Source organism: Variovorax sp. 22077 (assembly GCF_052044195.1).
In the GTDB taxonomy this organism is placed as follows: Bacteria; Pseudomonadota; Gammaproteobacteria; order Burkholderiales; family Burkholderiaceae_C; genus Variovorax; species Variovorax atrisoli.
In genome coordinates this window covers 56,754-108,267 of record NZ_JBQEQC010000027.1, presented here as the reverse complement: position 1 = coordinate 108,267, position 51,514 = coordinate 56,754, and the positions used below count along the sequence as shown (strand labels likewise).

Genomic DNA, 51,514 nt, shown 5'->3' with positions numbered 1-51,514 from the left:
AGCGCTTGTCGCATCGAAATTTCTCGGGAGGGTTGACACCGGATGTCTCATGCGGCCTCCCGCAGGCCGCGAGGTGCGTAGGGCGCGGCGTCGAAACCGGGTGTCGCCCCGGTCATCAGCGCGGCGAGCAGGTGCGCGCTGCCAGGTGCCGTGGTCACGCCGAGGCCCTCGTGCCCGACGGCGAGCCAGAGCCTCTCGCGCCACGGATGCCTGCCCAGAAGCGGAAGCCCATCGGGCGAGGCCGCGCGCATGCCGGTCCACGAGCGCAGGGCGTTGAGGTTCGCGAGCCCCGGCAGGTAGTCGAGCGCGCGCTGGAGCATGCGCGCGAGCATCGGCGCTTCCACGGCCGCGTCGGTGGTGTCGAACTGGCGCGAGGAGCCGATCAGCAGCTGCCCCGTGGGACGCGGCTGCACGTTGAAGGCGACCGAGTCGCCCTCGCTGTGGTGGGCGCTGGTCACGTAGCCGAGTTCGACGAGCTGGTGGTGCACCGTGCCCGGATAGCGGTCGGTGATGAGCAGGTGGCCCTTCTTCGGGCGTATCGGCAGCTCGGGGCACAGCGCGGTGGCCTGGATGCCGTTGGCGAGCACGACGCGCGGCGCGGCGCGGCGGCCGCCGTCGGCCAGGCGCAGCGTGCCGCTTTCCTCTATGGCATCGACCTTCGCCTGCTCGACGCGGATCGATGCCCCATGCTGGGCGAGCAGCCAGCGCGCCGCGTTGGGTGCGTAGAGGATGCCGTCGCCAGGCACTTCGAGCGCGCCCGCGAGGCCCTTGCGCAATGCAGGTTCGGCGGCCGAGAGCTGCCGTGCGTCGAGCAGGCGGCTGTCGATGCCGTCGGCGCGCAGCCGCTGCAGCTTGCGCTCGGCCTCGGCCATCTCCTCGTCGTTCGCGGCGATCCACAGCGTGCCGCAGGCGCTGTAGGCGCAGTCCTCGCCCATGCGCGGCGCGAGCTCGCGCCACTGCGCGATCGAATGGCGGCTCAGCGCCAGCTCGGCCGGGTTGTCGTCCATCACCACGAGGTGGCCCATGCCGGCGCCGGTGGCGCCGCCGATGCCGGCGTCGAGCACCAGCACCTTCGCGCCCGCATTCGCGAGCGCATGCGCGCACGCGGCGCCGACGATGCCGGCGCCGATGACGATGACGTCCGCGTCCATTGCGCCCGTCGTGCCCGTGGTCAGAGCCGGATGCCCCAGCCGAAAGGATCGGCGTCGTCGATCAGCAGTGTGGCCTCTGCACTGATGTGCGCGCGGCCGCGCAGCGTGGGAATGACGCGGCCTTCGCCGTCGAGCGCGTAGCTGGCCTCGAAGACGCTGCCGATCACGCTGGCCTGCTTCCACACCTCGCCCGGCGCGAGCTCGCCGTCGGCCGCGAGGCAGGCGATCTTGGCGCTGGTGCCGGTGCCGCAGGGCGAGCGGTCGTAGGCGTTGCCCGGGCACAGCACGAAGTTGCGGCTGTCGGCGCCCTCGCTGTCGTCGGCGAAGAGCTCGATGTGGTCGATCTCCGCGCCGTCGGCACCGGTGATGCCCTGCGCCGCCAGGGCCTTGCGCAACGCGGCGGTGTAGTCGGTGAGCGCGGCGAGGTTGTCGCTCGCCACGCGCTGGCCGTGCTCGCTCACGAGGAAGAACCAGTTGCCGCCCCAGGCCACGTCGCCGCGCACGGTGCCGTGGCCGGGCAGCTCGACCGCCGCCTGCCGCAGGTGCCGGTAGGCGGGCACGTTGCGCACGCTCACCGAGCCGTCTTCGTGCAGCGTGGTGGTCACGGTGCCCACGGGCGTCTCGATGCGGTGCTCGCCCACGCCGATGCGCCCCATGTGCGCGAGGCTCGCGACCAGCCCGATGGTGCCGTGGCCGCACATGCCGAGGTAGCCGGCGTTGTTGAAGAAGACGACGCCCGCGGCCGCATCGGCCGAGACCGGCTCGCACAGCAGCGCCCCCACCACCACGTCGCTGCCGCGCGGCTCCAGCACGGCGGCGGCGCGCCACTTGTCGTGCCGCTCGGCCAGCAGCGCGCGGCGCTCGGCCATGCTGCCCTTGCCCGGATCGGGGAAGCCCCCGATCACCAGGCGCGTGGGCTCGCCGCCCGTGTGTGAGTCGATGACCTGGATGCGATGCATGTTCTTCGCTTCGTCTCAGTAGCTCGCGATGGGCACCGGGGCCGCGTTCTTGAAGGTGAACACCGTGATCGGCGCCTGCTTCATGTTGCCCTTGTCGTCGTAGGCGTAGGTGGCGGCCACGCCCTTGTAGGTGGCCTTGTAGAGCTCGGCGCCGACCTTGTCGGGATCGATGGAGTTGGCCTTCTTCATCGACTCGCCGATGAAGAGCACCTGGTCGTAGTACGAGGCGGCGTACGCATCGGGATCGATGTTGAAGCGCTTCTTGAACTTCTCCTTGAAGGCCGGGCCGCTCTGCGCCTTTTCGAGGATGGAGCCGCCCTGCGCGCAGAACACCAGGTCGTTGACCGCGTCGCCGCCGAGCTTGCCGGTGGCGGGGCTGCAGACGGTGTCGCCGCCCAGCAGCTTGCCGGGCACCGCGAGCTGCTTCATCTGGCGCGCCATGGGCGCGGCCTGAGGCGCGTAGCCGCCGAAGAAGATGGCCTCGGGCGCCTTGGCCTTCATGTTGGTGAGGATGGCGGTGAAGTCCACGGCCTTGTCGGTGGTGAATTCCTGGCCGACCACGGTGAGGCCCTGCTTCTTCGCCTCCTTGGTGAATTCCTCGGCGAGGCCCTGGCCGAAGGCGGTGCGGTCGTCGATCACGCCGACCTTCTTGACCTTCATCTCCTTGGCCGCGTACACGGCCATGGCGCCGCCGATCTGGTTGTCGCTCGCGATGATGCGGTAGAGGTTCTTGTAGCCGCCCTGCGTGACCTTCGGATTGGTGCCCACGGTGGAGACCATGGTGCCGCCGTCGGCGTAGATGCGCGAGGCCGGGATGGCCACGCCCGAGCAGTACGGGCCCATGACGTACTTGACGCCGTCGTCCACGAACTTCTGCGCCACGCTCACACCGGTCTTGGCGTCGCACTGGTCGTCTTCGGAGACCAGCTCGAACTTCAGCGTCTTGCCGCCGACGACGAGCTTCTTCGCGTTGAGCTCCTCGATGGCGAGGCGCACGCCGTTTTCATTGTCCTTGCCCGCGAAGGCATTGGGGCCCGAGAGAGGACCGCTGTGGCCGATCTTGACCACCTGCTCCTGCGCGTGCGCCTGGCCGGCGAGGGCCAGGGCCGCGAGACCGAGAAACGAGACCATGCTTGCTTTTGTCTTCATGCTTCTTCCTGCTGGGTTGGGGACGATGAAAAACACGCGGCCGGCAGCCGACCGGTAAGCCGGTGCCGGCGCGCCGTCGGTTTATTGCATGACCGACTGGTATTGAACAGGCCTCGTCGCGAGCGCCTTCTTCACGATGCCTTCGACGAACTCGCGCTCGGCGCCGACCAGCGGCAGGCGCGGGCGGCGCATGTGCTCGGTACCCACGCCCACGATCGCGTCGATGAGCTTGAGGTTCTGTACGAGCTTGGTCGACACGTCGAGGTGCAGCATCGGCGTCATCCACTGGTAGAGCTTGAGCGCCTCGGCGAACTTGCCGGCCTTCATCAGGTCGTAGAGCGCCACCGTCTCGCGCGGGAAGGCGCAGCCCACTCCGGCGAGCAGGCCGTCGCAGCCCAGCGCCAGGCCTTCGTAGGCGAGGTCGTCGACGCCGAGGAACAGCTGGTAGCGGTCGCCCACGGTGTTGCGCAGGTCGGTGATGCGGCGGATGTCGTCGGTGCTTTCCTTGATGGCGGCGATCCATTCGCAGTCGGCCAGCTCGACCATGTGCGCGGGCTTCAGGTCGACGCGGTAGGCCACCGGGTTGTTGTAGACCATGATGGGCTTCTGCGCCGCATTGGCGATGGTGCGCACGTTGAGCATGGCCTCGCGCGCGTCGGCCACGTAGATCACCGAGGGCATCACCATGAAGCCGGCCACGCCGAGCCTGTTGGCGCCATCGACGTAGCGCAGCGCCTCGCGGGTGCTGGTCTCCGACACGTTGGCCAGCACCGGGATGCGGCCGTCGGCGGCTTCGAGCGCGATCTTGGCGACCTGCAGCTTCTCCTCCAGCGTCAGCGTGCTGGCCTCGCCGAGCGAGCCGCAGGTGACGAGGCCGTGGATGCCGTTGCGGATCTGGAAGTCGATGTGCCGGGCGGTGCCCTCGGCGTCGATGCTCTCGTCGGCGTGGAACTTGGTGGTGACGGCGGGAAAGACGCCTTGCCAGCGGGGATTGCTCACTTGATCGCTCCTTCGGATGTGCGGTGGAAGACACCGGACTCTAAATATATTAAGGATATACGGTCAAGATACTTTTGGGGCAAGCGCTCTTTTGCACCGAGTTCTTCTGTGATACGGAAGCGGCGGCGCAGGGCGAGCCGCCCTGCCGTGCAGGCGGCTCGTCCGCCTACTTGTGGCCGTCGGCCGGTCGCAGCACGCCGCGCTGGAGCGTGACCTGCTTGCCGATCGGCGGCGCGGTCTTCGTCTCGACGGTGCGCAGCCTGCCGTCGTCCATGCGCACGCCCACTTCGTAGACGGTGACGGTGCGCACGTGCTTCTCGATGGCATTGCCCGCGAAGCCGCCGCCGACCGCGCCCAGCACCGTGGTGGCGACGCGACCGTTGCCGTGGCCGAACTGGTTGCCGACGAGGCCGCCGACCACGCCGCCCGCTACGGCGCCCACGCCGGTGGTCTTCTGCTGGCGCTGCACCGGCCGGACCGATTCGACGCGGCCGCAGACCGCGCACGGCGGCGCGGCACGCATGGCGGGCGCGGGTTCGGCTGCAGCAACGGCCGTCGAATTTGCAGGAGCGGGCGCTGACTGCGGTGCGGGAGCCATTGCCTGAGGGGCGGGGGAGGCTGGAGCGACCGCAGGCGGCGGCATGGCAGGCGCGGGCGGCATGGCCTCGGGCTTGAAGTCGTCGGGTGCCGGGGCGGTCGAAGCGGCGGCCAGGGGCGCGGAGGCGGGCGCCGCGGTTTCCTGCCCCTGCCTGTGCAGCAGCACCCCGCCCAGCGCCGCGACCGCGATGGCCAGCACGCCGATCACGGCCCAGAGCACCTTGGGCGATCTGCCTGCGTGCACGGTGGCAGGCTGTTCGAGGGGCGATGTCGAGTTCATGAGATTTCCTTTCCGCCCCGGCGCACGGCGCGCGGGGTACCGCCAAAGCATGGCTTCGAGGGGCGGGAAGTTCAATCCGCCGGCGTCCTACAAGGCGATTTCGCGCCGGAGGCGCCGCCGCAGGGGATCAGCCCGCCCGGGCCATGCCTGCGATCGGCTCCAGCGCGAGCAGGGTCAGCTGCCCGTAGCCGACGTGCAGCCAGCCTTCGGCCTGCATGTGCTGCAGCGCGAGGTTGCAGCGCTGGCGCGAGACGCCGGCGATGGCGGCCAGTTCGTCCTGCGCGATGGGCAGGTGGATCAGCCCGAGCGGGTTGTTCAGCGGATGGGCCAGCCCGCACAGCGCGTTCGCCACGCGCGCGGGGCCGCGCATCAGCCGCACGTCGCCCACGTGGTCCATGAAGTAATGCAGGCGCTCGTTGATCTGCGCGTAGATGAAGTCCTTGAACGCCGGGTGCTCCTGCAGCAGGCGAGCGAAATCGTCCAGCGGCAGCAGCGCCACGCGGCTGTCGCGCAGCGCCACGTAGTCGGCGTGGCGGGGCTTGCCGCGCAGCAGTGCGCCTTCGCCGAACCAGCAGCCCGGCAGGATGCCGCCGAGCGTGGAGCTGCGGCCGTCGGCGGCGAGCACCGAGGTCTTGAGCAGCCCCTCCATCAGACCGAACCAGGTCGACGGAATCTCGCCGCGCCGCGCCAGCAGCTGGCCCTTCGACACCCGGTGCTCGCGCATGCGCTCCATCACCCGCTTGCGCAGCGGCGCGGGCAGGGCCGCGCTCCACGGCGACAGACGCAGCAGCTCGTCGATGCCCAGGCCCGCGGGTTCGTCGGCCTTCGCACGCCGCGAAGGAAGGGGCTCCGCTGCCCGCCGATGAGGCACGGCCGGCGGATCGTGCGACGGCCCCTGCGACGGCTCGTGTGGCTTCTTTTCCAACGGGCAAACCCTTAATTCAAATGTCTCATTTCCAACAGTATCGCCGCCGCATCGCCCGAACAATCCGGCCCGAACCGCCCGCCGGGCGGCTTCTGGATGCCCGCTACACGATGCACGATTCGCCCCCTTCCGACGCCCACGGCCAGCTGCTGTGGACACCCTCGGCCGAACAGGTCCGCGCCAGCGGGCTCCATGCCTACCAGCAGTGGCTGGCCGAACGCCACGGCGTGCCGGCGGGCGGCTACGAGCAGCTCTGGCAGTGGTCCGTGGACTCGCTGGAGCCCTTCTGGCAGTCGATCTGGGAGTACTTCGGCGTCGTGGGCGAGGGCGACACGCATCCGGTGCTCGCGCAGCGCGAGATGCCCGGGGCGCAGTGGTTTCCCGGCACGCGGCTGAACTACGCCGAGAACGTGTTCCGCAGGGTGGGCAACGACCCGGCGAGCCCCGCGATCGTCGCGCGCAGGGAAGACGCGCCGCTGCGCACCATGTCGTGGGCCGAGCTCGAGCGCGACACCGCCGCGCTGGCCGGCCGGCTGCGCGCATGGGGCATCGGCCCCGGCGACCGGGTGGCCGGCTACCTGCCCAACTGGCCGGAGACCGTCGTCGCCTTCCTGGCCTGCGCCAGCATCGGCGCCATCTGGTCGAGCTGCGCGCCGGACATGGGCCCGGGCGTGGTCCTCGACCGGCTGCGCCAGATCGAGCCCTGCCTGCTGCTGGCGACCGACGGCTACCGCTACAACGGCAAGCGCCACGACCGCAGCGCCCAGGTGAAGGAGCTGCTGGCCGAACTGCCCAGCGTGAAACGCGTGGTCCACGTGCCGGGCCCGGGCGACGAGGCCCCGGCACCCGACTGGCGCGACCGCGTCGACTGGGCCGATGCGCTGCGGGAGGACGCCCCGCCGCGCTACGAGCGCCTGCCTTTCGACCACCCGCTGTGGATCGTCTATTCGTCCGGCACCACCGGCCTGCCCAAGGCGATGGTGCACGGCCACGGCGGCATCGTGCTCACGCACCTGAAGACCATGGCGCTGCAGCACGACCTGCGCGCGGGCGACCGGCTGCTGTTCCTCGGCAGCACCGGCTGGATCGTGTGGAACCTGCAGGTGGGCGCGCTCCTGACCGGCGCGAGCATCGTGCTTTTCGACGGCAACCCCGCCTGGCCCGACGCCGGCGCGCTGTGGCGCTTCATCGGCGAGCAGGGCGTCACACTGTTCGGCTGCGGCGCGGCCTACCTGGCCAACTGCATGAAGGACGGGCTGCGCCCGCGCGACATCGCGGACCTCGACCGGTTGCGCGCCATCAACGCGACCGGCTCGCCGCTGCCGGTGGAGGCCTATCTCTGGGTCTACGACGCCGTCAAGCCCGACCTCTGGCTGGCCTCGATCAGCGGCGGCACCGACATCGCCTCGGGCTTCGTGGCCTGCGCGCCCAGCCTGCCGGTGCACGCCGGAGAGATCCAGTGCCCCGAACTCGGCGTGGCGGCCTACGCATTCGACGATGCCGGCCGGCCGGTGGTCGACGAGGTGGGCGAGCTGGTCATCACGAAGCCGATGCCCTCGATGCCGCTGTACTTCTGGAACGATCCCGGGAACCGGCGCTACCGCGAAAGCTACTTCGAGACCTTCCCCCATGTCTGGCGGCACGGCGACTGGATCCGCTTCACGCCGCGGCGCAGCGCAGTGATCTACGGGCGCTCCGACAGCACCATCAATCGCTTCGGCATCCGCATGGGCACCGCCGAGATCTACCGCGTGGTCGAGCAGCTGCCCGAGGTGCGCGACAGCCTCGTGGTCGATCTCGAATACCTGGGCCGTCCCTCGTTCATGCCCCTGTTCGTCGTGCTGCAGCCGGGCATGGCGCTCGATGCGGCCCTCGTCGAGCGCATCCGCGCCGCCATCCGCACCAAGGCGTCGGCGCGCCACGTGCCCGACGACGTCGTGCAGGTGGAGGAGATTCCGCGCACGCTCAGCGGCAAGAAGATGGAAGTGCCCCTGCGCAAGCTGCTGCTGGGCACGCCGGCCGAGAAGGTGGCGAGCCCCGACAGCATGCAGAACCCGCGCAGCCTCGCCTTCTTCGTCGACTACGCAGGCAAGCGCGCGGCGGCCTGATGCCGCGCGGCCTCCCGTTTTCGCTTTCCACCCGCATCCCACGCATACACACACCCAAGGAGACACAGAAGATGCAACGACGCCATTTCCTCAACGCCATGGCAGGCGCCGCCGCCACCGGCGCACTGACGCCCTTCGCCGCCCTCGCCCAGGCGCTGGAGCAGGTGAAGGTCATCTACGGCTTTCCCGCCGGCAGCGCCGGCGACAGCGTGGCGCGCCGCGTCGCCGAGAAACTCGGCGGCACGCCCTACAGCAGGAACCCGGGCTACGTGGAGAACAAGCCCGGTGCGGGCGGGCGGATCGCGCTGGAGACGCTCAAGGCCGCACCAGCCGACGGCTCGGTGCTGGCGCTGGCGCCCGTGTCGGCGCTGTCGGTGTATCCGTACATCTATCCGAAGCTCTCGTACAAGCCCGAGGACGTGACCGCCGTGTCCATCGGCGCGGTGATGTTCCACGGCCTGGCCGTTGGGCCTTCGGTCCCGGCGGAAGTGAAGACCCTCAAGGACTTCCTGGCCTGGGCCAAGGCCCATCCCGAGAAGGCCAGCTACGGCTCGCCAGGCGCCGGCTCCATGCCGCACCTGCTGGGCGCGCTGCTGGGCATGCGCGCGGGCGTCGACCTCAAGCACGTTCCCTACCGCGGCACCGTGCCCAGCATCACCGACCTGGTGGGCGGCCAGATCGCGGCAGCCATGAACCCCAGCGGCGACTACCTTCAGTACGTGAAGGCCGGCCGCATCCGCGTGCTGGCCACCTCCGGCAAGAAGCGCTCGCCCTTCCTGCCCGACGTGCCGACCTTCACTGAGCTGGGCTACCCCGACGTGACCTCCGAGGAATGGTTCGGCTTCTACGCGCCGGCCAGGACACCCGCCGCCACCATCGCCGCCGCCAACGCCGCCATCACCCAAGCGCTGAAGGACAAGGCCGTGGTCGACGCGCTGGCCCTGGTCGGACTGGTCGCGAACGGCACCACGGCGCAGGACATGGCGGCCGACCAGAAGGCCGAGTACGAGCGCTGGGGGCCGCTGGTGAAGCAGATCGGGTTCACTTCGGAGTCCTGAACTCCTGCCCGGCAGGGGCCTGCAGAAAAGCCCCTGCGGCCGAGGCATGCTTCCAATCGGCAAATCGGCCGACACAGCCGGCCGTCTGTGTTGTCGGTCCCGAACACCTTCACTGGCAGGTTGCCGAAGCTGGGACAGCCGGATGCTGCATCTTCACCAAAAGCGCGCTCGCAGCTATGCGTGGCTGCAACTCTCTGGTTGAGCGAACAAGTCGACCATGACTTGTCTCAGCCAGACCTGGGGCGAGCTGCTGTCGTGCCGCTGGTGCCAGATCAGTCCCAGCGGCCGTTCGGGCATCGCGATGGGCGGATCGCGCTGGCAGAGCCGGTCGGCGTAGGCGCTCAGGTCGAGCAGCGAAACCGGGAGCACCGCGATGTAGTCTGTCGCGGCCAGCACCGCCAGCGTCTGGGTGTAGTGGTTCAGCGTGAGGATCAGGTTGCGGCGGATGCCATGGGCTGCCAGCAGGTTGTCGTAGAGCGGCATCGTCATGCCCGGCAGGCACACGTCGAGGTGGCGCGCCGACAGGAAGCGCTCCATCGTCAACTCGCCTTGCGCAAGCGGATGGTCGCGGCGCATCAGGCAGCGGGAATGAACGGGCCACAACGTGCTGGCTCGCAGACCGCGGGCGTGCTGCGCATCGTCCCGGTTGGCGCCGATGGCCAGGTCGATGCCCTCTCGCTCGAACATGGGGAACATGTTGGCGACGCTGTAGGGCAACAGATTGATCTGCACGCGTGGCGCGTGCGTCTCCAGGTAGGCCCCCAGTCTCGGCATGATCCGCTCGGCCGTGTAGTCGGACATTGCGATCGTGAATGCGCCCTCGTAGGTCAGCGGATCGAATGCTTCCGGGGTCAGCACCTTCTCGATCTGCAAATAGTGCGGCTGCAACTGGTGCCACAGCTCCAGGCCGTGGCTTGTCGGCCGGATGCCCGAGGCCGTGCGCTCGAAGAGCATGTCGCCCAACGCGGTGCGCAGGCGCTGCAGCGAATTGCTCACCGCTGATTGCGACAGGCACAACGCGGCGCCGGCACGCGTCACGTTGCGCTCCCGCATGAGGGCCGCGAACACACGCAGCAGGTTCAGGTCGAGCCCGTCGAAGGTGCCACGGCGCGCGCCGGCGGTGCGCCCCGCATTCCTGGGGCCCGGCGTCGGCGTCGCGTCGTCCTGTGCGTGAAGGCAGGCGGCGGATGCGGTCGTCAGAAGTGTCATGTCGCCAGGAGCTCAGCAGATAGCGTGCCAGCCGCGTCAATGATGGGCCGGCGGGTTATTGATGCGGCTGTTATCCCCCATTTCCACAATGCGTTGGACGTCGTCCAGCGCGGAATCTGTAATCGCCTCCTCCCCTTTTCCACTTCCATTTTTTCCTTATCCCCCAATTCGAGAGGCCCGCTGTGAATCGCTTGGACCGCCGTCAACTCCTCATTTCCGGTGTCACCGCCGCGCTGCTCGGCAGCCGTGGGGCCTGGGCCCAGTCCCAGGCCACCTTTCGCATCGGTGCGCTCAACCCGGTCACGGGCAGTGGTGCCAACTTCGGCTCGGGCATGCAAAAGAGCATCGTTTTCGCGGCAGAGGAAGTGAATGCCGCCGGGGGCGCGGCAGGGCGCAAGCTCGAAGTCTTTTCCGAGGACGACCAGACGAGCCCCAACGCGGCCGTTCTGGCAGCGAAGAAGTTGCTCGAAGTCCATCGCGTCCAGGCCATCCTGGGTACCTGGGCCTCGGGCGTCTCGCTGGCTGTGCTGCCCATGACCAACACGGCCAATGTCATCCTCATGCACACCTCCGGCGCGGTCGCTCTGGCCGATCCCAAGGTCAACGCCAAGAAACTCGCATTTCGCTACCAGGGCAGTTCCAAGCACCTGAGCCGTGCCTTCGCCGAGGCTGCGCGCAAGGAAGGCCTGCGGCGTCCTGCCGTCATGGCGCAGAACAATCCCGCCCTCGCACCGCACGCCGAAGGTTTTCGCAAGGTCTGGGAAGGCGCCGGCGGCAAGCTGACGGATTTCGTGCTCTACGAGCCGGGCCGCCCGAGCTATCGCTCGGAGCTGCAACAGGTCCTGCGCTCGAAGCCCGACGGCATCATCCTGTCGGCATATGTCGCCGACGCCACGGCCATCGTGCGTGATTGGGGGCAGCTGGGCACGCCCATGAAATGGATCATCCCGGGCTTCGGTGCCAACGTGGACTTCATCAAGGGCGTCACGCCCGAGGTCGCCGAAGGCATCGTCGTGGTGGAATCGGTCGTCAACGAACGCAGCAGTGCCTACGCACGCTTTGCTCGCCAGTACGCCCTGACAATGAAGCAGGCACCGGAAAGCAACGTCTACGCCGCCATGTGCTACGACATGGTCCAGGTGCTGGCCCTGGCCATCGAGGCAGCCGGCCCGGGTGCCGATGCGGTGGCCGTGGCGGCGAAGGTCCGCGATGTCACGACCGGCAAGGGCCAGCCGGTGGGCAGCTTCGAGGAAGGCAAGAAGCTGCTGGCGCAGAAGAAAGCGATCAACTACGAGGGCGCCTCGTCCTCGGTCGATTTCGACGACGAGAACGATGTCGATCCCACCTTCGCCGCATTCGTGATCCGCGCAGGCAAATGGCAGCGCGCCTACGCCATCAACGGCTGAAGGCGACCACGTCATGGATCTGGCTCTGTCCGACTTCCTGAACCTGGCCCTCAACGGGCTGGCCGAAGGCCTGCTGGTGGCGCTTCCGGCGCTGGCTGTGACCTTGGTCTTCGGTGTCGCCCGCTTTCCCAATGCGGCGGTCGGCGACTTCGTGTCATTGGGCAGTTTCGGCGCCCTGACGGCGCACCGGCTCTCCGGCGGCTCGATGCTGGCTGCCGGCATCGGGGCTGCGGCCGCTGGCGCGGCGGGTACCTGGCTGGGGTGGCGGCTGGCATTTGCGCCGCTGCTGAGGCGCAAGGGCCTGGCGCTGCTGCTGACATCCATCGGGGTCGGGTTCGTGCTGCGCGCGGCGATGGGGCTGGGCTTCGGTCACGAGATCAAGCTGTTCGACCTGCCGCCGATGCGCGCCTGGCGCTGGGGTGACCTGGTCATCAATCCGCTCGATGTCTTCGTGGGCGGGATGTCGCTGGCCTGCGTCGTCCTGGTGTTCGCGCTGCTGCGATTCACGAGCACGGGCCGCACCATGCGTGCCATCGCCGACGACATGGACCTGGCCCGGGTGGTCGGCATCGACAGCCGCGCCGCCATGACACGCATGTGGCTGCTCTCGGGCATCGTCTGCGGCGTGGCCGGGCTGGCCTACGGCCTGAAAACGCAGGTCAGCCCGGAATCGGGCGCCGACATGCTGCTGGCGGCCTTCGCCGCCGCCGTGGTCGGCGGGCTGGGCAATCCGCTGGGAGCAGTGCTCGGCGCCATCGGACTCGGTGTGCTGCAGGAACTCTCCACGCCCTTCGTCGGCTTCACCTACAAGATCGCGCTGTCCTACGTCGCCATGCTGCTGGTGTTGCTGTGGCGTCCCCAGGGCCTGTTCGGCCGCGTGCAGGGAGTCCGCTGATGGAAGCCTACCTGCTGGCCGTCCTCATCACGGCACTGGCCTATGTGTTGCTGACGCTGGGCCTCAATTTCCAGTACGGCTTCACCGGCCTCATCAACTTCGGCTACGTCGGATTCTTCGCCCTGGGTGCCTATGCCAGCGCGATCTGCACGGTGCGCATGGGCTGGCCGGCCTGGAGCGGGTTTGCACTCGGCATGGTGGTGCCGTTTCTCCTTGCCTGGCCACTGGGCCGCGTCGCCCTGAGGCTGCGCGACGACTACCTGGCGATCGTGACGCTCGGCTTCTCCGAGATCGTGCGCTTGGCCATCATCAACGAGAAGGCCCTGACCAATGGGGGCCAGGGTATCGCCGGCGTACCGAAGCTCTTCGGCGGCGACGGCGCAGGCCTTCTCGGCGACCTGTGGCTGGCGGCGGCTCTGCTCGCGGCATGCGTGCTGGTCGCCGGCGTCATTCGAGCGATAGTGAAGAGTCCGTACGGACGCCTGATCCAGGCCATCCGCGATGACGAGACGGCGCTGCTGGCGCTGGGCAAGAACCCGGCGCGATTCAAGACGCAGGTGCTGATGCTCGGAGGCGGCATCGCCGGCCTGGCGGGTTCGTTCTATGCGCACTATGTCGGCTACGTCACGCCCGATCAGTTCCTGCCGATCGTCACGTTCCAGGTCTGGATGGCGATGATCATGGGCGGCGTGGGCCGGCTGCGCGGCGCCGTGGCCGGCGCATTCCTGCTGCTGCTGGTGCTCGAGGGCTCGCGGGCGGCGCGAGACCTGTTCCCGGGCATTCCGGAGGTGGCGATGTCGAGCGTGCGCCTGGCCGTCATCGGTGCCGCGCTGATCCTGTTCATCCGTTTCCGACCGCAGGGCCTGTGGGGAGCACCGCGTGACTGAGCCGTCCACCTCCCACGAACTCGAAGCGCGCGGCATCGTCCTGAGCTACGGCGACAACGTCGTGCTCGACAAGCTGTCGCTGAGTCTCGACACCACGCGTCTGACCGGCCTGATCGGTCCGAATGGCGCCGGCAAGAGCACCCTGTTTTCGGTGCTCAGCGGTTTCATGAAGTCGCAGGCAGGCGACGTCGTCTACCTCGGCCAGACCCTGGGACGCATGCCACCCGAGCAGCGGGCGCGTCTGGGATTGATGCGCACATTCCAGGTGCCGCGTGAATTTCGCCATCTGACGGTGCTCGAGAACATGCTGGCCGCGCCATGGGATCAGCCCGGCGAATCGCTCACTGCACTGCTGCTGCGGCGCTCCGCCGTGCGGCGCAGCGAGCAGGCGCACGTCGAGCAGGCCAACGAATGGCTGCGCTTCCTGCGGCTCGACCACGTCGCTTCGACGCCGGCAGGCCAGCTCTCGGGCGGCCAGAAGAAGCTGCTCGAACTCGGACGCATCCTGATGCTGAAGCCCCACTGCGTGCTGCTCGACGAGCCCTACGCCGGTGTCAATCCGGTGCTGATCGAGCAGATCTCGGAACGCATCCGCGAGCTGCACGCGCGAGGCATCGGCTTCGTCATCGTGGAGCACAACCTGCATGCGCTCTCACGCCTGGTCGATCGCATGCTGGTACTCGACGGAGGCCGGCTGCTGGCCGAGGGCACGCCCGGCGAAGTCCTGGCCGACCCGCGGGTCCAGGCCGCCTACATGGGAGCCTGAAGATGAACCGACTGCAACTGGAATCCCTCTGCGGCGGCTATGCCGAAACCGACATCCTCAAGGGCGTCGATCTGCACGTCGATGCCGGGGAGATCGTCACGGTGGCAGGCACCAACGGCGCGGGCAAGTCGACGATGCTCAAGGCGCTCATGGGCCTGCTGCCGCGCGTGACCGGCAAGGTGCTGTGGAACGACACCGACCTGCGCGGACGGCCGACCGAGAAACGCCTTGCCGACGGCATTGCCTATGTGCCGCAGATCGCCAACGTCTTCGCGCGCCTGAGCGTGCGCGAGAACCTGTGGATCGTGCAGGGCGTTCCCGACGTGCGCCGCAGGGCCGACGAGATGCTGGAACTGTTCCCGGCACTGCAACCCTTTGTCTCGCGGCTGGCAGGCACGCTTTCAGGCGGGGAGCGTCAGCAGCTGGCCTTCGCCCGCGCCCTGATGTCCGGGCCGAGCCTGATGTGCCTGGATGAGCCGACCGCGGCCCTGTCGCCGATCATGGCCAAGACCATCTTTGGTCACATCGCGCGCCTGCCGTCGATGGGTGTAGCGGTGCTGATGGTCGAGCAGCGTGCCCGCGACGCGCTGGACATCAGCCATCGCGGCTACATCCTCGACCAGGGCCGCGTGGCTCTGGAAGGGCCGGCCCGCTCCTTGCTCGACGATCCGCGGGCCGTCGCACTCTACCTGGGGCACGGAGCATGAGCGGCCGCCCTTCTGTCGATGCCGCACGCGCGCTGGCCCTGCTGGGCGATGCGGCGCGCGAGTTGGGCGCCTCTGCCGACACGTCCATGCTCTGCAGCATCGTGGAACGCGCCCTCGGCGAGCTGGTCGGCTTCCGGCTGTTCACCGTGCTGCGCGCCACACCCGATCGCGACGGGCTCGAGCGCCTGCATTCCAGCGACCCCGTGTCATACCCGGCACGGGGTGTGAAGTCCGTCGCCGGCGATGCCTGGCTGCAGCGCCTGCTGGCCGATCCGAGTCCGGCCCTGTCGCCCGACACCGAGGCCGTACGCCGGAATTTTCCCGACTCTGAGGCGATCTTCGGCCTGGGCTGCGCGTCGGCGCTCAATGTGCCGATCTGCTTCCAAGGCCACATCCTGGGCTCCATGAACCTGTTGCACGAGGCGCACTGGTTCCGCGCCGACGACACGGCGCTGTGCGAGCCCTTCGCGGTGCTGCTGGGTGCAGCCTTCTTCGCGTCCCCTTCGCCGGCTTCGTCTCTTTCATCTTCTTCGTCTAGTGGGCCGGCAACGCAGCCGGCGGGAGCTTCCTTGTGAGTCGCATCGTCTTTCGCAACGCCCGTCTCTTCGACGGTCTCCAACGCGGCCTGCAGCCGGCGTCCACCGTCGTGGTGAAAGACGGCAGCATCGACGCCGTCGAGCCTGGCGACCTGCCAGTGGACGACGCCCAGGTGTTCGACCTGGCCGGACGCACCTTGATGCCCGGGCTGATCGATGCGCATGTGCACGTCACGGCCACCATCCCCGATTTCTTCAAGCTCTCGATGTTGCCGCAGTCGCTGGTGACAGCCCAGTCCAAGGACGTGCTCGCCGGCATGCTCGATCGCGGCTTCACCACCGTGCGCGATGCCGGCGGCGCCGATGCCGGCCTGGTGCAGGCGGTCGAGCAGGGCATCTTCGCCGGACCGCGCCTGTTCATCGCCGGCCGCGCCCTGACGCAGACCGGCGGCCATGGCGACACGCGGCCCGCGTTCTTCCAGAACGTCGGCTGCGCCTGTTGCGGCGCGGTCGGCATCCTGGGCCATATCGCCGATGGCGTCGGCGCCGTGCGCCGGGCGGCGCGCGAGGAACTGCGCAACGGCGCCCACCAGATCAAGGTCATGGCCGGCGGCGGCATCTCATCGCCCAACGATCCGCTCGAAGGCACCCAGTACTCCATCGAGGAACTCACCGCCATCGTCCAGGAGGCCGAGGCCGCGCGCACCTATGTGATGGCGCACGCCTACTCGCCCGCGGCGATCGAGCGCGCCGTGCGCTGTGGCGTGCGCTCCATCGAGCACGGCAATCTGCTCGATGAGGCCTCCGCCCGCCTGATGGCCGAGGCCGGCACTTTTCTCGTTCCCACGCTGGCCACCTACGCCGCGATCGCCGCCAATGCCGATCGGCTCGGCTGGTCGAAGGCGATGAAGGAGAAGACCGACCGCGTGAAGCACCAAGGGATCGAAGCGCTGCGGATCGCACGGGCTGCCGGCGTCAAGATCGCCCTGGGTACCGACCTGCTGGGCGACATGCACGCTTCGCAAAGCGACGAGTTCACGCTGCGCCTGCCGGCCATGCCAGCCGATGAGATCGTCTGGAGCGCAACCGCCGTGAACGCCGAGCTGCTGGGCCAGTCCGGCCGGCTGGGCTGCATTGCGCCCGGAGCACATGCGGACCTGCTGGTGATAGACGGCGATCCGCTGACCGACATCAGCTTGCTGCAGCAGCCCAAACGCGTGCCGGTGGTGATGAAACAGGGCAGCTTCCACCGCTGCACGCTCGCACCTGCCCGATAGGCAGTCCAGACCGCGCTGCGCGAACGGGCCTGCGGCTGGACCTACCGGAACCTGGCCCGGCGAACGGATGCCCTGGCCGGCTGGCACCGCGGCATCAGCGGCTTCGGTCCGGGGTCCAGGCTCGACTCGTCAAGAAATGAGCTCTTGACACTTCACACCTAGTCGACCTTCGCCCCCGAGGCCTTCACCACCGCCCCCATCGCATCCCAGTCTGCGCGCAGCAGCTTCTGGAACTCCTCCGCGCTCTGGCTGCGCGGCTCCACGCCCAGGCGCTTGAAGCGTTCCTGGATCACCGGGTCGGCCAGCACCTTGTTGGTCACGGCGTTCAGGCGTTCGACCTCGGCCTTGGGCGTGCCGGCCGGCGCGAGCAGGCCGATCCAGGAATCGAAGGCGTAGCCGGGCAGGCCGCTCTCGGCCACGGTCGGCAGCTTGGGCAGGAAGGGGCTGCGCGACTGGCCGGTGGAGGCCAGCAGCTTCATGCGCGCGTCCTCCTGGAAGCCCATCACGCCGATGCTCGACGAGATCACCGCCTGCACGCGGCCCGCGAGCACCTCGTTGACGGCCTCACCGGTCGACTTGGTCGGGATGTGCGTCATCTGCAGGCCCGCCTTCGCGAGGAAGGAGGCCATCGCCAGGTGCGTGGCACTGCCGTTGCCGGCGGAGGCGTAGTTGTACTTGCCGGGATTGGCCTTGACCTCCTTGATGAAGTCGGCCGTGCTCGACACGCCCATGCCGCTGGACACCGCGAGCACGTAGCCCGCGTTGCCGACGTTGGCGACGCCGACGAAGTCCTTCAGCGGGTCGTAGCTGAGCTTGCTGTAGAGGAAGCCCGCGATGTTGTGGCTCGCCGCGGCGAGGACCAGCGTGTTGCCGTCGGCCGGCGCGCGCGCCACGATCACCGCGCCCACGGTGCCGCCTGCGCCCGCGCGGTTCTCGACGATGGCGCTGGCGTTCAGCGCGGCGCCCAGCTCGTTGTTGAAGGCGCGCGCCACCGTGTCCTGCACCGCGCCGGTGCCGAAGGGCACGACGATGTGGATCACGCGCTGCTGCGCGTGCGCCGCAGCGATGCCGCAAAGCGCCGCCGCGGCGGCAATCGCGTTGAATGAACGTCGGGTGAATCGGGTGGGGGTCATCGGTGTGGCCACTTTCTTGGTCATCGGTCAGCAGTAGGGAAACAACTTCAGGCGCGCGCCGCCGGCAGCCAGCGCTGCACCAGCTTCACGAAGTAGCTGGCGCCGATCGGGATGATCTCGTCGTTGAAGTCGAACGAGGTGTTGTGGATGATGCAAGGGCCGGGCCCGTGGCCGTCGAGCCGGTGGTCGCCGTCGCCGTTGCCCAGGAAGGCGTAGCAGCCGGGCCGCGCGAGCAGCATGTGGGCGAAGTCTTCGGCGCCCATCACGGCGGGGAAGTCGTCGGTGACCATGTCGTCGCCCACCACCTCGCGCATCACGCCGGCCGCGAAGCGCGCCTCGGCCGGGTGGTTCACGGTCGGCGGCGACGAGCGCTTGAAGAAGACCTCGGCCGTGCAGCCGTGCGCGGCCGCCACGCCGGCGGCGACTTCGCGCAGGCGGGCCTCGAGCTTGTCGATGGCGTCGATCGAGAAGGTGCGGATGGTGCCGCCGACGGTGGCGACGTCGGGAATCACGTTCGGTGCGTCGGAGCCCTGCAGCTGCGTGACCGCGAGCAGCGCGCGCTCGGTGCTCGGGATGGTGCGCGCCACGATGGTCTGCAGCTGCTGCGCGAGCGTGACCACCGCCGCCACCGGGTCGATGCCGGTGTGCGGCATCGAGGCGTGCGTGCCGCGTCCGCGCACGGTGATCATGTAGGTGTTGCTCGAGGCCATCAGCGCGCCTTCGTTGAGCGCGAAGCGGCCCACGTCGCCCACCGGGAAGTTGTGCAGGCCGAAGACGGCGTCGCAGGGAAAGCGCTCGAACAGGCCCTCGTCGATCATCTTTTTGGCGCCGGCCTTGCCCATCTCCTCGGCGGGCTGGAAGATGAAATTCACCGTGCCGTCGAAGTCGTCGGGCCCCTGCTGCGCGAGGTGCCAGGCGGCGGCCAGCAGCATGGTGGTGTGGCCGTCGTGGCCGCAGGCGTGCATGCGGCCGGGGTGCGTCGACTTGTGGGCGAACTCGTTGGCCTCGTGCAGCGGCAGCGCGTCCATGTCGGCGCGCAGGCCGATGGTGCGGCTGCCCGTGCCCTTGCGCAGCACGCCGACGAGCCCCGTGCCCGCGATGCAGCGGTGCACCTCGATGCCCCACTCGGCGAGCAGCTTCGCGACCTTGTCGGAGGTGCGGTGCTCCTCGAAGCCGAGTTCGGGGTGGGCGTGGATGTCGCGCCGGATCTCGACGAAGCGGGCGGCGTTGGTGATGAAGGAATCGGCGATGTTCATGGCGGGGCTGCTGCCGGCTGCGAAGCCGGCCGGGTCGTTCGACGTTGGGGTGAAGCGAACGATTCTGGCGCAGCAGCCCGCCGCGCGCACGCCGGATCATCTGCCGGCCCGGCTACGCGATGCGCCCTTCCTGCCTCAGCCGCGCGCCGATGCGCCGGATTTCGGCCTCGCCCTGCTCGAGCGCGGCCTTGCTGGTGTGCACCGAGTAGTAGCCCATCACCAGCTCGTGCGGATGCTTCACCGCCGAGCCCAGCACGAAGGCCGTGTCGCCGTGCGCCACGAAGTCGATGGCCGCGCCCGATTCCTCGAACACCGCGAGCTCGCCCGCGGCGACGGGGCCGCCGGTGCCGCCGGTGTCTCGGCCCGCTTCGAGCGCGCCCGCGCTGACGGCAATCCAGCCCACCGTGTGGCCGGCCGGCGGCACGTAGGTCCAGCGTTCGCCGTCCTTCAGCTTCACGGCCAGGTAGTTCATCGGCGAGGGCGCGGCGATGGGGCTCTGCGCCGCGCCGTAGCGCCCGAGCAGCACGCGCGCCGGGCCTTGCGCCGGCACCTGCGAGGGCGCGAGGTACATGCTCTGCGCGGGCCCGTTCTCTTCCGAAGGCGGCAGCGCCACCCACAGCTGGAAGCCGCTCACGCGCTCCACGCCCGGCGCGGGCGCACCGGTGTGCCACACGCCGTTGCCGGCGCGCATCCATTCGACGCCGCCACCGCGCAGCGTGCCCTGCTCGCCGGTGGTGTCCTCGTACTGGGTGTCGCCTTCCATCAGCCAGGTCAGCGTCGCGATGCCCGAGTGCGGATGCAGGCCGAAGCCCTTGTGGCCGCCGGTCACGTCGAAGCCGAAGAGGTCGAGGAACACGAAGGGCTTGAGGAATTCGCCCAGGTCGCCGGGGCTCATCAGCCGCGTGATCCCGCCGTGGCGCGAACCGCGCGTGCGGTAGACGATGGCGCGGGCGCCTGCTTCGATGGCCGTGCTCATCATGCGGCCTCCCTCGCGCTCTTCAGCGCCTTGGTCCACCACGCGATGTCGTCGAGCAGCGCGGTGGCCGCCTGCGCGAGGTGCGGGAAGTCGGCGAAGCTCTTGCCCTGCTGCCAGATGCCGAGGAACTCGACCATGCCGATGTGCACCGCGTGGCGCACCGGCGCCATCTGCATCTCGACCGCCACCAGCCGCAGCTGCTCGATGGCGCGCGCCGCGCCCACGCCGCCGTAGCCCACGAAGCCGATCGGCTTGCGGATGAACTCCTTGTAGGCCCAGTCGATGGCGTTCTTCAGTACCGCGGTGGGGCCGTGGTTGTATTCGGGCGTGACGACGATCAGGCCGTCGAAGCCGGCCAGCTTCGCCTGCCAGCGCTGCGCGGCCTCGTTCTTCACCGGGCCCCAGGCCGGCGCGCCGGCTTCGTCGAAAAGGGGCAGCGGGTGGTCGCGCAGGTCGACCAGTTCGAAGGCGAGGTCGGTGCGCTGCTTCGCGATCTCGTGGATCCACTGCGCGGGCTTCTCGCCGAAGCGGCCTTCGCGGGTGGAGCCAAGGATGATGCCGATGCGGGGTTGCTGCTGGGTCATGGGGTACTCCGGAAGAGGTTGGAAGAAAGAGAGAAAAAGGAAATCAGGCCGCCGCGGCGACGGACCCGGACTGCGGCCGCAGCCGCCAGGCGACGAAGCCCGACAGCAGCGCCAGCACCACGGCCGGCGCGGGGTTGCCGCCGATCAGCAGCAGGTGCGTGGCGACGGCGCACACCATGGTCGCGAACAGCAGCAGGCCGCCGAGGAAGCCGGTAGCGGGCACGAGCAGCAGCACCGCGCCGCCGACCTCGACCAGCCCCGTCAGGTAGCGGAACCACTGGCCGAAGCCGATGGCGTCGAACACCTGGACCATCTGCTGCGCGCCGGCCAGCTTGGCAGCGCCCGCGGCGCCGAAAGCCAGCGCCAGCAGGACGCGCACGCCCCAGACGATGCGGCGCTGAGTGGGGGAGACAAGGGATGAAGTAGTCATGGGCACAAGGTTAGGCATGCACCCATTAATCGACTAGGCGGTAGAGTCGGATTGCACTCGTCCATGAATTGAAGGAATCAGCCCGCCATGTTCGACCTCAACGACGCCGCCGTCTTCGTCCAGGTGGTGCGCCACGGCAGCTTCGCCGAGGCAGGCAGGCGGCTGGGCCTGCCGCCGAACACCGTGAGCCGGCGCATCCAGCAGCTCGAATCGCAGCTGGGCGCCCGGCTGATGCAGCGCTCCACGCGCAAGCTCACGCTGACCAGCGCCGGACAGGATTTCCACGACCGCTGCGCCGGGCTGATCGACGGCCTGGCCGCCGCCGGGCAGGCGCTGGCGGCCGGCGGCCAGGAGCCCAGCGGCCTGGTGCGCGTGGCCGCGCCGGCGGATTTCTTCGATTTCTTCCCGATGGAATGGGTGGCCGACTTCCTGGCCGCGCATCCGCTGGTCAAGCTCGATTTCGTGCTCAGCGACGCGGCCGCCGACCTGATCGCCGAGCGCATCGACGTGGCCTTCCGCGGCGGCGTGCTGCGCGACTCGGGCTACGTCGGCCGGCGGCTGGTCACCCGCAGCGCCGGCCTGCTGGCGAGCCCCGCCTACATCGCCCGGCGCGGCGAGCCGAAGAGCCTGCAGGAGCTGGCCCGGCACGACTGCGTGACCCCCTCGACCCCCACCGGCCACACCACCTGGCGACTCACCGGCCCCAACGGCGTGGAAGAGGAAGTGCAGGTCGCCGGCCGCTTCACCGGCAACACCGCCCAGGCGCTGCGCAGGGCGGCCCTGGCCGGCCTGGGCATCGCCCAGCTGCCGCCCGCGATGGCCACGCGCGACGAGCAGGCCGGCGAGCTGGTGCGCGTGCTGCCGCAGTACGAATACACCGGGCGCGGGCTCAACGTCGTCTATCCGAGCCGCAAGCACCTGCCGCTGGCGGTGTCGGCCTTCATCGAGCTGGTGATGGGCAAGCTCGACCAGATGGACGTGCTCAAGTAGCCGGGCAGCCATCGCAATCCCCGGGAAAGGCCCGGCTGCGTGCGCCTTCGGGTTTCGGCCGAGAATGCGAGCCCATGAAAATCGCAAAAGACACCGTCGTCACCATCAAGTACAAGGTCTCCGACGCACAGGGCAAGCTCATCGAGGCGAGCCCCGAGCCGATGGCCTACCTGCATGGCGGCTATGAGAACACCCTGCCGAAGATCGAGGAAGCGCTCGACGGCAAGGAAAAGGGCTACCAGACCGTGCTGAACCTCGCCCCCGAAGACGCCTTCGGCGAGCGCGACGAGTCGCTGGTGCGCTCCATTCCCAAGACCGACTTCCCGCCCGGCGTGAAGGTCGGCGGCCAGCTGCAGGGCCGGCTCGACGACGGCCGCGAGCACGTCTTCACCGTGATGAAGATCAAGGGTCCGGTCGTGCTGCTCGACGGCAACCACCCCTGGGCCGGCAAGGCGCTGAAGTTCAGCCTGCAGGTGACGGACGTGCGCGCGGCGCAGCCGGTGGAGATCGAGCACCGGCATGTTCATGGGGCGCACGGGCACCATCACTGAGGCAGACTGTGGCGATGGACTTCGCCACACTCCCCAGCCTTTCAAGCTTTCTGAGCATTGCGGCTCCTTCGCTGATATGTATGGCCTTCATCTGGGTCATCTGGCGAACGGAATCCCTCCACGTACTGATGCACCGGCTGTGGCAGCTGGTTCATGGCAAGCAGGAAATCACCGATCCGGAAGTTCGCGCATTCATCGATGAGCAAACCAGCCTGATCTCGTTTCGCCTGTTCGCCGGTGTGAAGGTCAACAGCCTGGAACAGGCCCGGCAGCTCATTCAATGGGCAAAGCACAACGGCGTGCAGATGAGGGCTTTGAGCATGTGCGGCGAGCTTTTCGACGTGGAGCTTCGCCAGATCAGGCAGCACAAGCTACCGTCGCATCTGCTGCAAGGGCTACGGCTTGCAGGCGTCGCCGTCGGAATGCTGCTCTTCATCGTCAGCACGACGACGCTTTTTCACGATCAGGCCTTCCTGAAGTTGAAAGCAACGCAGCGAACCTTCGCCGCCACAGCGAACCACGCCAAGACACTCCGGTCCGTCCTCCCGTTCGGGCCAGAGCCATTGCGTATCGACGACTGCTCACAACCAGCGAGCCTCAACGCGACCCGGACATCTTTCACCGAGAGGGAAGTGGGCATTCTTTGCAGCGTCCTCAAAGACAAGGACACTGCGGCATTCATCAAGGATTCGCTGAAAGAACAGCGCTGGACCTGCGCGCTTCTGATCGGCTTCGCTATCTGGTTGTGCTGGATTTCCTTCCTTGCCTGGGCCACGGGATACGTAGCGAGGCACTTGGCGGCTCGCCGGCTTGATCCTTCGCTGCCGGATTCCCAGCTGGCTCTGGACTTCGGCAGTTAACCGCTCTTCTTCCAGAACCTCGCCGCATCCTCGATCTTCGCGAGCGCCTTGCGGCAGGCCTTCGCCCCGGCCTCGCGCCGCGCGGTGAACCACCCTACGGCGAACCATGCGCGCGCATCGCGGGCGGCGGCCTCGCGGTACAGCGCGAGCGCGACGGCCTCGTCGTTGAATTCGCCCAATGCGTCCTGCGCGGGGCGCAGGGCCTTCAGATAGGTGTCGGCGCCTTCTTCCTTTTCATCGAACAGCGGCGCCACGAACTCGGCGAGGTAGCGCAAACGCTTGAGGCGCTTTCGCACGCGGTGCTGGCTTTCGGTGTCCAGCGATTCGAAGCGTTCGCCGTCGCGCAGCACCTGCTTGTGGAGGCGCTGCAGGCGCTTTCGCAGCAGGCGGCGGGCGTCGTTGGCGCCGACCGTTGCTGATGGCGGGTCGCCTTCCGCGGCGGGCGCAGGTTCGGGTTCGCCCGGCTTCGCCGCGGTGAAGCCGATCAGCGAGACGAGCACGTTCTGGAAGGCCGGGGAGCGAACGATGTCGCCGGGCGAGGGCGCATCGGCTGCGGCTCCACCGTCGGCGGCCAGCGGGTCGAAGTCGGGCGCGCCGGCTTCGCGCAGGCGGGGCTGCGCCAACTTCACGACCTGTTCGCGGTCGCGCAGTGCGCCGAGGGCGCGGAAGGCGTCTACGAGCGGGGACTCCCATTCCGCGGCCTGGGCGGCACCCGAGGCGGGGTCGAGATCGGCGAGCTCGCGCAGCGCCGTGCGCAGGCGGCGGATGCCGATGCGCAGCTGGTGGATCTGCTCCTCGTCGGTGCTGCCCGCGGCGATCTCGCTCGCGTTCGGCAGCATCTGCGCAAGGCACGACGCGACCACGGCCTGCCGGATGGCCGGGCCGTCCGGATGCTGGTCGGCGAAGCGCGGCGGCTCGGCCTTCACGGCTTCCACCGTTTCCTGCGCCGCAAGCAGCCGCGCGCCGCGCTCGGCCTTCGACACGGTGCTGAACCACAGTCCGTGCTGCTGCGACCAGCGCCGCGCGAGCGAGACCAGGCCCTGCACGTCGCCGCGCTTGAGTTCGAGCTCCAGCTCGCACACCGGCGATTCGCGCTGCTCGGGCGTGCCGGCGTGGGCGACGACCTTGCCGACGTCCAGCGCCATCTCGATCACCGCGCCGGCGGAGCCGGTGACGCGGACGTCGCGGGTGAGCCGCACGATGTCGGTCGATTGCCGCTCGACCAGCGGGCTGCCGTCGGCGAGCAGCTTCGCGAGCCGTTCGCCCACGGGCGTGCCCTGGTGGCGCTGCGGATCCATCTGCGGCGCCGGCGCTGCAGTGCCGAGGTCGACGTTGTGCTCCAGCCGATGCAGGGCGTTGTCGCCGGTGGCCTTCACGGTCTGCACCCAGCGAGGCCCCTCCTTGCGCAGCCGCAGCACCACGCCGTCGGCGGCCAGGCGCTGGTCGGCGGTGTCGAAATAGCGGGCCTGCAGGCGGGTGCGGGCGACGGTGCCGCGCCTGAGGGCGGCTTCGACGGCCTTCAGGCGGCCGGCGGGGATGCAGAACTTGAACTCGATTTCCATGATGGCAGCCATGATGCCCGGTCCGTTTCGCCCCTTGCAATCGCGGTCGCATCGTCGGGATCGGCAGCCTCGAAAAAATATGTGGACGCCGTCCATTTGATTTGCTATCGTTTGTGGACGGCGTACACAAAACGCCGGGCAACACCCTCACAAACCTCTTTTCATCGACAGGACGACACCATGGCCACCAAGCAGATCTTCGTGAACCTCCCCGTCAAGAACCTCGACAAGACCAAGGCGTTCTTCGCCGCGCTGGGCTACACCTTCAACGAGCAGTTCACCGACGCCAATGCCGCGTGCATGGTCGTCCAGAAGGACAGCATCCACGTCATGCTGCTGGTCGAGGACTTTTTCAAGACTTTCACCACCAAGAGCATCGCCGACACCGCCAAGAGCACTGAAGTGCTGCTGTGCCTCTCGTGCGAGAGCCGCGCCGAGGTCGACGAACTGGTGGCCAAGGCCAAGGCGGCCGGCGGCACCACGCCGACCGAGCCGAAGGACTACGGCTTCATGTACGGCCACGGCTTCCAGGACCTCGACGGCCACCTGTGGGAGCTGGTCTACATGGACCCGAACGCCGCCGTGACGCACCAGAACCCCTGAGGCAGCGCCGCCGCCGCCGCCGAGGACCCGAACGATGCCGATCGTTCCATACGCGCTCTTCACTGTTGCACGGAAGGCCTCTGGCGAAAGGCGCCGGCGGCCCGATATTCCACCCACCGGCACGGCATCATCGGCCGCGCGCCCCAAGGAAAGGAATATCCGCATGCCCGACGACAAGAACAACGACGACAGGAGCCCCGTCCTGCAGGTGAAGCCCCTGGGCTTTCCCTGGCAGACGATCGACCCGTTCCTCTTCTGCGTCTACCACGACGACGCGTACCCGAAGGCCAACGGCCGCATGGGCCCCGAGGCCTCGCTGGCCGGCCGCCAGATCGGCCAGGACTTCAGCCGCAAGGACGGCTGGAGCATGTACCACGGCGAGACGGTTCCGGGCTTTCCTTCGCACCCGCACCGCGGCTTCGAGACCGTGACCATCGTGCGCAAGGGCCTGGTCGACCACTCCGACTCGCTGGGCGCCACCGCGCGCTTCGGCGGCGGCGACGTGCAGTGGCTCACGGCCGGCAAGGGCATCGTGCATTCCGAGATGTTCCCGCTGCTCGAGGCCGACTCCGCCAACCCGCTGGAGCTGTTCCAGATCTGGCTCAACCTGCCGGCGAAGAACAAGATGGCCGAGCCGCACTTCACGATGTTCTGGTCGGAGGCCATTCCGCGCTTCGTCTCCGATGACGCGAAGGGCGGCCGCACCGAGGTCGCGGTGATCGCGGGCCGGCTCGGCGACGACCCTTCCAACGGCCGGGCACCGATCCAGCCGCTGGCGCCCCCGCCCGATTCGTGGGCCGCGCAAGCCGATGCCGACGTGGCGATCTGGACGCTGAAGATGACGCCCGGCGCCCAATGGACGCTGCCCGCCGCCACCGGCGAGGGTACGCGGCGCATGCTGTACTTCTTCAAGGGGTCGGCCGCGCGGGTGGGCGGCGAGCAGGTGCGGGGGCCGGTGGCCATCGAACTGCGCGCGGGCGTGGACGTCGAGATCGCCAACGGCGACGCCGACGCCGCGGAGTTCCTGGTGCTGCAGGGCCGTCCGATCGCCGAGCCGGTGGTCCAGTACGGCCCTTTCGTGATGAATACGCAGGCCGAGATCAGCCAGACCATGGCCGACTACCGCCGCACGCAGTTCGGCGGCTGGCCCTGGGAAGACCCCGCGCCGGTGCACGGCCACGACGCGCCGCGCTTCGCCCGGCATCCGGGCGGGCGCGAGGAGCTGCCGGCGGACGCGGCCGCGGCGCGCTAGAAGTTCTTGAGGATCTCGACGCCCGGGGCCGTCATGCGCGGCACGAACTCGATGACGTCGGTGCGCGCCACCCTGCCCTGCACGAAGGGGTCGCGCGCCAGCACCGCCTCCAGGCCCTCGCGGTCGCCCGAGCGCGCGAGGATCACCCCACCCTGGCGCGGCACCTGCCGGCCCGAGGCCACGAAAAGCCCGCTTTCGTAGTGCTTCTTGAGCCAGACCATGTGCGCATCCATCAGCGCGTCGACTTCCTCGAGCGGACGGATGTAGGTGAGGGTGACGATGAACATGGGCGGGAGGCGGTGATTTCGGAAGCCCTGATCCTATGGCCTCGGCGCCCATGCCGCTGAATGCAGGTGTGCGCGTGCGTAACCGGCTGCACGCCGCCGTCGAGCCGTCCGCCGCGGCGCTATTCGATCGCCACGCCGCCTTCCTTCACCAGCTTCGCGAACTTCGCCGTCTCCTCGCGGATCTGCCGCGCCATCTCTTCCTGCGTGCCGCCCAGCGGCTCGGCGCCGATGGCCTGCATGCGCTGCGCGAAGTCTGGCGAATGGATGATCTTCACCATCTCGGCGTTCAGGCGCGCCACGATCTCCTTCGGCGTGGCCGCGGGCGCCAGCACGCCGAACCAGGTGCCGATGTCGAAGCCCTTGAGCCCGGCCTCATCCAGCGTCGGCACGTCCGGCAGCACCGACGAGCGCCGCGCGATGGTCACCGCCAGCGCACGCAGCTTGCCGCCCTTGATGTGCTGCAGCACCGGCGTGATGGTGTCGAATGACATCGCCACCTGTCCGCCGAGCAGGTCGGTGGTGAGCGGCCCGCTGCCCTTGTAGGGCACGTGCAGCAGCTTCGTGCCGGTGCTGGCCTGAAACTGCGTGCCGATCAGGTGCTGCGCCGTGCCGTTGCCGTTGGAGCCGTAGGCCAGCTTCTCGGGCGCGGCCTTGGCAAGCGCGACCAGTTCGGCCACGTTCTTCGCGGGCGTTTTCGCCGCGTTGACCACCAGCACGTTCGGCACCATCGCCACCACGGTGACGGGCGCCAGGTCCTTCTGGAAGTCGTAAGGCAGCTTTCTGTAGACGCTGGTGGCGATGGTGTGGTGCACCGCGCCCATCAGCAGCGTGTAGCCGTCGGGCCTGGCCTTGGCGACGTAGTCGGCGCCCAGCGTGGCACCGGCGCCGGGCTTGCTCTCGACCACGACCGGCTGGCCCAGCGACTGAGAGAGCTTGTCGGCCAGCGCGCGGGCCAGCACGTCGGTCGTGCCGCCGGCCGGGAAGGGCACGACGAGGCTGATCGGCCGCGCGGGCCAGCCCGCGGCGCCCGGCCCCTGCTGCGCGAAGGCGAGGGCGGTGGAGCCCAGTCCCAGCGCGATGGCTGTGGCCTGCAGCACGATGCGCCGATGCAGGCGCGCGTTCGATGAAGCGTTCATGTCTTGTCTCCGGCTCGTTGTTCTGCGCCGCGCGCTTCGAGGCGCGCGGATACCGTCGTTCGCCTGCTCGGCAGGGGCCGATCAGGCCGCCAGCCGCAGCGGTTCTGCAGCTATGTGCGCACACACCGCACGCGTCACCTCGTCGGTGGTCGCGTTGCCGCCCAGGTCGCGCGTGTGCAGCGCGGGGTTGGCCGTGACGTGCTCCACCGCGGCCATCACGCGGCGCGCGGCCTCGGCCTCGCCGAGGTGCTCCAGCAGCATCACCACCGACCAGAAGGTGCCCACGGGGTTGGCGAGCCCCTTGCCCATGATGTCGAAGGCCGAGCCGTGGATGGGCTCGAACATCGACGGATAGCGCCGCTCCGGGTCGATGTTGCCGGTGGGCGCGATGCCCAGGCTGCCCGCGAGCGCGGCCGCGAGGTCGCTGAGGATGTCGGCATGCAGGTTGGTGGCGACGATGGTGTCGAGCGTGGCAGGCCGGTTGACCATGCGCGCGGTCATCGCGTCCACGAGCTCCTTGTCCCAGCGCACGTCGGGGAACTCCTTCGAGACCTGCAGCGCGATCTCGTCCCACATCACCATCGCGTGGCGCTGCGCGTTGCTCTTGGTGACCACGGTGAGCAGCTTGCGCGGGCGCGATCGCGCCAACCTGAAGGCGAAGCGCATGACGCGCTCGACGCCCGCGCGGGTCATCATGCTCACGTCGGTGGCGGCCTCGATCGGATGGCCCTGGTGCACGCGCCCGCCCACGCCGGCGTATTCACCTTCGGAGTTCTCGCGCACGATCACCCAGTTCAGGTCTTCCGCCCGGCAGCGCTTCAGTGGCGCGTCGATGCCCGGCAGGATGCGCGTGGGCCGCACGTTGGCGTACTGGTCGAAGCCCTGGCAGATCTTCAGGCGCAGGCCCCAGAGCGTGATGTGGTCGGGAATGTGCGGATCGCCCGCGGAGCCGAAAAGAATCGCGTCCTTGCCGCGCAGCGCCTCGAGGCCGTCGGCCGGCATCATCTCGCCGTGCTCGCGGTACCAGTCGCCGCCCCAGCCGAAGTCCTCGAAGCTGAAACGCAGCGCGCCGCCGGAGGCCTCGGCCAGCGCCTCCATCACCTGGCGGCCTGCGGGTATCACTTCCTTGCCGATGCCGTCGCCGGGAATGGTGGCGATGCTGTAGCTGCTGCTCATCGTCGATGTCCTTCTTCGTGTGTGTGGGTGCTCTGTCGGGCTCCCACTGTAGGATCGGCTGGGTCGAACGATTCACGGCGGAAGTGAATCCATCGTTAACCTGAATTCAACAATCGGATCACCCATGGCAGCCCCGGTCCAGCCCGCCGATCTCGGTTTCTTCTCCACGCTCGCGGCCAGCGGCAGCCTGAGCGCGGGGGCGCGAGAACTCGGCATCAGCACGCCCGCGGTGAGCAAGCGGCTGGCGCAGATGGAGTCGCGCCTGGGCGTCACGCTGGTGAACCGAACCACACGGCGCATGAGCCTCACGCCCGAGGGCGAGCTCTACGTGACGCACGCGCGCCGCATCCTCGGCGAGATCGACGACATGGCGCAGCTGCTCGGCGGCGCGAAGGGCGAGCCCCAGGGGCTGCTGCGCGTGAACGCCACGCTGGGCTTCGGGCGCAGCCACGTGGCGCCGCTGATCTCGAAGTTCGCGCGCAGGCATCCGCAGGTCGAGGTGCAGCTGCAGCTCTCGGTGAACCCGCCGCCGCTGACCGACGACGCCTTCGACGTCTGCATCCGCTTCGGCGCACCACCCGAGGCCCGCGTGATCGCGCGGCGCATCGCGTCGAACCGGCGCCTGCTGTGCGCCTCGCCCGCCTACCTCGCGCGCGCCGGGCAGCCCAAGGTGCCCAACGACCTCACGCGGCACCGCTGCATAGGCATCCGCCAGGGCGACGAGGCCTACGGCATCTGGCGCCTGAGCAGCGGGCGCGGCGCCGCGCAGCGCACCGAGGCGGTGAAGACGCGCGGCATGCTCAGCACCAACGACGGCGAGATCGCGGTCAACTGGGCGCTCGACGGCCACGGCATCCTGATGCGCGCCGAGTGGGACATCGCGCGCTACCTGCGCAGCGGCCGGCTCGTGCAGGTGCTCGCCAGCTACCGCACGCCCGATGCCGACATCTACGCGGTGTACCCGCAGCGCCACCAGCTGTCGGCGCGCGTGCGAACTTTCGTCGACTTCATGGCCGCCGCGCTCGGCAAAGACGACATGCCGCCCAGGGCTTGAGCCGCGATCCGACAGGCGCCGCCTCGCGTTTCTGCTACGGTGGTTTCGAACCGATCGACACCCCGATCGACCTTCGACGAAAGGCCCGCCCATGCCGTCGCGCAATCCGCAGATCCTGCCGCCCGCCTTCGTGCCGCCGTACCTGCTGAGCCGGCTTGCCGAAAGCGCCAGCCCGCCGCTGAGCGAGCGCGCGGTGAGCACGCTGGCCATCGACCGCGAACATCGCGCGCTGCGCGGCCTGGTGCCGCCGGCGGTGGTCTCGAACATCACCGGCACACCGGTGCGCCCCGCGCGGCCCGATTCGCCAGAGCGCGCCATCCACGACGCGGGCCACACGACCGAGCTGCCCGGCAGGCTGGTGCGCACCGAAGGCAGGCCCGCCACCGGCGACATCGCGGCCGACGAGGCCTACGAGCACCTGGGCGCGACCTGGCGGCTGTACCGCGAGGTGTACGAGCGCGACTCCATCGACGGCGCGGGCATGCCGCTGACCGGCAGCGTGCACTACGGCAAGGACTACGACAACGCCTTCTGGAACGGCGCGCAGATGGTGTTCGGAGACGGCGACGGCGAGGTGATGAACCGCTTCACCATCGCGGTGGACATCATCGGCCACGAGCTCACGCACGGCGTGATCGACCACGAGGCCGCGCTCATCTACCAGGGCCAGCCAGGCGCGCTCAACGAATCGATCTGCGACGTGTTCGGCGTGCTGGTGAAGCAGCACGTGCTGAAGCAGACCGCGCAGCAGGCCGACTGGCTCATCGGCGCGGGCCTCTTCATGTCCACCGTGAAGGCCAAGGCGCTGCGCTCGATGGCCGAGCCCGGCACCGCCTACGACGACCCGGTGATCGGCAAGGACCCGCAGCCCGCGCACATGAAGGACTTCGTCGTCACTTCGCAGGACAACGGCGGCGTGCACATCAACTCGGGCATTCCGAACCGCGCCTTCCACCTGGCAGCCGTCGCCATCGGCGGGCCGGCATGGGAGAGCGCAGGCCGCGTCTGGTACGACACGCTGCGCGACGGGCGCCTGCGCAACGACGCCGACTTCGAGGCCTTCGCGACCCTCAGCATCGATGTCGCGTCGCAGCGCTTCGGCGCCGGCAGCGCAGTCCGCAAGGCGGTCGTCGACGCCTGGCAGGCCGTGGGGGTGATCGCGCCATGATCCGCCTGCCGCCGCTGAACGAGGCGACCACCGTGCGCGTGACGCGCGAGGGCGGGCTGGCCTTCGTGCCGGGGCTGGCGCAGCCGCGCAGCTTCCAGCTGGGGGAGTGCACGCAGGAGCTGCGCCAGCAGATCGGCGACGCGCTGCACAGCGCCGTGCCCCACGCGCAACAGCAGGCCGGCGCGACGGTGTCGGACGGCGACCAGCGCTTCTACCGCGTCGAGGTGCTCATGCGCAGCGCCGGCGAACAGCAGGACATCTTCGTGAGCTTCGAGGTGCCCGAGGCCGAGGCGCCGGAGGCGCTGGTGCAGCTGTGGAAGGAAGCGGGCAAGCGCTGAGGCCTAGGCCCCGCCCACGACCACCGATGCGATCAGCCAAACGTTGGCCGCGCCGATCACGCCGAACAGCAGCCACGCCAGCGACTTCACCACCGGGCCGTTGGCGAAGCCGCCCATCAGCGCTCGGCTGCTCGTGAAGCGGATCAGCGGCCACATCGCGAAGGGCAGCTGGAAGCTCAGCACCACCTGGCTGAGCACCAGCATCTTGCCCACGCCGCCGTCGCCGAACCACCAGACGCCCAGCCACGCCGGGCCCAGCGCCAGCGCGCGCGTGATGAGGCGGCGCTGCCAGCAAGGGATCTTCAGGTCGAGAAAGCCTTCCATGATGATCTGGCCTGCAATGGTGCCGGTGAAGGTCGAGCTCTGCCCCGAGGCCAGCAGCGCGATGCCGAACAGCGTGGCCGCGACCGCGCTGCCGACGACGGGCTCCAGCAGCCGGTAGGCGTCGTCGATCTCCGTCACCTCGCGGTGGCCGGTGGCGTGGAAGGCGCTGGCAGCGAGCACCATGATGGCCGCGTTGACCAGCAGCGCAAGCGAGAGCGACACCACCGCGTCGAGCGTGCAGAAGCGCACCGCCTCGCGCCGCGCGGGCTCGGTGTCGGCGATCAGGCGCGTCTGCACGATCGACGAGTGAAGGTACAGGTTGTGCGGCATCACCGTCGCGCCGACGATGCCGATGGCCAGGTACAGCGCGCTCGGCTGGTGCAGCCGCTCCAGGCTCGGGCCGAAGCCCATTGCCACGCCGAACCAGTTGGGCGGCGACATCGCCAGCTCGACCACGAAGCAGGCTGCGATCGTGCCCACGAGCCCCAGCACGATGGCCTCCACGCGGCGGAAGCCCGCGCCCTGCAGGCCCAGCACCAGCAGCGTGTCGAAGGCGGTGATCGCGATGCCCACCGGGATCGACACGCCGAACAGCAGGTGCAGCGCGAGCGCGCTGCCCAGCACCTCGGCGAGGTCGCAGGCCACGATGGCCAGCTCGGCGCCCAGCCACAGCAGGCGGTTGACGCGCGGCGAGTAGTGCTCGCGGCAGATGCGCGCCAGGTCCTTGCGCGCGACGATGCCCAGCCGCACGCACAGCGTCTGCAGCAGCATCGCGGCCAGGCTCGCGAGCAGCACCACGAACAGCAGGCCGTAGCCGAAGCGCGAGCCGGCCTCGATGTCGGTCGCCCAGTTGCCCGGGTCCATGTAGCCGACCGACACCAGCAGGCCCGGACCCGCGTAGCGCATCAGCTTCTTGAAGAACGGCAGTTCCTGCGGGACGGCGACGCTGCCCTTGACTTCGGAAGGACAGAAGGGCGCGGTGGCCGTGCGAGGTAGCGGGAAGAACATGCGGAAGATGATAGGGACAAGACAGGGACACGGCCTTGTCGCGGACCTGACCGGCACCGCCGCGCCAAATCTCTTAGATTCGGCCGTCGCATTCAAATCGACCAACCATCCAACCAACCAACCGGAGACCCTTTCAATGATCCACGTCGTCGCCGTCATCACCGCCAAGCCCGGCCAGCGCGCCAGGCTGCTCGAAGCCTTCGCCGAGAACCGCGCGGCCGTGCTGGCCGAGGCAGGCTGCATCGAGTACGGCGCCACGGTCGATGCGCAGGGCATCCCCGCGTCGAAGGCCAGCTTCGGCCCCGACACCTTCGTCGTGATCGAGAAGTGGGAAACCCTGGCGCACCTGCAGGCGCACGCGGTCGCGCCGCACATGAAGGCCCACGGCGAGAAGACGAAGGAGCTCACCGCGGGCAAGCTGATCCACGTGCTCGAGCCGGTCTGAGGCACGCCTTAGCCCCTCCTTCCCACCTCTTCGTACCTTTCGGTTTCGCGGCTTCACGCATTCGCGCGCCGCGCGATGCGTGCTACCGTCGCGCCGGGAGCACGCGCCACCGATGCACCATGCATGCATCGCGGGCCTCGTGAAGATGCAGAGAGGGGACCGAAGGGATGGCCATCTTTAGTTCGCAGCAAGGCTGGCGTTTGCGCAGCCTGCTCTTGATAGGCGCGCTGGCAGCCGCCGTTCTGGCCACCGGCTGCGCGCCATTGCTGGCGCCGCCCTACGCGGCCGACTACGAGACCCTCGACAAGCTGGAGGCCACGCGCCCCGGCATGGTGGCCCTCGCGAAGGCGCAGCCCTCCGATGCAAACGACAAGGTCAACACCGTGCGGCTGCGCAGCGCCCGGCTGCTGTCGCCCAGCGGCAGCTTCGCCCAGTACCTGCAGGACGCGATGATGCGCGACCTCAGCGAGATCTCCGTCTACGACCCGAAGGCGCCAACGCGCATCGCGGCGCGCGTGCTGGTCAACGAGATCGACCTCGGCGTGATCAACGGCGCGGGCCGCATGGAAGTCGAGATCACCGTCACGCGCGACGCCACGCAGCGCCTGCGCAAGACCTACCGCGCCGAGACCGCCTTCGATTCGAGCTACGCGAGCATCGTCGCCGTGCCCGCCGGGCAGGCCGCGTACCCGCGCCTCGTGCGTGCCTTGCTGCGGCAGGTGTATGCCGATCCGCAGTTCGTGGCCGCCATCGGCCGTTGACCCCTGAGGCCAGGAGGCGCTTCGATGCAACCCCTTTTTCGTCCGGCGTCCATCGCACCGTCGGCCTTGTTGCTGCTGCTGCTCGGCGGCTGCGTGCACCCGATCACCATGATCACCGAGACCGCCCCGCCACGTTCGCAGGCGTACCTCGTGCCGAAGAAGGTCGCCTACGTGATGACCGATGCCGACCGCGACCTCGAAGTGATCACCCCCGGCGGCAGCGGCGACCGCGTGAGCTACTACCCGTACCGCGACCTGGAGAAGTCGATCCGCGATGCGCTGCGCGCCGTCTACCGCGACGTGGTCGTGCTGCGCAGCGCCGGCGACGCGAAGGCGAACGAGGCGGCGGGCGTCTCGCTGGTGTTCTCGCCGCGCATCAAGACCGATTCGAGCTCGTCCTCATGGATCAGCTGGCCGCCGACCTCGTTCACGGCCGAGGTCTCGTGCGTGGTGACCGATGCGGCAGGCACCGAACTCACGCGCGTGCGCGCCGTGGGCAACGGCGCTGCGGAGTTCGGCGAGTTCAAGGGCGACTTCGGGCTGGCTGCGCGAAGGGCCGCGACGCGGCTGACGGCGCAGTTGAGCAGCGAGATACGCAGGAACGAGAAGCTGCGATAGCGGTGAGGCGCCCGATCAAGGAGCCCAACAAAAAACGCGCCCGGAGGCGCGTTTTTTTATGGAAGCGGCGAAGCCTTACTTCGACACGACCTTCACCATCTCCAGGCACTTGTTCGAGTAGCCCCATTCGTTGTCGTACCAGCTCACGAGCTTCACGAAGGTGCCGTCGAGGGCGATGCCGGCTTCGGCGTCGAAGATCGAGGTGCGGGCGTCGCCGCGGAAGTCGGTGGCCACGACCTTGTCTTCGGTGTAGCCCAGCACGCCCTTGAGCGCGCCTTCGCTCTGCGCCTTCATCTCGGCGCAGATTTCCTTGTACGTCGCTTCCTTCACCAGCTCGACCGTCAGGTCGACCACCGACACGTCGGAGGTCGGCACGCGGAAGCTCATGCCGGTGAGCTTCTTGTTGAGCTCGGGGATCACCACGCCCACGGCCTTGGCGGCGCCGGTCGACGACGGGATGATGTTTTCCAGGATGCCGCGGCCGCCGCGCCAGTCCTTGTTGCTCGGGCCGTCCACGGTCTTCTGCGTGGCGGTGGCGGCGTGCACGGTGGTCATCAGGCCGCGCTTGATGCCCCACTTGTCGTTCAGCACCTTGGCCAGCGGGGCCAGGCAGTTGGTGGTGCAGCTGGCGTTGCTGATGATGGCTTCGCCGGCGTACTTCTTGTCGTTCACGCCGTAGACGAACATGGGGGTGTCGTCCTTCGACGGTGCCGACAGGATCACCTTCTTGGCGCCCGCGTCGATGTGCTTCTGCGCGGTTTCCTTGGTGAGGAAGAGGCCGGTCGATTCCAGCACCACGTCGGCGCCGACTTCGTTCCACTTCAGGTTCGCGGGATCGCGTTCCTGCGTGAGGCGGATCTTCTTGCCGTTCACGATCAGCGTGCTGCCTTCGACGGCGATGTCGCCCTTGAAGCGGCCGTGCACCGAGTCGTACTGGAGCATGTAGGCCAGGTAGTCAGGCTCGAGCAGGTCGTTGATGGCGACGATTTCGATGTCGTTCTGGAAGTTCTGCACGGCTGCGCGCAGCACGTTGCGACCGATGCGGCCGAAGCCGTTGATACCAAGTTTGATAGCCATCTGACTTGCTCCTAAGGTTGAAAAACTGTTGTGTGTCGTGAACGGCGAAGAAGGAATCGATCAGTCGCGCAGCACGGCTTCCACCGTGGCCGCGACGTTCTCCGCCGTGAAGCCGAAGTGCTTGAAGAGCACCGGCGCGGGGGCCGATTCGCCGTACGTGTCGATGCCGACGACGGCGGCGCAGCCGTACTTCCACCAGCCGCCGGTGCAGCCCATCTCCACGGCGATGCGCGGCAGCTTCTTCGGCAGCACGGCCTTCTTGTAGGCCAGGTCCTGGCGGTCGAAGGTGGTGGTCGAGGGCATCGACACCACGCGCACGGCGATCTTCTTCTCGGCCAGCAGCTTCTGGGCTGCCAGCGCGAGCGGCACTTCGGAGCCGGTGGCGATGATGACGGCCGCCGTCTTCTTGTTCTTGAGGCCGACGTTCTCGGGCTCGGAGAGCACGTAGGCGCCTCGGCTGATGTCGCCGAGTTCGCTCTTGGGCGAGTAGGCGATGTTCTGGCGGCTCAGCAGCAGCGCTGTCGGGCGCGACTGGTTCTGCAGCGCCACGGCCCAGGCCACGGCGGTCTCGGCCGTGTCCGACGGGCGCCAGACGTCGAGGTTCGGGATCAGGCGCAGCGAGGCGGCGTGCTCGATCGACTGGTGCGTCGGGCCGTCTTCGCCCAGGCCGATGGAGTCGTGCGTGAAGACGTGGATCACGCGGCGTTTCATCAGCGCGGCCATGCGGATGGCGTTGCGGCTGTAGTCGCTGAAGGTGAGGAAGGTGCCGCCGTAGGGGATGTAGCCGCCATGCAGCGCCACGCCGTTCATGATGGCCGCCATGCCGAACTCGCGCACGCCGTAGTTGATGTGGCGGCCGATGGTGCCGTGCGGCGTTTCGGCCGGGGCTTCGGACTTGGCTTCGTCTTCCGCGCCCTGCTTGCCTTCGACGGCGGGCACGTTCATGACCACCGCGCCGGTCTTCGCGTCGAAGCGCAGCGCGGCGGTGCTCTTGGTGTTGGTGAGGTTCGAGCCGGTCAGGTCGGCGCTGCCGCCGAGCATCTCGGGCAGCGCGGCGGTGAAGGCTTCGAGCGCGAGCTGGCTGGCCTTGCGGCTGGCGACGGTCTCGGCCTTGGTGTGTGCGGCGACCACGGTGTCGAACGCCACCTGGTGGAAGTCCTTGGGCAGCTCGCCCTTCATGCGGCGGGTGAACTCGGCGGCCAGCTCGGGGTAGGCGGCGGCGTAGGCGGCGAACTTGGCGTTCCACTCGGCTTCGATGTTGGCGCCGGCTTCCTTGTGGTCCCAGTCGGCATACGCCTCGGCCGGGATCTCGAAGGGCGGGTAGTGCCAGTCGATGGCGTCGCGCGTGAGCTTGATTTCTTCGGCGCCCAGCGCCTCGCCGTGGGCCTTGGCGGTGCCGGCGCGGTTCGGGCTGCCCTTGCCGATGACGGTCTTGCAGTTGATGAGCGTGGGCTTGTCGGTCGACAGCTTGGCCTTGGCGATGGCCTTGGACACTTCGGCGGCGTCGTTGCCGTCGATCGGGCCGATCACATGCCAGCCATAGGCGTGGAAGCGTTCGGCCACGTTGTCGATGTACCAGGGCTTGACCTGGCCGTCGATGCTGATGCCGTTGTCGTCGTACAGCGCGATCAGCTTGTTCAGGTGCCAGGCGCCGGCCAGCGCGCAGGCCTCATGGCTGATGCCTTCCATCATGCAGCCGTCGCCCAGGAAGGCGTAGGTGTGATGGTCGACCACGGTGTGGTCCTTGCGGTTGAACTCGGCCGACAGCAGCTTCTCGGCCAGCGCGAAGCCCACGGCGTTGGTGATGCCCTGGCCCAGCGGGCCGGTGGTGGTCTCGACGCCCGGGGTCACGTCCACTTCGGGGTGGCCGGCGGTCTTGCTGTGCAGCTGGCGGAAGTTCTTGAGTTCGCCGATGGGCAGGTCGTAGCCGGTGAGATGCAGCACCGAGTACAGCAGCATCGAGGCGTGGCCGTTCGACAGCACGAAGCGGTCGCGGTCGAACCAGTGCGGGTTGGCAGGGTTGTAGCGAAGGTGATCGCCCCAGAGTGCGACGGCCATGTCGGCCATGCCCATCGGTGCGCCCGGATGTCCGGAATTTGCTTGTTGGACGGCATCCATGGCCAGTGCGCGGATTGCGTTGGCCATCAGGGCGTGGTTTGCCATGTGCGGTGGACTTTCGGAGGGAAAAGGGAGGTTGGGGTGGGGAGAACCCGCGATTTTACCGGGCGAGCCCCGAACGCTCCCGATACGGCCCGAACACCCTTCCGATGCTCCTGTGCGCCTGGGCAGCAGGGCGGACTGCTAGAGTTGCCACCCATGCACGGGCTGCACCTCACCGCCGACCTCCACGACTGCCAATGCGGCCCCCAGTGGCTCACCGATCGCGATGCCCTCGGCGCGGTCTGCCTCAAGGCGGTGGCGGCCGCCGGGCTGCAGGCGGTGGGCAAGCTGATCCACGGCTTCCCGGCCACGCCACAGGGCCCGGGCGGGGTCACCGCCACGGTGCTGCTGGCCGAATCGCACCTGTGCATCCACACATGGCCCGAACAGCGCGGCGTGACGCTGGACGTGTACGTCTGCAACTTCAGCGGCGACCACTCGGCCAAGGCGCATGCGCTGATGGAATGCCTGGTGTCGCTGTTCCAGCCTCGGCACAGCGAGCGCAACGAGCTGCAGCGCGGACGGGTCGTGGCGTGAGCGGCAACGCGGTGCGCGCCATGATCCTGGCCGCCGGGCGCGGCGAGCGCATGCGGCCGCTGACCGATGCCACACCCAAGCCCCTGCTGGAGGTGCACGGCAAGCCCCTGATGCAATGGCCGATGGAGGCGCTGGCCGACGGCGGCTTCACCGAACTGGTCGTCAACACCGACTGGCTCGGCGCCCAGATTTCGGAACGGTTCGGCGCAAAACCCTTGTTGGGCGGTCATTCCGCGCTATCGATTTCATACTCCGACGAGGGCCGCGACTTCGGCGGTGCGCTGGAAACGGCCGGCGGCATCGTGCGCGCGCTGCCCCTGCTGGGCGACGTGTTCTGGGTCGCAGCGGGTGATGTATTCGCGCCCGGATTCGCCTTCACGCAGGCCTCGGTCGACAGGTTCGTGGCCAGCAACAGGCTCGCGCATCTCTGGCTGGTGCCCAACCCCGCGCACAACCCCAAGGGCGATTTCGGCCTCTCGCCGGATGGCCTAGCGCTCAACACCGCCGACCAGAAATACACCTTCTCGACCATCGGCCTGTACCGCGCTGCGCTCTTCGCGCCGCCCTATTGCGACATCCCGAGCGGCAACCCGGCCGGCCGCAAAGCCCCGCTGGCGCCGATCCTGCGCGCCGCGATGGACAATGAACTCGTGAGCGCCGAGCTCTACACCGGCCCCTGGACCGACGTGGGAACCCCCGAACGGCTCGCCCAACTGAACACGCCAACAAGATGACCGCAGCAGACATCGCCACCACGATCTACGCCGAGCGCCGCGCGCGCCTCGCCTCGCAACTGGGCAAGGACGGCATCGCCATCATCCCGACCGCGCCCGAGCGGCCGCGCAACCGCGATACCGACTTCCTGTATCGCCACGACAGCTACTTCTATTACCTGACCGGCTTCACCGAGCCCAACGCCTGGCTGGTGCTGGCGGGCGACGGCCGCTCGACGCTGTTCTGCGCGCCCAAGGACGTCGAGCGAGAGATCTGGGACGGCTACCGCCTGGGCCCCGACGCGGCGCCCGCGGCACTCGGCGTCGATGAGGCCTTCCCCGTCACCGAACTCGACGCGAAGCTGCCCAAGCTGCTGGAAAACCGTGCCACCGTGTGGTTTCCCTTCGCCATCCACAAGGGCCTGGAAAGCCGCGTCGACGGCTGGCTGCAATCGGTGCGCGCGCGCGTGCGCTACGGCGCGCTGTGCCCCGACGAACAGCGCGACCTGTGCGGCCCGCTCGACGAGATGCGCCTGGTCAAGGACGCGCACGAGCAGGACATCATGCGCCGCGCCGCGCAGATCAGCGCCCGCGCGCACGTGCGTGCGATGCAGCTGTCGGCCCGCATGCTGCGCGAGGGCAAGGACGCCCGCGAGTACCACCTCGACGCCGAGCTGCTGCACGAATTCCGCCTGGGCGGCTCGCAGTACCCCGCGTACTACTCCATCGTCGCGGCCGGCGCGAATGCCTGCGTGCTGCACTACCGCGCCGACGCCGCGCCCGTGCGCAAGGGCGAGCTGGTGCTGATCGACGCGGGCTGCGAGCTCGACGGCTACGCCAGCGACATCACCCGCACCTTCCCCGCCGACGGCAAGTTCACCGGCCCGCAGCGCGCGCTGTACGACCTGGTGCTGGCCAGCCAGGACGCGGCGGCGGCGGCCACCAAGGCCGGCAACCGCTTCAACGACCCGCACGACGCGGCGGTGCGGGTGCTGGCGCAGGGCATGCTCGACTTCGGCCTGCTCGACGCCAACAAGGTCGGCAGCGTCGACGACGTGATCGACAAGCGCGCCTACTTCCAGTTCTACATGCACCGCACCGGCCACTGGCTCGGCATGGACGTGCACGACTGCGGCAGCTACGTCGAGCCCACGCAGGTCGGCGAGGTGAGCGAGCGCAAGGACCCGCTGTCGAACGAGGTCATCAAGAACCGGCCGAGCCGCATCCTGCACCCCGGCATGGTTCTCACGCTGGAGCCCGGCATCTACGTGCGCCCAGCCGAGGGCGTGCCCGAGCAGTTCCACAACATCGGCATCCGCATCGAGGACGACGCGATCGTCACCGCCACCGGCTGCGAACTCATCTCGCGCGGCGTGCCTGTGAAGGCGGACGAGATCGAGGCGCTGATGCGGGCTTGACCGCCCGCTGCGACACCGGCGGCGGCGCGTGCCGCGCCTGCAGGAAGTCGATGAACACCCGCAGCTTGCGCGGCATCTGCGCGCGGCTGGGGTAGTAGAGATAGAAGCCCGGGAAGGTCGGCCACCAGGGCTCCAGCAGCGGCACGAGGCGGCCGCTCGCGAAGTCCTCCCGCACCGCTCCTTCGAACGACGTCGCGATGCCCGCGCCCGAGCGCGCGGCCGCGAGCAGCAGGTCTGCGTCGTTGCTGACGAGCGGGCCTGCGAGCTCCACGTCGAGCACGCGCCCGTCCTGCGCGTACTCCCATCGATAGAGGCCGCCGGTGGTCAGGCGGTAGTTCAGGCAGCGGTGCTCGCGCAGGTCCTCGGGCGTGCGCGGCGGCTTGCGCCCCCTCAGGTAGCTGGGCGCCGCGTAAGTCACCATGCGCAGCGGCCCGCCCACCGGCACGGCCACCACGTCCTGCGCGAGGCTCTCGCCCAGGCGGATGCCGGCGTCGAAGCCGCCTTCCACGAGGTCGACCATGCGGTTGTCGCAGACGAACTCGAGCGTGATGTCCGGATAGGCATCGGCGAACGCGCCGAAGTGCGGGAAGAAGAGCAGCTCCGCCGCCACGCGCGAGACGTTCAGGCGCAGCAACCCTGCCGGCCTGTCGCGCGCCTCGTCGATGCCCTCGACCGCCTGCGCGAGCGCGGCCAGGCCCTGTTGCGCACCCGCGAGGAACTGCTGCCCCAGCTCCGTCACACCGACGCGCCGCGTGGTGCGGTCCAGCAGCCGCACGCCGAGCTTCTGCTCCAGCGTACGGACGGTCTGCGAGAGAGCCGATGGCGACACCCCGAGCTCCTCGGCGGCACGCGTGAAGCTGGCGTGGTGCGCCACGCGGGCGAAGGCGGCGATGGCCGGAAGCAGGTCGGGCGACATGGGGGCCATTATGAAGACCGGCTTCACAAAGCATTCGATCCAGCCGGCTTTTTCAGGAGCAATCGCGCCAATACCTTCGAGGCCATGGCAGTGCGGCCCTCGCGCCGCCGCCTTCACCTCGCAACGAAAGCACGAAAGGAATCTGCATCATGAAGCTGGACGACTACATCACCCTCGGCCGCTCGGGCCTGCGCGTCAGCCCCGTGTCGCTGGGCACCATGACCTTCGGCCAGGAATGGGGCTGGGGCGCCGACGCGGGCGAATCGCGCCGCATGTTCGACCTCTACCTGGAGCGCGGCGGCAACTTCATCGACACCGCCAACTTCTATACCAACGGCAGTTCGGAGCGGCTGCTGGGCCAGTTCATCGCCGACAGGCGCGAGTCGGTGGTGGTGGCTACCAAGTATTCGCTCAACATGCAGCCGGGCAACCCGAACGCCGGCGGCAACCACCGCCGCAACATGGTCCGCTCGGTGGAGGCCAGCCTCAAGCGGCTGGGCACCGACTACATCGACCTGCTGTACCTGCACATCTGGGACGGGCTCACGCCATTCGAGGAAGTGATGCGCGCCTTCGACGACCTCGTGCGCTCGGGCAAGGTGCTGTACGCGGGCATCTCCGACACGCCGGCCTGGCAGATCGCGCGCATGCAGACGCTGGCCGAGCTGCGCGGCTGGGCGCCGCTGGTCGCGCTGCAGATCGAATACAGCCTGATCGAGCGCACCGTGGAGCGCGAGCTGCTGCCGATGGCGCAGGAGCTGGGCCTTGGCGTGCTGGCGTGGTCGCCGCTGGGCAGCGGCGTGCTCTCGGGCAAGTACACGCGCGCCGATCTGGAGCATCGCAACGACCCGGGCTCGGGCGTAACGGGCTCGCGCAAGGACGTGGCCGTGGGCAACGGCGCGCTCAGCGCCCGCTCGCTGGAGATCGCCGAAGTGGTCGGGCAGGTCGCGAAGGAGCAGGGCCGCTCGAGCGCGCAGGTCGCGCTGGCGTGGCTGCTGCAGCGCCGCGCGCCGACGGTGATGCCGATCATCGGCGCGCGCACCTTCGCGCAGTTCGAGGACAACCTCGGCGCGCTCGACGTTCAGCTCGACGCCGAAGCGCTGCAACGCCTGGAAGCGGCCAGCGCCGTGTCGATGGGCTTCCCGCACGACTTCATGGCGCTGCCGATGACGCAGGGCGTGCTCTCGGGCGGCAGCTCGGTGCGGCGGCCTGCGTGAAACCACGGAGGCTGAGGGTGGCGGTCATCGGCCGCTCGGTGGTGGCCGCGCTGAGCCAGGTACAGGAAACGCTCGACGCGATGGGCCTGCAAGGCCCGAAGGGCACGCCGGCTTGCGATGTGGCGCGGCCCTATGTAGGGCGGTGGAAGGCGCGATGAGCGCGCAGGCGCTGCGCACCGCTTCCGTCACGGCGTGAGCGATGCGGACGACGGCGAAAGCAAGCTCGCAAGCAGGCTGCACAGCGCGACGGCCGTCGCCGCGAATGCGATCCAGTGGAAGCGTCGCGGCGCGTAGCTGAGCAGCGCCACCGTGGACAGCGCCGCGGCCGTGAGCGTGCCCAGCCACAGCACCCAGCCGACCGCGCTGCCGGCCACCCGCAGGCTGCCGCCCAGCGACAGGCACAGCAGCGCGGCACCGCCGAGCTGCAGCCAGCGCCGCCACCGCCCCGGCGTGCTGCCTCGGCCGTAGACGTCCTCGCTGTGGCGGTCCATCGCAAGGCTCAGCGCGCAGAAGCCCGCGAGCGAGGCGGCGAACACGAGGGAGAGAAGGGACGAATCCATCGCCGTCACGATCCCTGGCCCGACGCGGCGAGCGTCGACGACGACGACGGCTGCTGCTGCTGTTGCGGCGAGGCCGGCAGGTGCTTCTGCGCCTGCTGCCGGGCAGCCATCGACTTGCGCCGCTTGCGCTCGACGATCCACACCGCGCCCGCGAGCCCCAGGCCCAGCGCTATCACGACCAGGTCGAAACCCGCCACCGCGCTGGGACCGGTGCGCAGGCTGACGGTCAGCGGCGCCGGCCCGGTGAAGGCGTTGAGCACCGGCAGCAGTGCGAAGAGCAGCGCGCCCGCCGCGAGCTGCGCCTGCCACATGCGCAGCGTGGGCCGCAGCAGCCCGAGCACCGCAGCCGCGCCCCAGACGATGAAGAACCAGCGGATCTCCGCGTCGCCGCGCTCGGCCATGCCGACCGGCAGCAGGCGATTGGCCCAGAAGAAGGCGGCCATCGCGACGGGCAGTCCGGCGATGGCGCCGAGGTTCAAGCCGTCGACGAGGCGCAGTCCGAAGCCGATGCGCCCGCCCTGCTTGAGCATCTTCGCGAACTTCTGGCGCTCCTTCACGGCCCACAGCAGAAGCCCCGTCGCCACCATCAGGCAGCCCGCGATCCCCGAGAGGAAGAACAGCGCGCGCAGCAGCGGATCGCCGAAGCGCGCGATGTGCAGGCCGTAGAGCACGCCGCGCGTCTCGGCCGCGGGCTTGGGCACGTCGCCGAAAGCGCCGATCAGCGCACCCGTGGTGCCGTTGAATAGCATCGACGGCTTGTCGTAGGACAGCTGCGGCCCTTCCGCGCGGGTGAGCGAGACGACCGCGTTGGCGTCGTTGGGCTGGTGCACGGTGATACGGCCCACGGCGGCGCCGTTCCAGTGCACGGAGGCCTGCGCCATCATCGGCGCGATCGGTGCGAGCGGCGCCTTGTTGCCGGACGCCTTGACCTGGTCGCGGCCACCGCCGGGAAAGACCTCTGAGAAGAAGGCCTGCTCGCCGCCGCGCTCCTTGTAGGCCACCTGCGGGGCCCAGGGCATGTACATGAACATCAGCGTGACCAGGCCCGTGTACGTGATCATCAGGTGATAGGGCAGGGCGAGCACCGCCGTCACGTTGTGCGCGTCGAGCCACGAGCGCTGGCCCTTCTTCGGGCGGAAGGTGAAGAAGTCCTTGAAGATGCGCTTGTGCGTCACGATGCCGCTGAAGATCGCCACCAGCATGAACATCGCGCAGAAGCCGACGATCCAGCGCGCCCATAGCGCGGGCATGTAGTGCAGGTCGAAATGCAGGCGATAGAAGAACTCGCCGCCGCGCGTGGCCCGTGCGGCGGTGAGCGCCTCGCCGGTGAAGGGGTCGAGCGATACGCGGTCGAAGCGGCGGCGCGGCTTGTCGCCGGGTGCGGCAGCCGAGGCCGGCGTGGCCAGATACAGCACGTCGGTCGACGGCTGGCGCTCCGCCGGCAGGTTGATGAACCAGCGCGGACTGCCGGCGCCGTGCTTCTGCAGATAGGCCACCGCGCCCTCGGCCGCCTGGACCTGCGGCACCTGGGCGCGCGCGGCCGGTGCATGCAGCTCGGGCTTCATCCAGAAGGTGATCTCATCCTTGAAGTACGAAGCCGTCCCGGCCGCGAACACCATGAACAGCACCCAGCCGACCAGAAGGCCCGACCAGGTGTGAAGCCATGCCATCGACTGGCGGAAGCCTTCCTTCATGCGGCCGCTCCGGTGGTGCGCATGAGCAGCAGGAGGAGCGCACCCAGCACCGCCGCGGCCACGGCAAGGCCGGACCACGCACGAAACGCCGTGCGCGCGGCGAAGACCCACATCACGGAGAGCGCGAAGACGGCGAAGGAAGCGAGCAGGCCGGTCATCGTGGCCTCGCTGCGCGCCATGCCGAAGGCGGCGGGCAGGCACAGTGCGAGCACGACGGAAGAGAGCGCCGCGACGCCGTAGCCGCCGGCGATGGCGGCCACGGCGCGCGAAACAACGCCTAAGCGATGGCGAACGCCGGCAGTCACGACGCGCGCCGGACGGCGTGCGAGGTCGTACGGAGGTTCATGGAGGAGGGGAGAGGAAATCCGAGAAGATGAGAATGATACTCATCTGAAAAGAATTCTTCTCAACCACCCCGCCTGCGATCCGGGGCATTCCCCCGGACGCGCCCGCTTGCTCACTTCGCCTGCAGCAGCGCCCCCGCCTTCAGCAGCACCAGCTCGTTGTCGTCCGCCTTGTTCGGCTCGCGGCTGCTCGAGAAGGGCAGGTTGTTGTCGTTGCCGACCACGATGTGCGTCGCGTCGACCACATCGACGTTCTCGATGGTGAAGAAGGGGAACTTCAGCACGCCGTCGTTCAGGGGCTTGCGCGCGAGCTTGTTCGGGTCGGCAATGTCCAGCAGGTCGATGTAGCCGATCTTGCGCACCGGGCCGCCCACGTTCGCGTCGTTGAGCTCGACCTTGTAGACGCGCTTGAACTTCGCGATGTCGTGGAAGCAGTCGGTGCGCTTCTGGCCTTCGGGGCAGGCCTTGTCGCTGGTGCCTTCGCCGTTGTCGCGCTCGATGATGAGGCCCGTGGTCGCATCGATCATGTTGAAGTCGCCGATGGCGTTGCCATTCGCCTCGAGCACGTACTTCCAGTGGCGGCCGGTCCACTTCTCGGTGGCGACGTCGAATTCCAGCACGCGCAGCGCTTCCTTGCCTTCGACCTTCTCGTAGTCCTTCGCCTCGGCGTTCCACACCGGGCCTTCGAGCAGCGCGTACAGCTTGCTGCCGTCCTTCGACGAGGCCATGCCCTCGAAGCCCTTGGAGCGCTTGATCTGGAAGTCGACCGCGTCGCCCGGGGCGCCGGGCGTGGTCACGGCCGGATGGTCGGGCGAGCGCACGGTTTTGCCGTCGACCAGCGTGTCGTACACGGCGAGCACCTTGCCCGTCAGGTCGGCCTTGATGAGGAAGGGGCCGAACTCCTCGCCGATCCACAGCGCGCCGCCGGCGAACTGGAAGCTCTCGGGGTCGAAGTCGGAGCCGGTCAGGTAGCGCTGCTTCGTGCCTTCATGGACGATGCGGAAGGGCACCTTCCTGTCGGGGTCGTGCAAGAAGACGGTTTCGATACGGTTGAACTTGCCGCTCTTGAAGTCCACCTTGTAGTGGTTCAGGTAGAGCATGAAGTCGGGCGAGTTGGCCTTGGTGCCGGCGCCGTTGTCGGTGAGGATCCAGAAGCTGCCGTCGTCCATCTTCTTGATGCCCGAGTGGCCCTGCAGCGGCTGGCCCTTGAAGGGCAGCGACAGGCCGGTGCCGCGGCCGCCCGAGAGGCCTTCGACCGAGCCCACCGCCTCCACGCGCTTGCCGGTGGTGAACTTGCCGCTGACCTGCAGGTCGGCCGGCGCATCCTTGGGCGCGGCGACGAAGCTCTGCGCGGGCAGCACGGCGTGGCCGGCGAGCGTGGCGGGAAAGGCGGTCTGCGCCTGGGCTGCGGTGCATGCGAGGGCGGCAGCAAGGGCGACGAAGGACAGGGGAGCGAAACGCGTCATGAGCGGGAAAGGTTCCAAGTCGAAAACGCGTGACCATGCCGGCCAGGCATGACGCGGCCATGACATGCCCCATGGGACTTCAGGGCGCGATGTCGACCGTCACCTCGCGCGACTCGGCGCGGCCCTGGTCATCGACCGCGCGCAGCAGGTAGCGCCGCCCGGATGACGCGAGATCGGGCATCCATGTGATGCCTTCGCCCGGCGCGGCGCGACCGATGAGCGCGTCGTCCGCGAACCAGTAGATCGCCTGCGTGCCGGCCGCGGCTTCGGCGCGCAGCACCAGGGGCTCGGGCTTCTTCGCGCGCAGCGTGTGGCGCACGCCGCGCAGCGGCGAGGTGATGAGCGGCGCGCTGTCGGACGAGGCGTCGCCCTCGCTGCCCTGCGACTTCTCGCAGCCGTCGGAAGGTGCGCTCGCACGCGGCAGCCCCGCCTGGCGGAACAGCCGGCGCATGTCGCTGCCCCATTGCTCCACCACCTGCTGCCGCGCATTCGGCTGCGGGCCGCAGACGACCTTGCCCGTGGTCTCGTCGACCCACACGGCGCGGTGCAGGTTGCTGACCTGGATCGGCGACTTGCCGGCGATGAACCATGTCATGGTGCGCACCGGGCACAGCGCATCGGGCAGGCCGCCGGTCGCCGAGCAGACTTCGACCTGGCGCAGGTCGGGCGGTCGGCGCGAAGCCATCTCGCCCGGGTCCAGCCGCTCGGCGCGCAGTGCGTCGACCATGCGCAGGAAGAGGGGCGCGGCGGCATCCACGCCCACCAGCGCGGGGTTGCTGCTGCCATCGAAATTGCCGACCCACACCACCAGCACGTGACGGCCGAACACGCCCGCGGTCCAGGCATCGCGAAAGCCCCAGGAGGTGCCGGTCTTCCATGCGATGGCGGGGCGCGCGGGCAGCGTGGTGTCGGGGCGCGGCGTTTGCCGCAGCATGTCGAGCGTGATGAACGAGGCCTCCTCGCTCATCAGGCGCAGCGGCTGCACGGGCTTCTCGCCGGGCGCGGGCTGCGTGTAGCGGATGGGCTGCGAGACGCCGCCGTTGGCCAGCGTCGCGTACATGCCGGCCAGCTCCTCGGGCGTGACCTCGCCGCCGCCCAGCACCAGCGCGAGGCCGTAGTGCTGTTCGCTCTGCAGCTTCTGCACGCCCGCAAGGCGCATGAAGTCGTAGAGGCCGGGCTTCGAGAGCTTCGCGGCCACGGCCACCGCGGGCACGTTGCGGCTGCGGATCAGCGCCTCCTGCGCCGGCAGCGGCCCTGCGAAGCGGTGGTCGAAGTTCTCGGGCGTGTAGGGGCCGAAGGAGGTGGGCGCGTCCTTCAGCATCGTCTTCGGATGCAGCAGGCCCTGGTCGAGCGCCAGCGCGTAGATGAAGGGCTTGAGCGTGGAGCCCGGCGAGCGCTTGGCCAGCACGCCGTTGACCTGGCCCGAGATGGCGTCGTTGCGGAAATCGGCCGAGCCGATCATCGCGCGCACCTGCATCGTCGACGCGTCGAGCAGCAGCGCGCTCGCGTTGTTCATTCCCACGTCGGCATGCGCGCGCAGGTACTGCGCCATGACGCGCTCGAGCGTCGCCTGCATGCGCAGGTCGATGGTGGTGCGCACCTCCTGCACGCCGCGCTCCTGCGCGAGCAGCATGTCGGTGGCGTGGGGCGCGAGAAAGGGCAGGCTGCCGCGCGACTGGGCCGACAGCGCGAGCTGCGCGTCGGGAGCATGCTGCTTCGCCGTCGGATCGCGCTCGGCCCACAGCGCCGAGAGCCGCTCGCGCGCGGCCTGCAGCTCCGCATTGCGCCCGCGCTCGGCGATGCGCTTGACGGGGTTCTGCGGAATCACCGCGAGCGTCAGCGCCTCGGGCAGGCTCAGCCTGGCGGCGTCCTTGCGGAAGTAGATGAGGCTGGCGGCCTGCACGCCCTCGATGTTGCCGCCGTAGGGTGCGGTGTTGAGATACGCCTCCAGGATGTCGTGCTTGCTGAAGCGGGCCTCCAGCCACAGCGCCGCGAAGATCTGCACGACCTTGCCGGTGGGCGCGCGGCTGTCGATGCCGTAGACGCGGCGTGCAAGCTGCATCGTGAGGGTGGAGCCGCCCTGCCTGCGCTCGCCGCTGGCGATGCGCCATGCGCTGCGCACCAGCGCGGCGGGGTTGACGCCGGGGTGCGCGTAGAAGCGGCGGTCCTCGTACAGCAGCACCGCATCGACCAGCGTGGGCGAGATGCGCTCCAGCGGCATCCAGAGCCGGTACTGCTCGTCGGCGGCGAGCGTGAGCCGCATCAGCTCGCCGCCTTGCGCGTAGACGGCGCGCGAACTGCCGACGGTTTCGCTCAGCGGGGCGTGGGGCCACAGGCGCAGCAGCGCGAGCAGGAAGACTACGGCTGCGAAAGCGATGACTGCTCTCTTCCTCCCTCTCCCCCCGGGAGAGGGTTGGGGTGAGGGCGTGGGCGACGGATCGAGCTCGGTGTTCATGGAAGGCGCCGCACCCTCACCCTGGCCCTCTCCCACACGCGGGAGAGGGAACAAGGCAAGCGCGCGTCGTGATCAATTCGCCACCACCTGGAAGCGTGCTCCCGCCGAGCGCGAGAACACGCGACGGTCGTACATCGCCTCGCCGTAGGCGGCCGGCACCACGTAGTCGCCCACGTTGGTGGCGCGGGCCTTGTACGTCACCTCGAGCAGGTCCTTGCCGACACCGCCGTAGAACACGACGCGGTCTTCGCGGATGTCGGCGTACTGCACCTTCCACGAGCCGCCGCCGCCCAGGCGCTTCTTCCAGATCGGCGCATCGGCATTGGCTGCATCCTCGTCGTCGCCCACGGCCTGCAGCACCGGTTCCAGGCCGCCGGGCAGCACGTCGACCAGCGCCACGTCGTTGATCTGCGCGCGCTCCAGGCTGCGCACGCGCACCCGCACCGTGACCTCTTCGCCGAGCTTCGCCTTGGTGATGGGGTTGCCCTTGGCGTCGAGCACCTCGTGGAAGATCTCCATGCCCTTGTTCACCGGCGTGGCGGGCACGTTGCGCTCGAAGCCCTGTTCGGCCCAGCTGTAGTAGAGGTTGAAGTCGCTGTCGTTCGACAGCTTCAGCCTGGCGGTGTCGGCCGGCACCGCGGCACGCGTGATCGGGTTCACCGAGCCCAGCGCGAGCGCCGCGGCCTGGCCTTGGGCGCTGACGGCGCTCGCCGAGAGCTTGCCCTCCACGTTCTGCCCCACGGCCTCGAAGTACGAGTCCACCGCCAGCAGCATCGAGGCCGACGACAGGCTGTTGTACCAGCCCTCCCGCACCATCTCGGCCATGCCTTCCCACACCGCAGGCTTCAGCGCCTTCAGGCGCGAGGGGAAGTGGCGGCCCACCAGGTGCAGCGTCATGCTGTCGTGCACCAGCGGGTCGTAGTAGGCACCCCAGGCATTGCGGCGCTGCTTCTTCTCGGTGCGCGCGAGCAGGTCGGACCACACCGGGTCGAGCAGCTCGTTGGCCACCTGCTCCTGCTTCACGAGCTGATAGCTCGCGGCGAGGTAAACGGCGCCGAGGTCGTCGCCCCAGCCCACGCCCTGCCGCGACATCTGGTTGCGGCGGGCTTCGCGCAGGTTGGCGAGCGCGGCTGGCGCGACGATGCCCTGGCGCGTCAGCAGGTAGGCCGCCTGCGCACGCTGGCGCCAGCCGTCGAGCGTGTTGTCGCCGCTGCCGAGCCAGCCCTGCAGGTAGGTGTCGGCCTTCTGCAGCAGGTCCTGCGGCACGGGCAGCTTGTGGTCCTTGGCCTCGACCAGCAGCTGCACCGCATAGAGCGTCGCGAAGGCATCGGTGCCGGCACCGGGCCACAGCGAGAAGCCGCCGTCGGCCGTCTGCCGCGCACGCAGCTGCACCAGGTAGCGCTCGAAGGTCTTGCGCGCCTCGGGCAATGGACCCTGCTCAGCGGTACGGCCGCGCGACATCTCCTTCACCAGTTCCGGGCGGCCCGACAGCAGCACGGCCGGGAAGGTCTGGCTCGTGATCTGCTCGGTGCAGCC

51 protein-coding genes (1 of these 51 running past the window's edge) are annotated in these 51,514 nt (G+C 68.9%); 25 read left to right on the top strand and 26 right to left on the bottom strand.

The features are described from left to right. Nucleotides 1–47: 47 nt before the first annotated feature. From ACTJLF_RS29690 to ACTJLF_RS29665, 6 genes are all read right to left on the bottom strand, one after another. Complete coding sequence (locus ACTJLF_RS29690) at nucleotides 48–1,151, bottom strand: NAD(P)/FAD-dependent oxidoreductase (protein WP_440884474.1); 1,104 nt, start codon at nucleotides 1,149–1,151, stop codon at nucleotides 48–50. Nucleotides 1,152–1,171: 20 nt separating this feature from the next. Then, nucleotides 1,172–2,110, bottom strand: a complete 939-nt coding sequence (locus ACTJLF_RS29685; protein ID WP_440884473.1) for a 4-hydroxyproline epimerase — start codon at nucleotides 2,108–2,110, stop codon at nucleotides 1,172–1,174. A gap of 15 nt (nucleotides 2,111–2,125) precedes the next feature. Next, a complete protein-coding gene (locus ACTJLF_RS29680; protein WP_019653778.1) occupies nucleotides 2,126–3,259 on the bottom strand; it encodes a branched-chain amino acid ABC transporter substrate-binding protein in 1,134 nt (377 codons plus the stop codon). 81 nt (nucleotides 3,260–3,340) lie between these two features. Further along, on the bottom strand, nucleotides 3,341–4,258 hold the full coding sequence (locus ACTJLF_RS29675) for a dihydrodipicolinate synthase family protein (protein ID WP_019653777.1): 918 nt from the start codon (nucleotides 4,256–4,258) through the stop codon (nucleotides 3,341–3,343). Nucleotides 4,259–4,424: 166 nt separating this feature from the next. Beyond that, nucleotides 4,425–5,135 (bottom strand): glycine zipper 2TM domain-containing protein, encoded by a 711-nt coding sequence (locus ACTJLF_RS29670; RefSeq protein WP_440884472.1) that lies wholly within the window; start codon nucleotides 5,133–5,135, stop codon nucleotides 4,425–4,427. A 127-nt stretch (nucleotides 5,136–5,262) separates the two neighbouring features. Then, the gene (locus ACTJLF_RS29665; protein WP_440884471.1) at nucleotides 5,263–6,060 is read right to left on the bottom strand and encodes a Crp/Fnr family transcriptional regulator; all 798 of its coding nucleotides are present in this window, start codon (nucleotides 6,058–6,060) and stop codon (nucleotides 5,263–5,265) included. 110 nt (nucleotides 6,061–6,170) lie between these two features. On the opposite strand from ACTJLF_RS29665, the gene ACTJLF_RS29660 reads away from it, so the two are divergent. Then, nucleotides 6,171–8,168, top strand: a complete 1,998-nt coding sequence (locus tag ACTJLF_RS29660; protein WP_132754420.1) for an acetoacetate--CoA ligase — start codon at nucleotides 6,171–6,173, stop codon at nucleotides 8,166–8,168. Between the two features lie 71 nt (nucleotides 8,169–8,239). Then, the gene (locus ACTJLF_RS29655) at nucleotides 8,240–9,226 is read left to right on the top strand and encodes a tripartite tricarboxylate transporter substrate-binding protein (protein WP_019653773.1); all 987 of its coding nucleotides are present in this window, start codon (nucleotides 8,240–8,242) and stop codon (nucleotides 9,224–9,226) included. A 174-nt stretch (nucleotides 9,227–9,400) separates the two neighbouring features. Here ACTJLF_RS29655 and ACTJLF_RS29650 read toward each other — a convergent pair whose 3' ends face one another. Further along, nucleotides 9,401–10,435, bottom strand: a complete 1,035-nt coding sequence (locus ACTJLF_RS29650) for a LysR family transcriptional regulator (protein ID WP_019653772.1) — start codon at nucleotides 10,433–10,435, stop codon at nucleotides 9,401–9,403. 182 nt (nucleotides 10,436–10,617) lie between these two features. Between ACTJLF_RS29650 and ACTJLF_RS29645 the strand changes: the two genes are divergently transcribed. The 7 genes from ACTJLF_RS29645 to ACTJLF_RS29615 are packed head-to-tail and all read left to right on the top strand — an operon-like array spanning nucleotide 10,618 to nucleotide 16,909. Further along, complete coding sequence (locus tag ACTJLF_RS29645; protein WP_244164299.1) at nucleotides 10,618–11,841, top strand: ABC transporter substrate-binding protein; 1,224 nt, start codon at nucleotides 10,618–10,620, stop codon at nucleotides 11,839–11,841. A gap of 13 nt (nucleotides 11,842–11,854) precedes the next feature. Further along, the gene (locus ACTJLF_RS29640; RefSeq protein WP_440884470.1) at nucleotides 11,855–12,736 is read left to right on the top strand and encodes a branched-chain amino acid ABC transporter permease; all 882 of its coding nucleotides are present in this window, start codon (nucleotides 11,855–11,857) and stop codon (nucleotides 12,734–12,736) included. Then, nucleotides 12,736–13,623 carry a branched-chain amino acid ABC transporter permease gene (locus ACTJLF_RS29635; RefSeq protein WP_132754424.1) on the top strand — a complete coding sequence of 296 codons (888 nt, stop codon included), beginning with the start codon at nucleotides 12,736–12,738 and terminating at the stop codon, nucleotides 13,621–13,623. Before ACTJLF_RS29640 ends, ACTJLF_RS29635 begins: the two co-directional genes overlap by 1 nt. Then, complete coding sequence (locus ACTJLF_RS29630; RefSeq protein ID WP_440884469.1) at nucleotides 13,616–14,389, top strand: ABC transporter ATP-binding protein; 774 nt, start codon at nucleotides 13,616–13,618, stop codon at nucleotides 14,387–14,389. The genes ACTJLF_RS29635 and ACTJLF_RS29630 overlap by 8 nt, the downstream gene beginning before the upstream one ends. A gap of 2 nt (nucleotides 14,390–14,391) precedes the next feature. Beyond that, a complete protein-coding gene (locus ACTJLF_RS29625) occupies nucleotides 14,392–15,096 on the top strand; it encodes an ABC transporter ATP-binding protein (protein WP_354414678.1) in 705 nt (234 codons plus the stop codon). Continuing rightward, nucleotides 15,093–15,671, top strand: a complete 579-nt coding sequence (locus ACTJLF_RS29620; RefSeq protein WP_440884468.1) for a GAF domain-containing protein — start codon at nucleotides 15,093–15,095, stop codon at nucleotides 15,669–15,671. The genes ACTJLF_RS29625 and ACTJLF_RS29620 overlap by 4 nt, the downstream gene beginning before the upstream one ends. After that, a complete protein-coding gene (locus tag ACTJLF_RS29615) occupies nucleotides 15,668–16,909 on the top strand; it encodes an amidohydrolase family protein (protein ID WP_440884467.1) in 1,242 nt (413 codons plus the stop codon). Before ACTJLF_RS29620 ends, ACTJLF_RS29615 begins: the two co-directional genes overlap by 4 nt. Nucleotides 16,910–17,067: 158 nt before the next feature. On the opposite strand, the gene ACTJLF_RS29610 is transcribed toward ACTJLF_RS29615, so the two are convergent. The 5 genes from ACTJLF_RS29610 to ACTJLF_RS29590 form a co-directional block, all read right to left on the bottom strand. Beyond that, the gene (locus tag ACTJLF_RS29610) at nucleotides 17,068–18,066 is read right to left on the bottom strand and encodes a tripartite tricarboxylate transporter substrate binding protein (RefSeq protein WP_440884466.1); all 999 of its coding nucleotides are present in this window, start codon (nucleotides 18,064–18,066) and stop codon (nucleotides 17,068–17,070) included. A 23-nt stretch (nucleotides 18,067–18,089) separates the two neighbouring features. Continuing rightward, the gene (locus ACTJLF_RS29605) at nucleotides 18,090–19,298 is read right to left on the bottom strand and encodes a M20 aminoacylase family protein (RefSeq protein ID WP_440884465.1); all 1,209 of its coding nucleotides are present in this window, start codon (nucleotides 19,296–19,298) and stop codon (nucleotides 18,090–18,092) included. Between the two features lie 112 nt (nucleotides 19,299–19,410). Beyond that, the gene (locus tag ACTJLF_RS29600) at nucleotides 19,411–20,277 is read right to left on the bottom strand and encodes a pirin family protein (protein WP_405054301.1); all 867 of its coding nucleotides are present in this window, start codon (nucleotides 20,275–20,277) and stop codon (nucleotides 19,411–19,413) included. After that, on the bottom strand, nucleotides 20,274–20,858 hold the full coding sequence (locus ACTJLF_RS29595; RefSeq protein ID WP_132754436.1) for an NADPH-dependent FMN reductase: 585 nt from the start codon (nucleotides 20,856–20,858) through the stop codon (nucleotides 20,274–20,276). The genes ACTJLF_RS29600 and ACTJLF_RS29595 overlap by 4 nt, the downstream gene beginning before the upstream one ends. A gap of 43 nt (nucleotides 20,859–20,901) precedes the next feature. Then, nucleotides 20,902–21,288 carry a DoxX family protein gene (locus tag ACTJLF_RS29590; protein WP_126183649.1) on the bottom strand — a complete coding sequence of 129 codons (387 nt, stop codon included), beginning with the start codon at nucleotides 21,286–21,288 and terminating at the stop codon, nucleotides 20,902–20,904. Nucleotides 21,289–21,375: 87 nt separating this feature from the next. On the opposite strand from ACTJLF_RS29590, the gene ACTJLF_RS29585 reads away from it, so the two are divergent. The 3 genes from ACTJLF_RS29585 to ACTJLF_RS29575 all read left to right on the top strand — a co-directional run bounded on the left by ACTJLF_RS29585 (nucleotide 21,376) and on the right by ACTJLF_RS29575 (nucleotide 23,689). Beyond that, the gene (locus tag ACTJLF_RS29585; RefSeq protein ID WP_132754438.1) at nucleotides 21,376–22,278 is read left to right on the top strand and encodes a LysR family transcriptional regulator; all 903 of its coding nucleotides are present in this window, start codon (nucleotides 21,376–21,378) and stop codon (nucleotides 22,276–22,278) included. Between the two features lie 74 nt (nucleotides 22,279–22,352). Next, a complete protein-coding gene (locus ACTJLF_RS29580) occupies nucleotides 22,353–22,829 on the top strand; it encodes an FKBP-type peptidyl-prolyl cis-trans isomerase (RefSeq protein ID WP_019653758.1) in 477 nt (158 codons plus the stop codon). Between the two features lie 14 nt (nucleotides 22,830–22,843). Then, nucleotides 22,844–23,689, top strand: a complete 846-nt coding sequence (locus ACTJLF_RS29575; protein ID WP_132754440.1) for a DUF6216 family protein — start codon at nucleotides 22,844–22,846, stop codon at nucleotides 23,687–23,689. Here ACTJLF_RS29575 and ACTJLF_RS29570 read toward each other — a convergent pair. Further along, the gene (locus tag ACTJLF_RS29570) at nucleotides 23,686–25,263 is read right to left on the bottom strand and encodes a CYTH and CHAD domain-containing protein (protein WP_440884464.1); all 1,578 of its coding nucleotides are present in this window, start codon (nucleotides 25,261–25,263) and stop codon (nucleotides 23,686–23,688) included. The two genes, ACTJLF_RS29575 and ACTJLF_RS29570, sit on opposite strands and share 4 nt — an antisense overlap. A gap of 168 nt (nucleotides 25,264–25,431) precedes the next feature. On the opposite strand from ACTJLF_RS29570, the gene ACTJLF_RS29565 reads away from it, so the two are divergent. Both ACTJLF_RS29565 and ACTJLF_RS29560 read left to right on the top strand, forming a co-directional pair. Next, the gene (locus ACTJLF_RS29565) at nucleotides 25,432–25,854 is read left to right on the top strand and encodes a VOC family protein (RefSeq protein WP_440884463.1); all 423 of its coding nucleotides are present in this window, start codon (nucleotides 25,432–25,434) and stop codon (nucleotides 25,852–25,854) included. Nucleotides 25,855–26,017: 163 nt separating this feature from the next. Then, the gene (locus ACTJLF_RS29560) at nucleotides 26,018–27,106 is read left to right on the top strand and encodes a pirin family protein (protein WP_126183646.1); all 1,089 of its coding nucleotides are present in this window, start codon (nucleotides 26,018–26,020) and stop codon (nucleotides 27,104–27,106) included. Here ACTJLF_RS29560 and ACTJLF_RS29555 read toward each other — a convergent pair. From ACTJLF_RS29555 to ACTJLF_RS29545, 3 genes are all read right to left on the bottom strand, one after another. Continuing rightward, a complete protein-coding gene (locus ACTJLF_RS29555; protein ID WP_132754444.1) occupies nucleotides 27,103–27,393 on the bottom strand; it encodes a YciI family protein in 291 nt (96 codons plus the stop codon). The two genes, ACTJLF_RS29560 and ACTJLF_RS29555, sit on opposite strands and share 4 nt — an antisense overlap. Nucleotides 27,394–27,512: 119 nt before the next feature. Further along, complete coding sequence (locus ACTJLF_RS29550; RefSeq protein ID WP_440884462.1) at nucleotides 27,513–28,529, bottom strand: Bug family tripartite tricarboxylate transporter substrate binding protein; 1,017 nt, start codon at nucleotides 28,527–28,529, stop codon at nucleotides 27,513–27,515. Nucleotides 28,530–28,610: 81 nt separating this feature from the next. Continuing rightward, entirely contained in the window at nucleotides 28,611–29,705 is a 1,095-nt protein-coding gene (locus ACTJLF_RS29545; protein ID WP_145759525.1) for a tartrate dehydrogenase, read from the bottom strand. Between the two features lie 124 nt (nucleotides 29,706–29,829). Between ACTJLF_RS29545 and ACTJLF_RS29540 the strand changes: the two genes are divergently transcribed. The 3 genes from ACTJLF_RS29540 (at nucleotide 29,830) to ACTJLF_RS29530 (ending at nucleotide 32,265) form a co-directional block, all read left to right on the top strand. Continuing rightward, nucleotides 29,830–30,759, top strand: coding sequence for a LysR family transcriptional regulator (locus ACTJLF_RS29540; RefSeq protein WP_132801459.1), 930 nt, complete (start codon nucleotides 29,830–29,832; stop codon nucleotides 30,757–30,759). A gap of 91 nt (nucleotides 30,760–30,850) precedes the next feature. Then, nucleotides 30,851–31,927, top strand: coding sequence for a M4 family metallopeptidase (locus tag ACTJLF_RS29535; RefSeq protein WP_440884461.1), 1,077 nt, complete (start codon nucleotides 30,851–30,853; stop codon nucleotides 31,925–31,927). Continuing rightward, the gene (locus ACTJLF_RS29530) at nucleotides 31,924–32,265 is read left to right on the top strand and encodes a protealysin inhibitor emfourin (protein WP_440884460.1); all 342 of its coding nucleotides are present in this window, start codon (nucleotides 31,924–31,926) and stop codon (nucleotides 32,263–32,265) included. The genes ACTJLF_RS29535 and ACTJLF_RS29530 overlap by 4 nt, the downstream gene beginning before the upstream one ends. 3 nt (nucleotides 32,266–32,268) lie before the next feature. Here the strand turns inward: ACTJLF_RS29530 and ACTJLF_RS29525 are convergent, their stop codons facing one another. After that, on the bottom strand, nucleotides 32,269–33,597 hold the full coding sequence (locus tag ACTJLF_RS29525) for an Nramp family divalent metal transporter (RefSeq protein WP_440884459.1): 1,329 nt from the start codon (nucleotides 33,595–33,597) through the stop codon (nucleotides 32,269–32,271). A 136-nt stretch (nucleotides 33,598–33,733) separates the two neighbouring features. Here ACTJLF_RS29525 and ACTJLF_RS29520 point away from each other — a divergent pair, with 136 nt between their 5' ends. The 3 genes from ACTJLF_RS29520 to ACTJLF_RS29510 all read left to right on the top strand — a co-directional run bounded on the left by ACTJLF_RS29520 (nucleotide 33,734) and on the right by ACTJLF_RS29510 (nucleotide 35,421). Further along, on the top strand, nucleotides 33,734–34,042 hold the full coding sequence (locus ACTJLF_RS29520) for a putative quinol monooxygenase (protein ID WP_019653746.1): 309 nt from the start codon (nucleotides 33,734–33,736) through the stop codon (nucleotides 34,040–34,042). Nucleotides 34,043–34,209: 167 nt separating this feature from the next. After that, nucleotides 34,210–34,803, top strand: a complete 594-nt coding sequence (locus ACTJLF_RS29515; RefSeq protein WP_184606044.1) for a hypothetical protein — start codon at nucleotides 34,210–34,212, stop codon at nucleotides 34,801–34,803. Nucleotides 34,804–34,827: 24 nt separating this feature from the next. After that, on the top strand, nucleotides 34,828–35,421 hold the full coding sequence (locus ACTJLF_RS29510) for a hypothetical protein (protein ID WP_440884458.1): 594 nt from the start codon (nucleotides 34,828–34,830) through the stop codon (nucleotides 35,419–35,421). Nucleotides 35,422–35,496: 75 nt separating this feature from the next. Here the strand turns inward: ACTJLF_RS29510 and gap are convergent, their stop codons facing one another. After that, the gene (gene gap / locus ACTJLF_RS29505) at nucleotides 35,497–36,498 is read right to left on the bottom strand and encodes a type I glyceraldehyde-3-phosphate dehydrogenase (protein ID WP_019653743.1); all 1,002 of its coding nucleotides are present in this window, start codon (nucleotides 36,496–36,498) and stop codon (nucleotides 35,497–35,499) included. A gap of 60 nt (nucleotides 36,499–36,558) precedes the next feature. Next, entirely contained in the window at nucleotides 36,559–38,661 is a 2,103-nt protein-coding gene (locus tag ACTJLF_RS29500) for a transketolase family protein (protein ID WP_019653742.1), read from the bottom strand. 153 nt (nucleotides 38,662–38,814) lie between these two features. Between ACTJLF_RS29500 and speD the strand changes: the two genes are divergently transcribed. From speD to ACTJLF_RS29485, 3 genes are read left to right on the top strand one after another with little or no spacing between them, the layout of a single operon-like run. Further along, nucleotides 38,815–39,195, top strand: coding sequence for an adenosylmethionine decarboxylase (gene speD, locus ACTJLF_RS29495; RefSeq protein ID WP_440884457.1), 381 nt, complete (start codon nucleotides 38,815–38,817; stop codon nucleotides 39,193–39,195). A 20-nt stretch (nucleotides 39,196–39,215) separates the two neighbouring features. Further along, nucleotides 39,216–39,929 (top strand): nucleotidyltransferase family protein, encoded by a 714-nt coding sequence (locus ACTJLF_RS29490; protein ID WP_440884475.1) that lies wholly within the window; start codon nucleotides 39,216–39,218, stop codon nucleotides 39,927–39,929. Continuing rightward, entirely contained in the window at nucleotides 39,926–41,326 is a 1,401-nt protein-coding gene (locus tag ACTJLF_RS29485; RefSeq protein ID WP_440884456.1) for an aminopeptidase P N-terminal domain-containing protein, read from the top strand. Before ACTJLF_RS29490 ends, ACTJLF_RS29485 begins: the two co-directional genes overlap by 4 nt. Here the strand turns inward: ACTJLF_RS29485 and ACTJLF_RS29480 are convergent. Next, nucleotides 41,268–42,242: a LysR family transcriptional regulator gene (locus tag ACTJLF_RS29480; protein ID WP_440884455.1), complete on the bottom strand. Its 975-nt coding sequence runs from the start codon at nucleotides 42,240–42,242 to the stop codon at nucleotides 41,268–41,270. The genes ACTJLF_RS29485 and ACTJLF_RS29480 overlap by 59 nt on opposite strands. Before the next feature lie 149 nt (nucleotides 42,243–42,391). On the opposite strand from ACTJLF_RS29480, the gene ACTJLF_RS29475 reads away from it, so the two are divergent. Together ACTJLF_RS29475 and ACTJLF_RS29470 are read left to right on the top strand one after the other, a co-directional pair. Beyond that, a complete protein-coding gene (locus ACTJLF_RS29475; RefSeq protein ID WP_019653717.1) occupies nucleotides 42,392–43,459 on the top strand; it encodes an aldo/keto reductase in 1,068 nt (355 codons plus the stop codon). Between the two features lie 17 nt (nucleotides 43,460–43,476). Further along, on the top strand, nucleotides 43,477–43,617 hold the full coding sequence (locus ACTJLF_RS29470; protein ID WP_165924635.1) for a hypothetical protein: 141 nt from the start codon (nucleotides 43,477–43,479) through the stop codon (nucleotides 43,615–43,617). A 27-nt stretch (nucleotides 43,618–43,644) separates the two neighbouring features. On the opposite strand, the gene ACTJLF_RS29465 is transcribed toward ACTJLF_RS29470, so the two are convergent. From ACTJLF_RS29465 to ACTJLF_RS29440, 6 genes are all read right to left on the bottom strand, one after another. Further along, nucleotides 43,645–44,019, bottom strand: coding sequence for a DUF3325 domain-containing protein (locus ACTJLF_RS29465; protein ID WP_440884454.1), 375 nt, complete (start codon nucleotides 44,017–44,019; stop codon nucleotides 43,645–43,647). A 5-nt stretch (nucleotides 44,020–44,024) separates the two neighbouring features. Then, nucleotides 44,025–45,713 (bottom strand): PepSY-associated TM helix domain-containing protein, encoded by a 1,689-nt coding sequence (locus tag ACTJLF_RS29460; protein ID WP_440884453.1) that lies wholly within the window; start codon nucleotides 45,711–45,713, stop codon nucleotides 44,025–44,027. Next, the gene (locus ACTJLF_RS29455; protein WP_309936452.1) at nucleotides 45,710–45,973 is read right to left on the bottom strand and encodes a DUF3649 domain-containing protein; all 264 of its coding nucleotides are present in this window, start codon (nucleotides 45,971–45,973) and stop codon (nucleotides 45,710–45,712) included. Before ACTJLF_RS29455 ends, ACTJLF_RS29460 begins: the two co-directional genes overlap by 4 nt. A 197-nt stretch (nucleotides 45,974–46,170) precedes the next feature. Further along, nucleotides 46,171–47,523 (bottom strand): esterase-like activity of phytase family protein, encoded by a 1,353-nt coding sequence (locus ACTJLF_RS29450; RefSeq protein WP_440884452.1) that lies wholly within the window; start codon nucleotides 47,521–47,523, stop codon nucleotides 46,171–46,173. Nucleotides 47,524–47,602: 79 nt separating this feature from the next. Then, the gene (gene pbpC, locus ACTJLF_RS29445) at nucleotides 47,603–49,978 is read right to left on the bottom strand and encodes a penicillin-binding protein 1C (protein ID WP_440884451.1); all 2,376 of its coding nucleotides are present in this window, start codon (nucleotides 49,976–49,978) and stop codon (nucleotides 47,603–47,605) included. Nucleotides 49,979–50,050: 72 nt separating this feature from the next. After that, nucleotides 50,051–51,514 carry the 3' end of an alpha-2-macroglobulin family protein gene (locus ACTJLF_RS29440; RefSeq protein WP_440884450.1) on the bottom strand. Its footprint extends 4,563 nt past the window's final position, so 1,464 of the gene's 6,027 nt are visible here — the last part of the coding sequence; the start codon falls outside the window, past its right edge — the gene reads right to left on this strand; its stop codon occupies nucleotides 50,051–50,053.

Excerpts from the sequence above, each read along its gene's own strand:
- ACTJLF_RS29690 (WP_440884474.1), bottom strand. The coding sequence starts at position 1,151 with ATGGACGCGGACGTCATCGTCATCGGCGCCGGCATCGTCGGCGCCGCG.
- ACTJLF_RS29685 (WP_440884473.1), bottom strand. The coding sequence starts at position 2,110 with ATGCATCGCATCCAGGTCATCGACTCACACACGGGCGGCGAGCCCACG.
- ACTJLF_RS29680 (WP_019653778.1), bottom strand. The coding sequence starts at position 3,259 with ATGAAGACAAAAGCAAGCATGGTCTCGTTTCTCGGTCTCGCGGCCCTG.
- ACTJLF_RS29670 (WP_440884472.1), bottom strand. The coding sequence starts at position 5,135 with ATGAACTCGACATCGCCCCTCGAACAGCCTGCCACCGTGCACGCAGGC.
- ACTJLF_RS29660 (WP_132754420.1), top strand. The coding sequence starts at position 6,171 with ATGCACGATTCGCCCCCTTCCGACGCCCACGGCCAGCTGCTGTGGACA.
- ACTJLF_RS29655 (WP_019653773.1), top strand. The coding sequence starts at position 8,240 with ATGCAACGACGCCATTTCCTCAACGCCATGGCAGGCGCCGCCGCCACC.
- ACTJLF_RS29650 (WP_019653772.1), bottom strand. The coding sequence starts at position 10,435 with ATGACACTTCTGACGACCGCATCCGCCGCCTGCCTTCACGCACAGGAC.
- ACTJLF_RS29640 (WP_440884470.1), top strand. The coding sequence starts at position 11,855 with ATGGATCTGGCTCTGTCCGACTTCCTGAACCTGGCCCTCAACGGGCTG.
- ACTJLF_RS29635 (WP_132754424.1), top strand. The coding sequence starts at position 12,736 with ATGGAAGCCTACCTGCTGGCCGTCCTCATCACGGCACTGGCCTATGTG.
- ACTJLF_RS29625 (WP_354414678.1), top strand. The coding sequence starts at position 14,392 with ATGAACCGACTGCAACTGGAATCCCTCTGCGGCGGCTATGCCGAAACC.
- ACTJLF_RS29620 (WP_440884468.1), top strand. The coding sequence starts at position 15,093 with ATGAGCGGCCGCCCTTCTGTCGATGCCGCACGCGCGCTGGCCCTGCTG.
- ACTJLF_RS29610 (WP_440884466.1), bottom strand. The coding sequence starts at position 18,066 with ATGACCAAGAAAGTGGCCACACCGATGACCCCCACCCGATTCACCCGA.
- ACTJLF_RS29605 (WP_440884465.1), bottom strand. The coding sequence starts at position 19,298 with ATGAACATCGCCGATTCCTTCATCACCAACGCCGCCCGCTTCGTCGAG.
- ACTJLF_RS29600 (WP_405054301.1), bottom strand. The coding sequence starts at position 20,277 with ATGATGAGCACGGCCATCGAAGCAGGCGCCCGCGCCATCGTCTACCGC.
- ACTJLF_RS29595 (WP_132754436.1), bottom strand. The coding sequence starts at position 20,858 with ATGACCCAGCAGCAACCCCGCATCGGCATCATCCTTGGCTCCACCCGC.
- ACTJLF_RS29590 (WP_126183649.1), bottom strand. The coding sequence starts at position 21,288 with ATGACTACTTCATCCCTTGTCTCCCCCACTCAGCGCCGCATCGTCTGG.
- ACTJLF_RS29585 (WP_132754438.1), top strand. The coding sequence starts at position 21,376 with ATGTTCGACCTCAACGACGCCGCCGTCTTCGTCCAGGTGGTGCGCCAC.
- ACTJLF_RS29580 (WP_019653758.1), top strand. The coding sequence starts at position 22,353 with ATGAAAATCGCAAAAGACACCGTCGTCACCATCAAGTACAAGGTCTCC.
- ACTJLF_RS29575 (WP_132754440.1), top strand. The coding sequence starts at position 22,844 with ATGGACTTCGCCACACTCCCCAGCCTTTCAAGCTTTCTGAGCATTGCG.
- ACTJLF_RS29570 (WP_440884464.1), bottom strand. The coding sequence starts at position 25,263 with ATGGCTGCCATCATGGAAATCGAGTTCAAGTTCTGCATCCCCGCCGGC.
- ACTJLF_RS29565 (WP_440884463.1), top strand. The coding sequence starts at position 25,432 with ATGGCCACCAAGCAGATCTTCGTGAACCTCCCCGTCAAGAACCTCGAC.
- ACTJLF_RS29560 (WP_126183646.1), top strand. The coding sequence starts at position 26,018 with ATGCCCGACGACAAGAACAACGACGACAGGAGCCCCGTCCTGCAGGTG.
- ACTJLF_RS29555 (WP_132754444.1), bottom strand. The coding sequence starts at position 27,393 with ATGTTCATCGTCACCCTCACCTACATCCGTCCGCTCGAGGAAGTCGAC.
- ACTJLF_RS29550 (WP_440884462.1), bottom strand. The coding sequence starts at position 28,529 with ATGAACGCTTCATCGAACGCGCGCCTGCATCGGCGCATCGTGCTGCAG.
- ACTJLF_RS29545 (WP_145759525.1), bottom strand. The coding sequence starts at position 29,705 with ATGAGCAGCAGCTACAGCATCGCCACCATTCCCGGCGACGGCATCGGC.
- ACTJLF_RS29540 (WP_132801459.1), top strand. The coding sequence starts at position 29,830 with ATGGCAGCCCCGGTCCAGCCCGCCGATCTCGGTTTCTTCTCCACGCTC.
- ACTJLF_RS29535 (WP_440884461.1), top strand. The coding sequence starts at position 30,851 with ATGCCGTCGCGCAATCCGCAGATCCTGCCGCCCGCCTTCGTGCCGCCG.
- ACTJLF_RS29530 (WP_440884460.1), top strand. The coding sequence starts at position 31,924 with ATGATCCGCCTGCCGCCGCTGAACGAGGCGACCACCGTGCGCGTGACG.
- ACTJLF_RS29525 (WP_440884459.1), bottom strand. The coding sequence starts at position 33,597 with ATGTTCTTCCCGCTACCTCGCACGGCCACCGCGCCCTTCTGTCCTTCC.
- ACTJLF_RS29520 (WP_019653746.1), top strand. The coding sequence starts at position 33,734 with ATGATCCACGTCGTCGCCGTCATCACCGCCAAGCCCGGCCAGCGCGCC.
- ACTJLF_RS29515 (WP_184606044.1), top strand. The coding sequence starts at position 34,210 with ATGGCCATCTTTAGTTCGCAGCAAGGCTGGCGTTTGCGCAGCCTGCTC.
- ACTJLF_RS29510 (WP_440884458.1), top strand. The coding sequence starts at position 34,828 with ATGCAACCCCTTTTTCGTCCGGCGTCCATCGCACCGTCGGCCTTGTTG.
- gap (WP_019653743.1), bottom strand. The coding sequence starts at position 36,498 with ATGGCTATCAAACTTGGTATCAACGGCTTCGGCCGCATCGGTCGCAAC.
- ACTJLF_RS29500 (WP_019653742.1), bottom strand. The coding sequence starts at position 38,661 with ATGGCAAACCACGCCCTGATGGCCAACGCAATCCGCGCACTGGCCATG.
- speD (WP_440884457.1), top strand. The coding sequence starts at position 38,815 with ATGCACGGGCTGCACCTCACCGCCGACCTCCACGACTGCCAATGCGGC.
- ACTJLF_RS29490 (WP_440884475.1), top strand. The coding sequence starts at position 39,216 with ATGATCCTGGCCGCCGGGCGCGGCGAGCGCATGCGGCCGCTGACCGAT.
- ACTJLF_RS29485 (WP_440884456.1), top strand. The coding sequence starts at position 39,926 with ATGACCGCAGCAGACATCGCCACCACGATCTACGCCGAGCGCCGCGCG.
- ACTJLF_RS29480 (WP_440884455.1), bottom strand. The coding sequence starts at position 42,242 with ATGTCGCCCGACCTGCTTCCGGCCATCGCCGCCTTCGCCCGCGTGGCG.
- ACTJLF_RS29475 (WP_019653717.1), top strand. The coding sequence starts at position 42,392 with ATGAAGCTGGACGACTACATCACCCTCGGCCGCTCGGGCCTGCGCGTC.
- ACTJLF_RS29465 (WP_440884454.1), bottom strand. The coding sequence starts at position 44,019 with ATGGATTCGTCCCTTCTCTCCCTCGTGTTCGCCGCCTCGCTCGCGGGC.
- ACTJLF_RS29460 (WP_440884453.1), bottom strand. The coding sequence starts at position 45,713 with ATGAAGGAAGGCTTCCGCCAGTCGATGGCATGGCTTCACACCTGGTCG.
- ACTJLF_RS29450 (WP_440884452.1), bottom strand. The coding sequence starts at position 47,523 with ATGACGCGTTTCGCTCCCCTGTCCTTCGTCGCCCTTGCTGCCGCCCTC.
- pbpC (WP_440884451.1), bottom strand. The coding sequence starts at position 49,978 with ATGAACACCGAGCTCGATCCGTCGCCCACGCCCTCACCCCAACCCTCT.